The sequence below is a fragment of the Leifsonia sp. EB41 genome (assembly GCF_041262565.1).
Lineage (GTDB): Bacteria > Actinomycetota > Actinomycetes > Actinomycetales > Microbacteriaceae > Leifsonia.
On sequence record NZ_JBGCCJ010000001.1, the window covers coordinates 335,828 to 393,498 of the forward strand.

A 57,671-nucleotide genomic window follows, 5' to 3' on the forward strand; every position below is an offset into this window, starting at 1 on the left:
CGTTGACGACCTGCTCGTTCGCCAGCACGGTCTGGTCGAAGGGGCACCAGTTGACCTGGGAGGCCTTGCGGTAGGCCAGGCCCTTCTCGTGCAGCTTCAGGAACAGCCACTGGTTCCAGCGGTAGTAGCCGGGGTCGCTGGTCTGCAGGACGCGGTCCCAGTCGAAGCTGGGCGCGTAGCGGCGCATCGACGCCTTCTGCTGGGCGATGTTGTCGTTGGTCCAGCCGGCGGGGTCGAGCCCGCGCTTGATCGCGGCGTTCTCGGCGGGCAGGCCGAAGGAGTCCCAGCCGATCGGGTGCAGCACGTTGAACCCCTGCTGCCGCCAGTACCGGGCGATGACGTCGCCCAGCGCGTACGCCTCCGCGTGGCCCATGTGCAGGTCGCCGGAGGGATACGGGAACATGTCGAGCACGTACTTGCGCGGACGCTTGTCGTCGGGATCGGCCGTGGAGAACGGCTTCAGCTCGTCCCAGACCGGGAGCCAGGTGTTCTGGATCTCGGTGAAGTCGTAGTGCGCACCGGCCTCGCGGACCGGTGCGGGTGCTGCATCGTGCTCGTGTGCCACTGGACTCTCTCTCGAATGTCGCCGCGGCCGGAAGGGGCGTCGCGACGAGAAGGCGTCGGGCGCGCGGCCCGAGCTTCCAGGTTACTAAACGTTGGAGGGGTCCGGTCCGTTCCCGGGAGGGCGCAGGCCGGCGGCGCGGAAGAGGGCGGCCGCCTTGATGGCGACCTCCTCGAGCTCATCGGCCAGGACCGAGAGGGCGGTGATCCCGCCGCCCGCGCCGATCGTCACCACGCCGTCGCGGAACCGGAGGCTGCGGATCACCATGGCGACGTCGGCGGAGCCGTCGGCGGCGAGCGAGCCGAAGCAGCCCGAGTAGACCCCGCGCGGGCCGCGCTCCAGCCCGGCGAGGATCCTCATGGCGGACAGTTTGGGCGCGCCGGTCATCGAGCCGGCCGGGAAGGCGGCGGCCAGCGCGTCGACCGCGGTCAGGCCGGGGCGCAGCCTCCCCTCGACCGTGCTGACGAGCTGGTGCACCTGCGCGTAGCTCTCGACCTCCAGCAAGTGCCGGACGCCGACGCTGCCGACCTCGCAGACCCGCCCGAGGTCGTTGCGCATGAGGTCCACGATCATGACGTTCTCGGCCTGCTCCTTCTCGCTGGCCTCGAGTTCGGCGCGCAGCCGGAGGTCCTCCGCGACGGTCCTGCCGCGCGGGCGGGTGCCCTTGATCGGCTTGGTGCGGACGTGGCCGTCGGGGGTGACGAGAAGGAACTGCTCGGGCGAGGAGCTGACAAGGGACTCGCCGGCGATCCGGAGGAACCCCGCGTGGTGGGCCGGGCTGTCGTTCCGCAGCCGGAGGTGCACGGCGAGCGGGTCGGCGGTGGTGGCGGCGGTCGCGGTGTTGGTGAGGCAGAGCTGGTAGGCGTCGCCGGCGCGGATGGCGTCCTGGCAGGCGGCGATCATCGCGAGGTAGACGGGGTCGGAGTGGCGCCAGGTCGGGGTGGCGCGGTCCGCTGCCACCGGATACGCCGCCGCATAACGCGCCGCCGCTCCGTCAGCACCGTCCAGCACCTCGACCGCCTCGCGCAGCCAGGCGCCCTCGGCCGTCGCATCCACCACGGTCGCCGACCCGTCCGCGTGGTCGAACTGCACGAGCCGGTCGACGTACAGGAACGCCGCGTCCAGCCCCGGCCCGGCGGCGTACGGCACCCCGAGCGCGGCGGCGCCGGCCTCGTAGCCGAGCCAACCGATCCAGCCGAGCGGGTACCCGTGAGTGCGGGTCGGTTCCTGGCGCAGCGCCTCCAGGATGCCGCCCTCGAACCTCCGGCCGTCGACCGTCACCGTCCCGTCGGCCACGGACGCCGTCGCGAGGCGCGTCCCCGTGCCGATGACGCTGCGGCCGGTCTCCGCGTCGGGGCCGCTGTCGAGCCAGACCGCGTCGCCGGTCGCGAACAGGGCCGCGAAGGCGTCGGCCGGGTCGACGGGGGCGCGCAGGCGGTGTGTTCGGGGGGTGGGGAGCACCGGACCAGTCTGCACCAGGCGGCGTGGACAGCGCGGCTCCGTTAGCCTGAGCGGATGGACACCTCGGCCACCCTCTTCGACTGGGCCGGCGGCGCGCTCACCGTGCGCGACGACTGCGAGGTCGTGGAGACCGAGCTGCTCGCGGCCGACTCCTACCTGGTGGCGGAGGGGCGCGTCCTCGCGCTCGGCCTCCACCGGGAGCGTTTCGCCGAGACGGCGCGCGAGCAGGGCTTCCGCGACGCCGGCTCGCTGGCCGCGTTCTGGGACGCGGGCGTCGCGCAGCTCCCCGTCGACGAGCGCTGGTTCCCGCGCTTCGAGCTGGTGCGGGCGCGGGACGCCCTGCGGCTCCGTTTCCGGCTCCGCACGGCACCTCCGCTCGGCTCCGACCTGGTGGTGGCTACCGCCGCGAGCGACCCGCGCCTCACGCCACACCTGAAGGGCCCGGACATCGACCGGCTGAACGCGCTCCGGCAGCAGGCCCAGCAGGTCGGCGCTCAGGAGGCCGTCATCCTGGACGACGGGCGGGTGACCGACGGCACGACCACGGCGCTGCTCTGGTGGCGCGGAGACACGCTCTGCGCGCCGCCGTTTTCACTGGCCCGCGTGGACAGCGTGGCCGCGCGGACCGTCCGCGGGATCGCCGCCGCCCTCGGCGTGCCGGTCGAGGAGGAAGCGGTGCGGCCGTCCGAGCTCGACGGCGTGGCGCTGTGGGCGGTCAACGCACTGCACGGGATCCGCGACGTGACGGTCTGGGTTGACGGGCCGGCGCTCGGCCACGACCCGGCTCGCACGGCCGCGTGGCGGTCGCGCTTCGGGGCGCTGGCGCGGCCGATCCGCTGACGGGCGATCCGCTGACGGCCGGCGCGCTCAGACGAGGGTGCCCGCCTCCATCCGGAGGCGCCGCGTCACCAATTCGTCCGGCACCGCGGTGTGCGAGATCAGCAGCACCGTGCGGCCGTCGTCCGCGGCCGTCGTGAGGATGTCGCGGACGATCCGGCCGGCGACGGCGGCGTCTACGTTGGCCGTCGGCTCGTCGACGACCAGCACAGGGAAGTCCGCGAGCAGAGCCCGCGCGAGCGCGATCCGCTGCGCCTGACCTCCCGAGACCAGCGCGCCGCGCTCGCCGACCGGGCTGGTGAGGCCGCCGCGGGAGCGCGTCCACTCCCCCAGGCCGACCCGGTCCAGCACGGCGAGCAGTTCCTCGTCGGTGGCGGTGTCGCGAGCGAACAGGAGGTTCTGCCGCAGGTCCGAGTCGAACAGGTACGGCTGCTGCTCGACCAGGCCGACCACGCGCCGCACGTCGTCCTGTCGCACGCCGCGCACGTCGACGCCGTCGATCGCGTAACCGCCGTCGAGGTCGAGGAACCGGGTCAGCACGTGGGCGAGCGCCGTCTTGCCCGCGCCGGTCGGGCCGGTGAGCACCACCCGCTCCCCAGCGCGCAGCACGAGGTCGATGTCCTGGAGGACGGGCGCGTCCTCCCCCGGCCAGTGCGCCGTGCGGAGGCTCAGCGCGACGTCGGGCACCGACGCCACGGTCAGCGACGACGCTGCGGGCGCGTCCACCGGCACACCGTCCGGGACCGTCGCAGGCACGGTGTCCGCGATCCGCTCGGCGCTCGCGTGAACCCGCCGCAGCGCGCCGAAGGCGAGCGGGAGGGTGCCGAACACCTCGAACACCGCCAGCGGCAGCAGCGCGACGACCGCGAGGGTCGGCGCGTCCAGGTGGCCGGCCTCCAGCGCGGGGATGCCGGTCGCGAGCGCCAGAACGGTCGCGACGCCCGCGAGGAGCGACACGGCGCCCGCCGTCAAGCCAAGCCCCGCCGCCCGGGTGCGCGCCGCCGCGGTGAGCCGCGCGCTCGCCGCCCGGACGCGCTCCCGCGCCTGAGGCAGCGCGTCGAACGCGATCAGGAGGTCGAGGCCGGTCACCAGCTCGTGCAGTGCCGAGGCGAGCGCAGCGCGCAGCGGGGCGATCCGGCGCTCCGCCGAGCCGGCCGCCCAGCGGTTGACCAGGGTGCCGACGACGAAGGCCGCGGCCAGCGTCAGCAGCAGGATGACCCCAGCAGCGGGCAGCAGCACGAACGCGGCCACGGCGCTCGCCAGCACGACGACGCCTCCGGACACCAGCGGCTGCACGACCCGGAGCGCGAAGTCGGGCAGCTCGTCCACGTCGTCCGCCAGCCGCGCGAGCAGCTCGCCGCCGCGGGCCTTCCCGGAGCGGCGGTCGCCGGCGCCCACCCCGTCGGGGCCGAGCGGCACCAGGCGGGCGAACAGGTCAGCGCGGATGTCGCCGAGCCGGCGGAAGGCGGCGTCGTGGCCGGCCAGCCGCTCCAGATAGCGGAAGAAGGCGCGGCCGAGCGCGAAGGCGCGCACGCCGACGACCGCCGCCGAGATGTACAAGAGCGCCGGCTGCTCGGAGGCGCGCGTGATCAGCCACGCCGAGACGCCGAGCAGGGCCACCGCGCTCCCGCCGCTCAGCGCGCCGAGGGCGATCGCCGCCCACAGTCGTCGAGCGGGCGGCAGGGCCAGCCGGAGGATGCGGCGGGTCCGTTCCTGGTCGGACAGCACAGCGTCAGAAGCGGACATCGGACAGCACCCCCGGTTCCAGCACGTCATCGGCGGCGGCGACGACCGCCTCCCTGTGGCTGACCACCAGCACGGCCACCCCGTCGTCCGCGACCGCGCGCAGCGACGCCAGCAGCTCCTGCTCCGTCGCGGCGTCGAGGGCGGAGGTGGGCTCGTCCAGGATCAGCACAGGGCACGACCGCGCCCGCAGCCGGTACAGTGCCCGGGCGACGGCGACGCGCTGCGCCTGACCGCCCGACAGCCCCGTGCCGCCGTCGCCGACCGGGAGGTCGGGGTCGAGCTCCGGCGCCGCGGCCGCGCGCAGTGACGCGACCACGAGTGCGCGGTCCGGCGCCGGGACGCCGAGCGCGACGTTCTCCGCGACGGTGCCCGCCTGCAGCCCCGGCTTCTGACCCGCCCAGGCGATGGCCTCCCGTCGCCCCGCGACGTCGGCGCGGCCACCCGCCACGATCGTTCCGCTGTGCGCCGCGAACCCCAGAGCCGCCGCGACGAGGCTGGACTTCCCCGCGCCGCTCGGCGCGCTCAGCACCGCGAGCGCGCCCGGCCGCACCGTGGCCGAGAACGGCCCGACCACCGCGCGTCCGTCGTACGACACGGCGACCTCGGAGAACACCAGACCGGTCGCCGCCGCGCTGACGGCCGGCTCCGGCACGACATCCTGCGCCGCGTCCAGGACCTCGAACGCCCTCGCCGCGGCCTCCATCCCCTCCGTCGCCGCGTGGTAGCTCGCGCCGACGTTCCGCAGCGGCAGGAACGCCTCCGGCGCCAGCAGCAGCACGAACAGCCCTACCGACAGGTCGAGCGAGCCGCCGAGCAGCCGCAGGCCGATCGCGACGGCGATCAGGGCGACCGAGAGGCTGGCCGCCAGCTCCAGCACGAACCCGGACAGGAACGACATCCGCAACACCGCCATCGTGCGGGCCCGGTACTCCTCGCTCACCCGCCGGATCCGCGCCTCCTGCCGGTGCTGCCGGCCGAAGAGCGTGAGGGTCGGGAGGCCGGCGACCACGTCGAGGAATCCGCGCGAGAGCGACGAGAGCGCCGCCCACTGCCTCTTCTGCGCCGCCTGCGTCGCCCAGCCGACCAGCACCATGAACAGCGGGATGAGCGGGAGGGTGAGCACGAGGATGATGCCGCTGGTGAGGTCCTGCCAGCCGATCACCAGCACGAGCAGCGGCATCGCGACCGCCGTGCCGATGAGCTGCGGGAGGTATTTGGCGAAGTAGCCGTCGAGCGCGTCCATCCCCCGCCCGGCGACGAGCGTCAGGTCGGCGCTGCCCCGCCCGGCCAGTCCCCGCGGCCCGAGGCGGCCGTAGGCGTCGACGAGCTGCTCGCGGAGCTGCCCGACGACCGTCGCCCCGCCGCGCGCCGCCACGGACTCCGCCAGCCAGAGCAGCACGCCGCGCACGATCACCACCAGCACCAGCCCGGCGAAGACCGCGCTCAGCTCGGCGAACGGCGCTCCGGCGATGGCGCGCACGACGAGCCGGGTGACCAGCCAGGCGAACGCCACGACGGCCGCGGTCTGCAGCACCGTGACGAGCGCGCCGGTCGCCAGCGTGACGCGGGTCGCGGCCGCGTAGCGGAGGAGGCGGGGATCGAGCGGGCGCACGTCAGGCGGCCACCGGTTCGGGATCGACGGGCTCAGCGGGCTCCCCCGGGATGCTCGCGCGCGTCACCCGCTTGCGGAACACCCAGTAGGTGAATGCCTGGTACGCCAGGATCAGCGGCAGCGAGATCACCGCGACCCAGGTCATGATCGACAGCGTGGTCTCCGTACTGGAGGCGTTGGCGATGGTCAGGCTGTTCTGCGGGTTCGGCGACGACGGCATGACGTTCGGGAAGAGCGCCACGAACAGCGAGACCACCGCGAGGGCGATCGTCACGGCCATGAACGCGAACGACCAGCCCTCCGCCCCGCGCAGGTTCAGGATCCACGAGACGACGAGGGCGACGGCGGCCAGCGCTGCGAGTACCAGCAGCGCCACCGAGAAGTGCGCGATCACGGTCCAGATCAGGAAGGCCGCGGCCACCACGATCGCGATGACACCGGAGCGCGACGCCAGCCGGCGCGCCCGCAGCCGGATCTCGCCGTCCGTCTTCAGCGACACGAAGACGGCGCCGTGTGTGAAGAACAGCAGGAGCGTGGTCAGGCCGCCGAGCAGCGCGTACCCGTTCAGGAGGTCGAACAGCGTCCCGGTGTAGTTGTGCCCGTGGTCGAGCGCGACGCCCTGCACGATGTTCGCGAAGGCGACGCCCCACAGGAACGCCGGCACGGCAGAGCCGACGACGATCATCCCGTCGAACCAGCGCTTCCACTGCGACTCCGGCCGCTGGTGCCGGTACTCGAACGACACCCCGCGCACGATCAGCGCGAGCAGGATGAGCAGCAGGGCCAGGTAGAAGCCGCTGAACAGCGTCGCGTACCACTCCGGGAACGCCGCGAAGAGCGCGGCGCCGCCGACGATCAGCCAGGTCTCGTTGAGGTCCCAGACCGGGCCGATGGTGTTGATGAGCACACGGCGGTCGGTGTCGTCCCTGCCGAGGAACGGCAGCGACATCCCGACGCCGAAGTCGAAGCCGTCGAGCACGAAGTAGCCGATGAAGAAGAAGGCGATGATGCCGAACCAGAGGACTGCGAGATCCATGTCGATGTGCTCCTAGTAGACCGTGGCGACCGGGACGTGGTTGCCCTCGTCGTCGAGGTGCTCCTCGGCGGGGGCCGGTCCCTTCTGGGCCGCGCGTTTGATGAGCTTGAACTCGACCACGGCGAGCGTGCCGTAGATGGCGGTGAAGGCGATCAGCGAGATCAGGACGTCGAGCCCCGTCGTCCCCGGCGAGACGCCGTCCTGCGTCTTCATCAGGCCGAACACGAGCCAGGGCTGCCTGCCCATCTCGGTGAAGATCCAGCCGACGATCATCGCGCCGAGCGAGAGCGGCATGGCCCAGATGGCGACCTTCCACATCCACGCCCACGGCGGCGTCCGGCCCTTGCGGGTGAACCAGAGGCCCACGACGGCGATCAGGACGTGCAGGAGGCCGAGGCCGATCATCCAGCGGAACGCCCAGTAGGTGACCCAGATGACCGGGGTGTAGTCGCCGGGGCCGTAGAGCTGCTGGTACTGGGCGTTGAGGTCGTTGATGCCCTCGACCGTGCCGGTGAGCGTGTGCGTCGAGAGGAACGACAGCAGGTACGGGATGCGGATCGAGAAGAGCTCGTGGACGCCGTCCGGCGTGCCGAGCGTGAAGATCGAGAACGACGCGTCCGCGCCGGTGGAGGTCTTGTAGAGCGCCTCCGCCGCGGCCATCTTCATCGGCTGGGTCTGCACCATCGCGAGGCCGAGCTGGTCGCCGCTGACGACGCTGCCGATGCCGGCGACGACCATCATCCAGAGCCCGAACTTCAGGGCGGGACGCATGGTCTCCAGGTTCCTGGTGCGGGAGAGGTGCCAGGCGGCGACCGCGATGATGAGGCCCGCCGAGACCATGAAGCAGCCGAAGATCGTGTGCGGGAACGCGGCGAGGGCGACCTTGTTCGTCAGCACCGCCCAGAGGTCGGTGAGCTCGGCCCGGCCGCGCGCGTGGTTCAGCGTGTAGCCGACCGGGTGCTGCATGAACGCATTGGCCGCGAGGATGAAGTACGCCGACAGGATGGAGCCGACGGCCACGATCCAGATGCAGGCGAGGTGGAGGCCGCGCGGCAGCTTGTCCCAGCCGAAGATCCACAGCCCGATGAAGGTGGCCTCCAGGAAGAACGCGAGCAGGCCTTCCAGCGCGAGCGGCGCCCCGAAGACGTCGCCGACGAACCGGGAGTAGTTCGACCAGTTCATGCCGAACTGGAACTCCTGCACGATGCCGGTCACGACGCCCATCGCGAAGTTGATCAGGAAGAGCTTGCCGAAGAAGTGCGTGAGCTGGAGGTAGTGGACCTTGCCGCTGCGGTACCACGCGGTCTGGAAGATCGCGACGACCGTGACGAGGCCGATCGTGAGCGGGACGAACAGGAAATGGTAGATCGTCGTCAGTCCGAACTGCCAGCGTGAGAGCAGCAGCGGATCGAGGAGCTCGTGCACGAAGTCCACCCTTCCGATCAATGTTCTACAGCGTGTAGAAGACTACTTCTACAGAGTGTAGAACATTCACAGCCTTCTCGCGCTACCCTGGATCCGTGGCCAATCTCGGAGAACTCGAACGCGCGGTGATGGACGCCCTCTGGTCGGGCGACGCCCCGATCACCGCCAACGAGTTGCGCGACAAGCTAGCGGCCACCAGGGACGGCGGCAAGACCCCGGCGCTCACCACCGTGCTCACGGTGCTCTCCCGCCTGGAGCAGAAGGGGTTCGTCGACCGCGACCGCGACGCGCGCCCCCACCTCTACTTCGCCAGCCTCACGCGGGCCAACCACGTCGCGGACCTGATGCGCGAAGTCCTGGAGACCTCCACCGACCGCACGGAGGCCCTCGCCTACTTCGTCGGCTCGGTCGACGAGTCAGAGGCGGCGATGCTCCGCCGGCTGCTCGACGCGCGCAGCTGACACCGATGGCCGTCGACCCGACCGCCGTCCTGCTCGGCGTCCTGGCGGTCGCCCTCGCCTGGCCCGTGCCGCTGCTGCTGGCGCGCGCGAAGTGGCCGCCCGCCGCACCGGGACTCGCGCTGGCGCTCTGGCAGTCGATCGCGCTGGCCGGCGGCATCTCCATGATCGGGTCGCTGCTGCTCGCCGGGCTGGAGCCGTTCGGGTACGACCTCCGGAGCCGCATCTCCGGCGCGGCCGCCACGCTCTTCAGCGGACCGCTCCCCGCCGGCGTCTCGCTGCTGCACACGTTCTTCCTCAGCGCCGCCGTGCTGCTGACGGCGCACTTGGTACTCAACCTCGCCCTCACCTCGGTACGCAGCCGCAGCCAGCGGCACCGGCACATGGAGCTGCTCCGGCTGCTCAGTTCGCCGCTGCCCGACGAGCCCGCCACCCGGATCATCGACCACCCGGCGCCCGCCGCCTACTGCCTCCCCGGCGCGCGCAGCGTCACCGTGCTGTCCGAAGGGATGATCGAGCTGCTCACCCCCGAGCAGCTGGAGGCCGTGATCGCCCATGAGCGCGCCCACCTGCGCCAGAAGCACCACCTCCTGCTCGACGCCTTCCGGTCTTGGAAGCGCGCGCTGCCGTGGTTCCCGATCGCGACGCGCGCGCAGGACGCCGTGGCGCTCCTGGTCGAGATGCTGGCCGACGACACCGCCCGGCGCACGTCCGGCGACGCGGTGCTCGCGGACGCCATCCGCATCGTGGACGCGACCGGGTCGGCCGGCGCCGCCCTCGGCGCTCCCAAGGACCCGCGCACGCCCGAGCAGCGCCGGTCGGCCCTGGTGGCGCGCGAGGAGCGCCTCACCTCCGGCCACCGCACGGTCGGCCCGGGAGTCCGGCTGCTGGTGGTGGTCGCCGCGGCCCTGCTCGTCGTGGTGCCTCCGGTGCTCGTGCTGACGAGCTGACCGGGCTGACGGCCTGACCGGCTGCCGCCCACTAGCCTGGAATCATGCCGGAGAAGCGGGGATACGCCAAGGGAATCGCCAAACGCGAGGAGATCCTCGCCCGCGCCCTGGAGGTGTTCGCCGACAAGGGCTATCGCAAGGCGTCGCTGCGCGAGATCGCGGAGTCGGTCGGGCTCAGCCAGGCCGGCCTCCTGCACCACTTCTCGTCGAAGGAGGAGCTGTTCGCCGAGGTGCTGCGCAAGCGCGACGAGGTGGACTCCGCCGGTGGCGAGCTCGGCGGGGACTGGTCCGAGGCGGCCGACGGCCTGGTCCGCATCGTGCGGCACAACGCCGAAGTGCCGGGGCTCGTCCAGCTCTATGCGACCATCTCCGCGGAGGCGGCGGACCCCGACCATCCGGGTCACGACTACTTCGTGTCGCGCTACCAGCAGATCGTCGCCGGTCTGGAGGGGTACATCCGCTCGGAGCAGCAGGCCGGTCGGGTGCGCGACAGTGTCGACGCGCGCACGCTCGCGCGCCTCGCGGTGGCCGTCTCCGACGGCATGCAGGTGCAGTGGCTGCTCGACCCGTCCGCCGACATGGGCGACGCGATCGAGGCGTTCTGGTCGCTGCTCCGCATGCAGTAACGGTCCCGCAGAAACGGAGGCGGCGGCCCGGTCACCCGAGCCGCCGCACGCGGAGTCCGTCGGGAGGTCACCCTCCCGTCAGGGATTTCAGCCCTTGATCGGGTGCTCCTGCAGCCACTTCTTCGCCACGGCGTCCGGCTGGGTCTTGCTGGCGCCCTGGTTCTCGCTGTTCATGGTGATCAGGTCGTCCGTGGTCAGCAGGGCCGAGACCTTGTTGAGCACCGACTTGACCTTGTCGGAGGCCTTCTTGGTGTTGATCAGCGGCACGATGTTCTGCGCGGCGATCAGGTTCTTCGGGTCCTTCAGCACGACGAAGCCGTTGTCCTTGATGGCCGGGGTCGTGGTGTAGATGTCCGCGAGCTGAACGCTGCCGTCCTTCAGCGCCGCGACGGTCAGCGGGCCGCCCGAGTCGCTGATCGGGGTGAGCGACGCCGTCACGCCGTAGGTCGACTTGAGGCCGGGGATGCCGTAGGGCCGGGTGCCGAACTCGGGGTTCGCGCCGACGGTCAGCGGCACGGTGACGTTCTTGAGGTCCTCCAGGCTGGTGACCTTGTACTTGTCGGAGAACTCCTTGGTGACGTTGTAGGCGTCGGCGTCCTGCGCCTTGGCCTGGTCGAGCACCTCGAAGCCCTTGGGCAGGGCGTCGTTGAGCGCGGCGTAGACGTCGTCGCTCGAGGAGGCCGTGCTGGTCTTGTTGTAGAACTGCAGCAGGTTGCCGGAGTACTCCGGAACCAGGTCGATCGACCCGTCCTGCAGCGCCTTCAGGTAGACGTCGCGCTGGCCGATGCTCGGCTTGTAGCTGACCTTGACGCCGTTGGCCGCGAGGGCCTGGCCGTAGATCTGCATCAGGATCTCGGACTCGCCGAACGCGGCCGAGCCGACGGTGACGGTGTCGCTCGAGGAGCCGCTGCCGCCGCTGCTGCTGGTGCTGAACGCGCCGCCGCCGCCGGACGAGCAGGCGCTGAGGGCGATGAGCGCCCCCGCCGCGAGCACACCGGCCGCGATGCGGCCCTTCTTTGATCCGAACATGTGATTTCTCTTTCTACTGTGTGCGTTGGGACTCGGGTGAATCGGGAAGCCCCGGGAGGGGAAGGTCAGGGAGGGTCAGGGAGCGGGCTGCCGCCCGGGGACTGGGGCGCCGATCGTGCGCCGCGGCGTTGTGGCCACGTCCGCGCGGACCTTGCCGGCCGTGACGCCGCGCGGCACGACGAGCTTCTGGGTCAGCGCGAACAGGCCGTCGACCACCAGCGCGAGCACGACGACGATGATCGAGCCGCCGAGCATCTCCGGGTAGTTCTGCACGGCAAGCCCGTCGAACAGGAACCGCCCGAGGCCGCCCACCGGGAGGATCGCGGCCACGGTCCAGGTCGCGATCACCTGCAGAGCGCCGGAGCGGATGCCGCCGATGACGAGCGGAAGCGACAGCGGCAGCTCCACCTTGGCGAAGATCTGCCACTCGGTCATCCCGACGGCGCGTGCGGCGTCGATCGTGCTGCGGTTGACCGACTCCAGCCCCGAGTACGCGCCGGCCAGCAGCGGCGGGATGGCGAGGATGGTCAGCGCGATCAGCGGCGGCACGATCGTGATGTTCGCCATGATGAGCGCGAGGTAGACGACCAGTCCCAGCGTCGGCAGGGCGCGCAGCGCGCCGGAGACGCCGACGGCGAGGCCGCGGAAGCGTCCGGTGTGCCCGATCGCGAAGCCGATCGGCAGCGCGATCGCGCAGGCGATCAGGAGGGTCAGCAGCGTGTACAGGAGGTGCTCGCCGGTGCGCACGGGGATGCCGCCCGGCCCCATCCAGTTCACCGGATCGAAGAGCCAGGCGAAGGCGGCCGCGAAATCGGTCATGGGCCGGTCACCGCCTTCATCGCTGCGGAGCGGCGCAGCCGGCCCGAGCGCTTGTCGAGCCGCGACCACGGCAGCAGCAGCCGCCCGAGCAGCACGAGGACGAGGTCGAACACGAGGGCGACGACCATGATGAGGATGATGCCGACCGCGACCTCCTCCGTGTAGGACCGGTTGAGGCCGTCCGTGAAGAGCTGGCCCAGGTTCGGAACACCGAGCAGCGCGCCGACGCTCACCAGGCTCACGGTGGACACGGAGACGACCCGCAGCCCCGCGAGCAGCACCGGCCCGGCCAGCGGGAGCTCGACGGCCCAGAACCGTCGCCAGCCCGAGTAGCCGATCGCCGTCGCGGACTGCACCACGTCACCGGGCACCGACGCGAGGGCGTCGGTCGTGGTGCGCACCAGCAGCGCCACGGCGTAGATGCTCAGCGCGACGACGACGTTCGCCGGATCGAGGATCTTGGTGCCGATCAGCGCCGGCATCGCGAAGAACAGCGGAAGCGACGGGATCGTGTACAGGATGCCGCCGATCGTCAGCAGCACCGGCCGGCTCACCTTGTAGCGGTTCGCCACCCAGCCGATCGGCAGCGATACGACGAAGCCGACCACGATCGGGATGGCGCTCAGCCACACGTGCGAGATCGTGAGGGTCCAGACCAGGCCGAGGTTCGACCACAGGAAGTTCACTGTGGCAGCCGTGGAGGGGCGCCACCCTGCGTTACGGCGTCCGCACCACCCGCGACGGACACCGTCGCGGCCTTTGAATCTTCGGATAGGGGGCGCTCGTCGCTGAGGACGCCCGCAGTGCGCCCTTCGCTGTCGACGAGCACGGAACCGGTCTCGGTCCGTTCGATGTGCAGGGCGCGCTTGCCGCGGTCGGCGCCCACGAAGCTCGCCACGAACTCGTCGGCGGGCGACGCGAGGATCTCGGCCGGGGTGCCCTGCTGGGCGACGATCCCGCCCTTGCGGAAGATCACCACCTGATCCCCCAGGCGGAACGCCTCGTCGATGTCGTGCGTCACGAACAGCACCGTCTTGCCGAGCTCGCGCTGGAGCCGCAGCAGCTCGTTCTGGAGGTCGTCGCGCACGATCGGGTCGACCGCTCCGAACGGCTCGTCCATCAGCAGGATGTTCGGGTCGACCGCCAGGCCGCGGGCGACGCCGACGCGCTGCTGCTGGCCTCCGGAGAGCTGGCTCGGGTACTTGTCGGCGAGCGAGCGCTCCAGCCCGACCGTGTCCATGAGCTCCAGCGCGCGCTCCTGCGCGGCTTTGCGCTTGACACCGGTGAGCAGCGGCACGGTGGCGATGTTGTCGACCACCTTGCGGTGCGGCAGCAGCCCGGAGTTCTGCATGACATAGCCGATGCGGCGGCGCAGGTGCACGGGCTTCAGGCTCTGCACGTCCTCGCCGTCGATGGAGACCGTGCCGCTAGTCGGGTCCACCATGCGGTTGACCATGCGCAGGATCGTCGTCTTGCCGCTGCCGGACGAGCCGACGAGCACGGTGATCTGGCGGGAGGGGATGACGAGCGAGAAGTCGTCGACCGCCACCGTCCCGTCAGGGAACCGCTTCGTGACCGAACGGAACTCGATCATCGGTCCTCAGCTCTCGGTCGATACCGCAGGGTGGTCTCAGTATTCGGGGCCATCGCTTCCACCCAAACAGCGTTTTGCACAATTCGCAATGAATTGAGTCGGTTTGTGGCAGGAAACCCAGACACCATGAGACAACTCTGTCCCGTACCGCCGACATTCCCCGGAGAGCCTCAGCTCTTCGGGTCGTACCGCCGCTCCAGGTACTCGCGGGCCACGACGCGCGCCTCGTCGATGTAGCGGGCGTCTCCCATCGGGTCGTCGAGGAAGGCCCGGTTGATCAGGCCGTCCATGATCTCCACGACGATCTCGAGGCGGAAGGCCAGGTCCTCGCCGGCTGGCAGACCGTACTCCTCGGACAGGATCGAGGCGAACTGCGACGCGAACGACGCAGCCTGCTCCGGCTCCTCCTCGCCCGGAAGGCCGGCGCGCTCGGCGTCGGTGAAGCGGATGATGCGGAAGCCCGGCTCGGTGCGGAACATCGCGACGAAGGCGTCGATCGCGCACTCCACCGCGTTCCACCAGTGCTCGGGGCTCTCGGCGTGGATCGCGGAGACGACCGAGTGGCGATAGCGCAGCAGCGCGCGGTCGCGCAGCGCCTGCAGCAGGACGATGCGGTCGGGGAAGTAGCGGTAGACCGTGCCGATGGACGCACCGGCGCGCTCGGCGACCATGGCGGTCGTCAGGCGGTCGAATCCGATCTCGTCCACCACCTCCGCTGCGGCGTCGAGGAGGGCGTCGATCCGGGCGGCGCTGCGCTCCTGGATCGGCTCCGTCCGCACGAGCGGCGCTCCGGCGGTGTTCTGTGCAGCGACCAGGTCGTTGATGGGCACGAGGGCGACTCCTTCTTTCTACTCTCCACGATACGCGTGCGGGTCCCCAGCCCGGCGACGGCGCTTCCGTCGCGTCATCAGGATCATATTGTGGAAATCTCACCTTTGCTGGGGAAATTCCTCCGACACACCGAAGAATCCTCACCCCAGATCTGGGGGCTGCGTCTGAGGGGACCTTCAGTCCGTGAGAAACTGGTACCTCTATGACTGCCACCCGAGCCAAGCGCGGCGCGAGCGTCGACCCGATCATGCACCGTGCCGCGCGCGTCGAGGACGCGTTCCACCAGTTCCGAGCCCGCCGCGCACGCAAGCGCGGTTTCCTGGCGACCGTCGTCCCGTACGCCGGCTACGGCTCGCCGACCTGGGTGCGGATCCTCGGCAGGGTGGTGCTGGCGAAGGAGCCGCGGCCCGGCAGCCGTGCCGAGCGCAAGCACCGCAAGCGCGAGGAGTCCATCCGGGGCTGGCGTTCGTTCGTCAGCGTCCCGGTCGGCGACGTCACCGTCACGATCACCGTCGACGGGGCCCGCCACGAGGTGCAGCCGGACCGCGGCGGCGTCATCGACACGGTCCTCCCCGTCCAGCTCAAGCCCGGCCTGCACACAGTGCGGCTCACGACGCCGGAGTCCGCGCGCGTGTTCGAGGCGCCGGTCTACATCGTCGACCCCAAGGCCACCTTCGGAATCATCTCCGACGTGGACGACACCGTCATGGTCACCGCGCTCCCCCGGCCCCTGCTCGCCGCGTGGAACACCTTCGTCCTGGACGAGCACGCCCGGGTTCCGACCCCCGGGATGTCAGTGCTGCTGGAGCGACTCGCGGCGGCGCACCCCGGCGCGCCGGTCATCTACCTCTCGACCGGCGCCTGGAACGTCGCGCCGACGCTCACGCGCTTCCTCTCGCGCAACCTCTTCCCCGCAGGTCCGCTGCTGCTCACCGACTGGGGCCCGACCCACGACCGGTTCTTCCGCTCGGGCCGCGAGCACAAGCGCACCAGCCTCGCCCGGCTGGCCGACGAGTTCCCCGGACTCCAGTGGCTGCTGATCGGCGACGACGGGCAGCACGACGAGGCGCTCTACCGCGAGTTCACGACCGACCACCCCGGCAACGTCGCGGGTGTCGCCATCCGTCAGCTCTCCAACGGGGAGGCCGTGCTGGCCGGTGGCCGGTCGAAGGCCGAGAAGCACAGCGAGATCTCCGGCGCGCCGTGGGTCTATGCCCCGGACGGCGCCGGACTGAGCGACCAGCTCAAGGATCACGGGCTGCTGCCCTGAGTCCGTCGCCGCCGGCACCCATCTAGGACAGAAGCTGTCCGCTGTCTGCGCCAGACTGAGTCCATGACCTCCCGCGCCGACCTGCTGCGCCTGCGCCGCCTCGCCCACGCGATCGACGGTGACCGCGAGGCCTCCCCCGCCGACGTCGCACGGCGCATGCTCGCGGTCCAGGCGCAGGACTTCGCCGCGGGATCCTGGGCACTGGGCCTCCGGACCACCGGCTCGACGCGCGCCGACGTCCTCGCCGACCTCGACGCCGGCCGGATCGTCCGCTCCTGGCCCATGCGCGGCACGCTGCACTTCGTCCCGCCGGAGGACCTCCGCTGGATGCTGGGAGTGACCACCGGCCGCATGATCGCCGGCCTCACCGCCCGACACCGGCAGCTCGAACTCGACACGGCCGACTTCGTCCGCGCCCGCGACCTGGTCACCGAGGCCCTCGCCGGCGGCGGGCGCATCGGCCGCGCCGAACTGATGGAGCTGTGGGAGGCCAACGGCATCGCCACGGCGGGCCAGCGCGGTTACCACCTCATCTACTACCTGGCCCAGACCGGACTGATCTGCTGGGGTCCGACCCTGCGCACGCAGCAGGCGCTGGTGCTGCTGGACGAGTGGGCGCCGCACGCGCGGCAGCTCGAACCGGACGAGGCGCTGGGCGAGTTCCTGCTCCGCTACCTCCACGGACACGGCCCCGCGACCGTCAAGGACTTCGTCTGGTGGACCAAGGGCACCGTCGCCGGCGCCAAGACCGCGCGCGCCGTCCTGGGCGACGCGCTCACCGCGCTGGAGGTCGACGGGGTGGAGTACCTGCTCACCGCCGAGCTCGCCGACCGTGCCGCCGGGCTCGCCGAGAGCCGGAGCGAGCGGGAGGCCGTCCAGCTCCTCCCGGCCTTCGACGAGTACCTGCTGGGCTACCAGCAGCGCGACCTCGTGCTCGACGACGACCACTTCGAACGCATCGTCCCCGGCGGCAACGGCGTCTTCCAGCCGATCCTGGTCGCCCGCGGGCGCGTGGTGGGGACCTGGCGCCGCGCTGCGGTGGAGATCGAGTCGTTCGCGCCGCTCACCGCGGGCCAGCAGCGTGCCGCCGAGCGCGCCGCTGCGGCGTACCGGCGTTACGCGGCCTGAGTCGCCGCGCCGGCCGCACGGCTACGCTGGAGTCGTGCGTTCGATGTCCCGGGTCAAGCTCTCCCTCCCCGTGAACATCCGCTCGACCACGCGCACGCCGTTCCTCCAGGTCGCCAAGACCGCCACGGCCATGATCATCTCCTGGGGCCTGGCGACGCTGATCTTCCCGGGCGAGCTCCCGGTGTTCGCGACCATCGCCGCCCTGCTCGTCGTGCAGCCGAGCGTGAACCAGTCCATCGGCCGCGCCTTCGAGCGGTCCCTCGGGGTGATCCTGGGCGTGGTCATCGCGTACGGGGTGGGTCTGGTCTTCGGCGACAACACCTGGATCGTGCTGCTCGCGATCGTCGCGTCCCTGGTGATCGCGTGGGCGTTCAAGCTGACGCCGGGCACGGCCAACCAGATCCCGATCAGCGTCATGCTGGTGCTGTCGCTGGGCGCCACGAACTCCGAGTACGCCGTCGCGCGGATCGTGGAGACCGTGCTCGGCGCGGCGATCGGCGTCATCGTCAACATCGCGATCGTGCCACCCGTGCTCACCGGCCCGGCGCGGACGGCTGTGCTCGACCTCGGCCGGGAGATCGCCGCGACGCTCGACCGGCTCGCCGTCGCCCTGACCAGCCGGCCGACGTCCGGCGAGCGGGACGCCCTGCTCATCGAGGCGCGGCTGCTGCGCCCGATGGAGAAGAAGGCGGAGGCCGCGCTCACCTCCGCCGACGAGAGCCTCACCCTCAACCCGCGCCAGGCCAAGCACCGCGTCGTCCTGGAGCACGACCAGCAGCTCTTCGCGCGCCTGCGGCCGCTGATCACGCGCTCGCTCGGCATGACCCGGGCGTTCCACGACCACTACGACGACAGCCTCGCCGACGAGCCGACCATCGCGGCGATCGCTGACGAGCTGGAGCGCTCCGCCCACGACCTGCGGCTGCTGTCCCGCGACCCCGACGCGGCCGTCGTCGAGCCCGGGACCGAGACGGCAGGGATCCCGGTGCTGACGGCGCCGCTCGTCGTCAGCACGCCGAACCCGCGGCACTGGGTGCTGATCGGCTCGCTCATGGAGGACCTCCGTCGCGTCCACGCGGAGATCACCGGAGACGACGACGCCGCCTGAACCGCGAGGCGGTCAGGCGGCGTCGTGACGGTCGTTCAGGCGGTGAGTGCCGCGACGGCCTCCGCCAACGGGAGGGTCGACCGCTCGCCGGTGCGGCGGTCCCACAGCTCGACCTCGCCGTCGGCGGCGCCACGCCCGGCGACGAGCACGCGCGGGATGCCGATGAGCTCGGCGTCGCCGAACTTCACACCGGGCGAAACCTTGGGGCGGTCGTCCAGCAGCACCTCCAGGCCGGCGGCCTCCAGGTCCGCGGCGGCCTGCTCGGCCACCTCGAAGGCGACGGCCTCACGGCCGGCCGCGACGACGTGCACGTCGAACGGCGAGACGGCCGCAGGCCAGACCAGGCCCTTGTCGTCGTTGTTCTCCTCGGCGATGATCGCCAGGATGCGGGTGACGCCGATGCCGTAGGAGCCCATGGTCACGGTGACGAGCTTGCCATTCTCGTCCAGCACCTTCAGTCCCAGCGCCTCGGCGTACTTGCGGCCGAGCTGGAAGACGTGGCCGATCTCCATGCCGCGCGCGAGCTCGACGGGGCCGGAGCCGTCCGGAGCGGCGTCGCCCGGCTTGACCTCGGCGACCTCCACAGTGCCGTCCCAGGCGAAGTCGCGCCCGGCGACGAGCCCGAACACGTGCTTGCCCTCGACGTTGGCGCCGGTGATCCAGCCGGAGCCGTCGACCACGCGCGGGTCGACGACGAAGCGGATGCCGGTCGAGGCCTCCTCGCCGAGCACGGGTCCCTCGGCCGACCAGGGGCCGATGTAGCCCTTGACGAGGCCGGGGTGCGTGCGGAAGTCGTCCTCGGTCGCCGCCTCGATCTCGGCGGGCGCGAAGGCGACCTCGGCGCGCTTCAGGTCGACCTCCCGGTCGCCGGGCAGGCCGACGACCACGAGCTCGCGCGTGCCGTCGAGGTGGATGAGCGCCAGGACGACGTTCTTGAGGGTGTCGGCGGCGGTCCACGCCCGGCCGTCCGGGCGCGGGTGCTTCTCGTTGGCGACGTCGACCAGGGTCTGGATGGTGGGGGTGTTCGGAGTGTCGAGCACCTCCTGGGGCGTCAGTTTCTCGTAGCCGCGCGTGGGCGGCGCCAGGGTGGTGAAGGCCTCCACATTCGCCGCGTAGCCTCCGTCCGAGCGCACGAATGTGTCCTCGCCGACCGGGGTGGGGTGCAGGAACTCCTCGCTGCGGGAGCCGCCCATCGCGCCGGCGTCGGCCTGCACGATGACGTAGTCGAGGCCCAGGCGGCTGAAGATGCGCTCGTACGCGTCGCGCTGCGCCATGTAGCTGGTGTCGAGGCCCGCGTCCGTGTAGTCGAACGAGTACGCGTCCTTCATGGTGAACTCGCGGCCGCGCAGCAGGCCGGCGCGGGGGCGCGCCTCGTCGCGGTATTTGTCCTGGATCTGGTAGATCGACAGCGGCAAGTCCTTGTACGAGGAGTAGAGGTCCTTCACCAGCAGGGTGAAGACCTCCTCGTGCGTGGGGGCGAGCAGGTAGTCGGCGTCCTTGCGGTCCTTGAGGCGGAAGATGCCGTCGCCGTACTCCTCCCAGCGACCGGTGGCCTCGTAGGGCTCGCGCGGCAGCAGCGCGGGGAAGTGCACCTCGTGCGCGCCGGCGGCGGTCATCTCCTCGCGGATGATCTGCTCGATGCGCGCCTTGACCCGCAGCCCCAGCGGCAGCCACGCGAAGATGCCCGGCGCCTGGCGGCGGATGTAGCCCGCGCGCACGAGGAGCTTGTGGCTGGTCACCTCCGCGTCGGAGGGGTCTTCACGGAGGGTGCGGAGGAAGTAGTTCGTCAGGCGAGTAGGCACCGTTCCATGTTAGTGGTGCGGTGATGCCGCGCCCGCCGCGGGCGCTAGTGGCCGACGGTGACGGTGGGCTCGCCCGAGGCGACCTGGGCGTCCGCCATCTCGGCGGCGATGCGGTTCGCCTCCTCGATCAGGGTCGCGACGATCTCCGCCTCGGGCACGGTCTTGATGACCTCGCCCTTCACGAAGATCTGGCCCTTGCCGTTGCCGCTGGCGACGCCGAGGTCGGCCTCGCGGGCCTCGCCCGGGCCGTTGACGACGCAGCCCATGACCGCGACGCGCAGCGGGACGCTCATGCCCTGCAGGCCCTCGGTGACGTTGTCGGCGAGGGTGTAGACGTCGACCTGGGCGCGGCCGCAGCTCGGGCAGGACACGATCTCCAGCTTGCGCTCGCGGAGGTTGAGCGACTGCAGGATCTGCAGGCCAACCTTGACCTCCTCGGCGGGCGGGGCGGACAGCGAGACGCGGATGGTGTCGCCGATGCCCTCCGAGAGCAGGATGCCGAACGCGGTCGCGGACTTGATGGTGCCCTGGAACGCCGGGCCGGCCTCCGTCACGCCGAGGTGGAGGGGCCAGTCGCCCCGCTCGGCGAGCTGGCGGTAGGCCTTGACCATGACGATCGGGTCGTTGTGCTTGACCGAGATCTTGAAGTCGTGGAAGTCGTGCTCCTCGAAGAGGCTGGCCTCCCAGACGGCGCTCTCGACGAGGGCCTCGGCGGTCGGCTTGCCGTACTTCTGCAGCAGGCTCGGCTCCAGCGAACCGGCGTTGACGCCGATGCGCAGCGAGACGCCCGCGGCCTTCGCGTAAGCGGCGATCTTGCCGACCTGGTCGTCGAACTTGCGGATGTTGCCCGGGTTGACGCGCACGGCGGCGCAGCCCGCGTCGATCGCCGCGTAGACGTAGTTGGGCTGGAAGTGGATGTCCGCGATGACCGGGATCTGGCTCTTCTTGGCGATGATCGGCAGCGCCTCGGCGTCGTCACGGCTCGGCACCGCGACGCGCACGATGTCGCAGCCGGAGGCCGTCAGCTCGGCGATCTGCTGGAGGGTCGCGTTGATGTTCGTCGTCGGCGTCGTGGTCATCGACTGGACGCTGACCGGGGCGTCGCCGCCGACCAGGACCTTTCCGACACGGATCTGACGGGACTTGCGACGGGGTGCGAGGGTCTCGGGGACCTTGGGCATCCCCAGGTTGATTGCTGCCACCCGACAATCCTACGCGGCCGAGTGGGAGACGGCTGGGCGTCGGGTGAACGGCGGGTATGCGGTGGTCAGCCGAAGAAGTTGATCGGCTTCACAATGTCTGCATACATCAGCAGCAGACTCATCGCCCCCACCAGCACCACCACGGTCATCGTCAGGGGCATGAGCTTTGCGATATCGACCGGCCCAGGATCGCGTCGCCCGAACAGCTTCGCGATCGAACGCCTGAAGCCCTCCCACAGCGCCCCGGCGATGTGGCCGCCATCGAGCGGGAGCAACGGAATGAGATTGAAGACGAAGAGCGCGATGTTCAGGGAAGCAAGCAACGCGATCATGGTGTAGACCTTGTCGATCACGGGAACACCGTTGAGAGCGGTCAACTCACCTGCCGCGCGGCCGACGCCGACGAGGCTCACCGGCCCGTTCGGGTCGCGCGGAGCCGAGCCGAAAGCGGCGTTCCAGATGTCGACCATGCGCTGCGGCAGGTGGATGACAACGCCGACGACCGCGGAGGTCTGAGCTCCCACGGCGGGAAGAACGGAGGTGATCGGCTGAGGGACCAGCTTCTCCACCGCTCCGATGCCCACAAAGCCGGCTTTCACGGTCTCGATGCTTCCGCCCGATCCTTTGACCGCCTGCCCGTTCGCATCGAGCTTGGCGACCGAGTTCGTCAGCGGGGTGAGCACGACCGTCTGGTCCTGGCCGTCGCGTCGGATGACGACGGTCAGAGGCACGCCTGCAGAGTCACGGACGATCGCGGTGGACTGCGCCCACGACGTGATCTTCTTCCCGTCGATGCTGACGATGGTGTCGCCGGGCTTCAGTCCCGCGGCGGCGGCGGGGGTTTGCGTCGCGTCGGCGCCGCACTTCTGCGACGTGGTCGTCGCGGGAAGCACGCACTGATTGACCGACCCGATAGTCGTCGACGCCTGCGCGGTCCCGAACCCCATCAGCAGCACCCCGAATAGCACCACCCCGATCAACAGGTTCATGAACGGCCCGCCGAACATGATGACGACGCGCTTCCAGACCGGCAGGCGGTAGAAGGTGCGATTCTCCTCGCCCTCCCCCACGGTCTCCGCGCTGGAGGTGCGGGCGTCCTGCACCATCGCCTGCATGAACCCGGTCGTCGCGTTGCGACCGCTGCCGCCGTCCTTGCCGGGAGGGAACATCCCGATCATCGAGATGTAGCCGCCGAGCGGGATGGCCTTGACGCCGTACTCGGTCTCACCGCGCTTGAAGGAGAACAGCGTGCGGCCGAACCCGATCATGTACTGGGTGACCTTGACGCCGAAAAGCTTGGCCGGCACCAGGTGGCCGATCTCGTGCAACGCGATCGAGAGCGCCACGCCCACCAGGATGATGACGACGCCCAGGACGAAGAGCAGCACGGAATCCACGCAGCAAGGCTAACTGCCCATGCTTAGAGCTGCCCCCACAGCCGATTAGCAGACGCGCAACGCGGGCCGACGTCGATCGCCGCGCTCTCGCGCTTCCCTATTGACAGCGTGCCGCTGAACAGATACCGTCCCTTAACATCTCACCAGAGAAGGGAAATATATGTCACTCGCAACGCTCAATGAAGCCCTCCGCACCGCAAAGGATGAGCTGGACGAGCCGGGAATCGCCGTAACCGATTTTCGGCCACTTGATGAAGCTTTGGTCAGCGACCTCTGGACCAACGACACGGAGGGGGCGGTCACCTCGATCCTTTTCGATTTCAACCCCTCGTTCGACACGATCAACTGCTCACGAACGTCGACCTGCGGCTGCGCCTCTGCTGAGGAGAGCTATTCGCTTCCCGTGGACTTCAAGCTCTGATCGAAGCTCTCAATGAAGCTCGACCCCCATCATTACCTCGACACACTCGGGGAAGCGGGCCAACGAAGCTGGCCCGCAATCCCGTTCTGGGGTTCTGTCGAGGCACTTGATGGAGCCTTGGCTGGTCTCGCTATTGGCGGCGCCGCGCGTGCCGTCCGCAACGCCTTCCTTGTTCACTTCGTGGAATCGGCAGCCGAAATCGCTCGGTCAGCGGTCACGACTGCCGTCATTGAAGAAGGAGGCGACTGGAGCGAGCCAGCCAAGGCGTGGGAATGCGTCAGCGATCGCGCCTTCGGGGCTCGGATCTTGTCGGAGCAGCCCGTTCTCGCGGCACGAATATCTCGTCTTGCGGAGGTCTTTGCGACCTCGGCGCTGCAACTAGTCGAGCGCCTCGACGATCCCGTCGTCGAGAAGGTCGGAACTGTCAGCCACGTTCGCATCCTGGGGGACATGCATCTGAGAGGGGCCGTCGCGCTCCTCTACTTTGAAGGAAAGCCTCGGCTGGTCTATAAGCCGCGGTCTCTCGCCACGGATGTTCTCTTCGAGGCTATTCTGAGCGCCCTGCGGAGTCGAGGGGTAGACGCGTCCATTCCGCGACATCCGAGGTCCGTGGACCGGGTCGGCTACGGATTCCAGGAATACGTCGAGTACTCATCTCCCGAAACCGAGAGTGAGTTCCGTCGCTTCTACGAACGATTCGGCTCCCTGATTGCGCTGTCGTACATTCTCAGGTTCTCCGATCTCCACAACGAGAATCTTTTGAGTACGCAAGCGGGGCCAGTCATTCTGGATGCGGAGTGCTTGCTGAGCTATCCCCCGCTGATTCACGATGGTTGGACACCCAAAGCGCGATCTCTGGTCGCGCCCCCGGAGTCGGTTCTCGACTCCTGGCTGCTGCCGAACTGGCGAATCTATTTCCAGTCACTCGGGCCAATGGACATGACCGCTTTGGGCGCATACGCGCATCCCGATCGGATCGTGCCAATCAGAAAGGTGACAATCGGCGAAGATGGGCGGCCCACTCATACGTATGCTCCCGATGAGTCACGCGCGAGTTTCCAGCATCAGCCGACCACGGCAGACCCCACAGCATTCCCCGCAGGCCCGTACACCCAAGAGATAGCCAACGGCTTCATGAGCACCTACGCTGCGTTCCTGGAGCCGGACTTCAAGGACCTCGTGCTGCGTCTCGTGGAGAAACACACACAACAGGCAAGTACCCGGTTAGTCCTCGACGCCACGATGGCCTATTCAGCGCGGCTGCAACTCTCTAGACCCGTTGCCGAATCCTCCGTGTCACATCCCCTCGGTTCTTTGCGGACATGGATCGACGCCGGCGAACGTAAGGCGATCGACCACGGCGTCGTGCCTCTGTTCGAAAGAAGCATCGTAGGAGGTGAGCTTCTCGCTGCCGATGCCGCGCCGATGCAGACAATTGACACGCCATTCGGCAGGCTGGCCCAACACCTGGAGCGACTGTCGCACAGCGACGCGAAGGCGCAGCTGGAATGTGTGAAGACGAGCCTCGCGCTCGGCGCGCACAACCCAGGTGATGGGGACCCCGTGGCGATCTCGTTGCCGATCCTGTCTGGAATTCACGAATCGATCGACTCTTTGGTGCTTCGCACTTCCCAAGCGATAAAGGGGTCGCCTGACTCTCCGTGGATGACCAGCGCGGATGAGATCAAGGAGGGCTACTGGAGCCTCGGTAGCGCACCCCCGGGGCTTTACCGTGGACTCGCAGGGACCGCGTTGGCCCTTGGCCTTGCGGGACTGAGCCACTCGCGCGCCCGGCACTCGTTTGCCCTCATTCGCGACCACCTCCAGGTCGCTGTTGAGGACTATGTCGGCTTGAGCAGGGAGGACCAGCCTCATCTCGCCGACACCTTTCTCGGCGCGGGACATGTGGGGCCGCTCGTATCCATCGCTTCGATCGCGGCGTTGGAGGGCGATCGGAAGACGATGAGCTGGGTTTCAGCCATCGGCCGCCGACTCCCAGCCCTCGCCCCGAGCGTGGAACTCGACTTTGTCGGCGGTGCGAGCGGCTTGACGGTGGCCTTCCGACGACTGCATGAGCTCTCCGGTGAACGCAACTTTGAACGAATGGAACGCCAAGCAAGAGAGCGCCTCATAGCCGAATTGCCCAGAGCCGTCTCTTCGCAGCGGGCAGCCGTCGGATTGGCTCACGGCCTTTCCGGCGTCGCAACCGCGTTGATGGGTACACACTTGCGCTCGCCTGCAACTCCGGCCCACGAGACGGCTTTACATTGTCTTGACCTCGAGGACGACCTCATTCGAAGGGGGCTCGCAGACAAGCGTGGCTCGTCCTGGTCGTGGTGCTGGGGAACCACCGGGCAGCTGATGACAAGACTGATCGGCAAACACGAATCTGGTCGCTACCCGGAATTGCGCAGATCAGTGACCGCGGTCTCGACGTCATATCAGAACATCTGCCATGGAGCGATTGGTCCGGTTCTTCTGATGCTCACGCCGGCGTATCGTCAGGCGTTTGGCGCGGCTGATGGCCGCGCTGCATCGAGGAAACTGACTCGTCGCCTGCTTGAAAACCCCAGTCCTCGAGTCGGAGCGCCAGCCTTCGCGCCGGACTACGGCCTTTTCACGGGTCTGAGTGGCGTCCTCGCCTACTTCGCTTCGATCCGCGATGAAGCAAGCTTCTCTCTCCTCGACTTGAATTACGCGCCAGGCGAGAATGGTTGAGGCCGTATCGCTCGTGACCCTCGCGATCCTTTGGGCAATTGTGGGGTCCAAGATACTCGCTATCGGCGTGCGGCTCTGTCGACCCGTTGCTGCACCGCGGTGGCTCCGCCCGATTGAAGCGGTGGTGCCGACGTGGCAACTTTTCGGACAGGCCGGTGGGACATATGACCTCTACGCCATCGTTGGCGATCGCATCCAAGGCGAGACCGAACACTTTCATGAAGCGAGTGCGGCGATGCGCGGGTGGTATTCCCCGATCATCAATCCGAATTCGCGATACCGCGCTCTCCTCCGCGAAGCGTTGCGGACCGCGGCACACGACCACGTCAGCGGGCGCAGTCAAGCGCACAATGAAGTCGCCGCCTCATTCTTGAAGCGGGCAGGACAGTGGGAAGTGCGCGCCGCACATCCTCGCGACTTTCACGAGCGCAGATTCTCTGTATACATAGTCCTGGATCAAGGGCATTTCGGCACCACCGCCCCTGAAGCACACGCTGCTCTCGGGCCGTACGACGCGGCCTGACGTGATCCCCCTTTCGCTCTGCCTCCTTGGCCTGGGTTCTGCGCTCTCCGGAGTCGAGGATCTCGTAACAGTGCGGCGTTCTCGAATCGTTCTGAACCTTGGAGCGTCGCGCTCCATCGCCATACTCGTTGTCTCCAGTGCTCTGGCGATCTCGGCTGGGCTCCTCGTCGTCGCGGCTCTGACTTCATCCAATGCGACGCTCAGCACTGTCCCTTTCCTGGCGACCACCTTCCTTGCCCTCGCCATACGAGCTGCAGTCATCCGATCACAGGACGGGTCCGATCGAATGCTTCTCCTCGCCGTCGGCGGCATGCTCTCCTGGGTGACTTTGAATTTTCAACCCGGTCCAGGTGCGTCACTGACTCGCCTTGCCATCCTCGCTCTACTCGGAGTGGCCTATTTTGAGGCCGGATTGGTTAAGGTCAAAAACCCCACCTGGCGAAATGGGCGGCAGCTCGCGTCGATCATGAACCTCAAGGAGGTTGGCAACAAAAGAGTCGCGCGTCTTTTGATACCACGCCCTCGCCTTTCATTCACGTTGAGCTGGATGGTGATAGGCCTCGAGCTATTGGCAGGCGCGCTCTTGGCGATCGGTGGTCTCCCCGCGCTGTTCGCAGCGGGTGCCCTCACAATGATGCATTTCACAATTGCTGTCGTCATGGGTCTAGGGCGGTTCTTCTATCCGTTTGTTGGCCTGTTGGTGATGCTCATCGCCACTCAGGGCTAATCGCACTTTTCACAACACGAGGAGGAAGACTCATGGACTTGTCACATGTCGATGGCTATTCGCTTAGCCCGTTCGGACCCCAGGAGTATGCGGAGTTCAACCAACGTTTACGTGACCCTGAAACATGGAGGCCGTACAACTGGTTCGGCTTTGACTACCTCGGGAATCCGGGAGTAAACCTCCAGGCAGGAATGTTCGGTGAAGGCGGGGTTCTCGCAATCTCGAACCAGCGCTCCGCCATCGTCGGGCAGGTCCAATGGATTCCTGGATTCTGGTACGGCGGCGCGAACCGGCACCGCGCTTGGAATATTGGCATTGTGGTGCTTCCCGAATATCGAAATACGCGCGCGGCGAGAGCTGGCACACAGCTCCTCATCAACTATCTCTTCGAGCACACAACGGCCCACCGCATCGAGCTGACAACGGCTCCCGAAGCTGTCGCGATCGAGTCTGGCATCAGATCCCTAGGGCTAACCCGCGAAGGAACTATGCGCAAGGCACAGTGGCGCGAGGGCGCATGGCGCGACGTGGCGATGCTTGCGATACTGCGAGAGGATTGGCAGCTGCGAACGCGCACCGGCTAGTAGGCCGGTTCGTCGTCCAGGATCGTGGCTCAGCCGGCGAGGTGGGCGTCGGCGGTCGCCCGCGCCCAGCGCTCGGCCTCGGCGAGCGACTCCAGGGTGAGCTCGCCGGCCGGCTCGTGCTCGTCCACGACCCGCTCCACCGTGTCCACGATGTCCAGGTAGCCGATCGCGCCCGCGTGGAACGCCGCCACCGCCTGCTCGTTGGCCGCGTTGAACACCGCGGGGTAGGTCCCGCCCGCGGCGCCGACGCGCTTGGCGAGCGCCACGGCAGGGAACGCCTCGCCGTCCAGCGGCTCGAACGTCCAGGTGTGCGCCTGCGTCCAGTCCAGCGGCGCGCCGACCCCCGGCACCCGGTCGGGCCAGCCCAGGCCGAGCGAGATCGGGAGGCGCATGTCGGGCGGCGACGCCTGGGCGATGGTCGAGCCGTCCACGAACTCCACCATCGAGTGGATGACGGACTGCGGGTGCACCGTGACGTCGATCCGCTCATACGGGACGTCGAAGAGCAGGTGCGCCTCGATGACCTCCAGGCCCTTGTTGACGAGCGTCGCCGAGTTGGTCGTGACGACGAGTCCCATGTCCCAGGTCGGGTGCGCGAGCGCCTCGGCGGGCGTGACGTCGCGCAGGGAGTCGCGGGATCGGCCGCGGAAGGGGCCTCCGGAGGCCGTCAGCACCAGCCGCCTGACTTCGCCGGCCGTTCCGGAGCGCAGCGCCTGCGCGAGCGCCGAGTGCTCGGAGTCGACCGGCACGAGCTGGCCGGGCGCCGCCGCCTGCTTGACCAGCGCGCCGCCGACGATCAGCGACTCCTTGTTGGCGAGCGCCAGCATGGCCCCGGTCTCCAGGGCGGCGAGCGTCGGCCCGAGCCCGACCGACCCGGTGATGCCGTTGAGCACCACGTCGGCCTGCACGGAGTGCAGGAGCCGCACCGCGTCGTCCGCGCCGAGCGCCGTGTCGTGCACACCGAACCGCTCCGCCTGCTCGGCGAGGAGGTCCGCGTTGCGCCCGGCGGTCAGCCCGACCACGTCGAACCGGTCGGGGTTCGCCGCGATGACGTCGAGCGCCTGCGTGCCGATCGAGCCGGTGGACCCGAGGATGACGACGCGGCGCGCGGGCATCAGCGGCTCGTCTTCAGGATGTCGACCACGAACACCATTGTGTCGGTCGCCTTGATCGCTCCGGAACCCTGCGCGCCATAACCGTCGGCCGGCGGAACGATCGCGATCACCTGCGAGCCGACCTTCTGGCCCTCCAGAGCCTTCTGGAAGCCCTTGACGACGCCGGTGGTCTGGAAGGTCGCCACCTGGTTGCGGCTCCAGCTCGAGTCGAACATCTGCCCGTTCCTCCAGAGCACGCCCTTGTACTGGACGGTCACGGTGTCGCCGGACTGCACGGTCTCGCCGTCGCCCTGCTTGAGCACCGCGACCTTGGTCTCGGTCGGCGGGTCGGCCTTCGGGATGGTGATGCTCGGCTCGCCGGTCTTGGCGTCGTCCTTCACCGTCGGGAAGCCCGGGGTCGGCGCGACGGCCTTGCCGTTCGCCTTGGTCGGGGCGATGTCGGCGATGTCGGCGACGAACACCACGGTGTCCTTCGCGGTCAGCTTGAGCTGCGAGATGTCGGCGTTGCCGAAGGCCGTCTTGGCCGGGGCGGTGAGCACGACGCGCGAGCCGACCGGGAGGCACTCGACCGCGCGGACCAGCCCGGGCACGAAGGCCTTGTCGTCGACGGTGATGGACTGCGTGGCCTGGCCGTCGAAACCGGCCGGGGTGGTGAGGCTCTTGCCGGTGGTGCCGTTGTAGGCGGCGAGGGCGATGTCGACGCTGGAGCCGGCCTTGGCCTCCGCGCCCTTGCCCTTGATGACGACCGTGCGCTCCATGTCGCTGGTCTTCAGCGGCGCGGGGACCGTCACGTCGGGGGTCTTCAGGAAGCCCCCTGACACCTTGATCGAGTCGGAGGAGGACCCCGACTTCACGTTCTGACAGGTTGCGGCCGCAGCGGTGCTGGTCGCCGTCGGACTGGGCGACGAGGAGCTGCAGGCGGCGAGGCCGGCGACGACGATGGCGGCTGTGAGGACGGAAAGGGATCTGCGCACGAGGAGCCAGTCTGCCCCATCCACCTAGGTCCCCGCTGAACGGACGCCTGAACAACGCCCATACGATGGAGGTCATGACCCGCGACTTCTCCGTCCCCCAGTCCCGCCACGTCGTCACCGAGCTCCCGGGCCCGCGCTCCGTGGAGCTGCAGCAGCGCCGTATCGCGTCGGTCAGCCGGGGCGCCGGGACGCTTGCGAACATCTACATGGAGTCCGGTTCCGGAGCGATCCTGGTCGACGTCGACGGCAACCGCCTGATCGACCTGGGCTGCGGCATCGGCGTGACCACCATCGGCCACGCGCACCCCGCCGTCGCCGCGGCGGCCGCCGAGCAGGCCGCGAAGCTGACTCACACGCTCTTCACGGTCACGCCGTACGAGAACTACGTGCGCGTCGCCGAGAAGCTGGCCGAGATCACCCCTGGCGACTTCGAGAAGCACAGCATCCTGGTCAACTCGGGCGCGGAGGCCGTCGAGAACGCGGTCAAGATCGCGCGCAAGTACACGGGCCGCCGGGCGATCGCGACGCTCGACCACGCCTTCCACGGCCGCACCAACCTGACCATGGCGATGACGTACCGCCCCTGGCCGGAGCGCGCGGGCATGGGCCCGTTCCCGGGCGAGATCTACAGCCTCCCGATCAGCTACCCGTTCCGAGACCCGGAGGGGATGACGGGCGAGGAGGCCGCCGAGCGCACCATCGACTACATCGAGACCCACATCGGCGCCACCGAGCTCGCGGCGCTGTTCGTGGAGCCGGTGCAGGGCGACGGCGGCGTCATCATCCCGGCGCCCGGCTACTTCACGCGGCTCTCGGAGTACTGCACCGAGAACGGCATCGTCTTCGTCGCCGACGAGATCCAGGCCGGCATCGGCCGCACCGGCACCTGGTACTCGATCGAGCACCACGGCGTCGTCCCCGACCTCATCACGTCCGCCAAGGGCATCGCCGGCGGCTTCCCGCTCGCGGCGGTGACCGGCCGCGCCGAGATCATGGACGCGGTCCAGCCCGGCGGCATCGGCGGCACGTTCGGTGGCAACCCGGTCTCCACCGCCGCGGCTCTGGCGGTCTTCGAAGCGTTCGAGCAGGAGGACCTCCTCGGCGAGGCGAAGCGCGTCGAGAAGGCGCTGTGGGCGCGGATCGGCGACTGGGCCGATCGGTTCCCCGTCGTCGGCGAGGTCCGCGGCGTCGGCGCGATGTTCGGCATCGAGCTCGTCGTGCCCGGCACGAAGAAGCCCAACCCGGAGGCGCTGAAGGCCGTGCTCGCGCACGCGACCGCCAACGGCGTCATCCCGCTCGACGCCGGGAGCTGGGACAGCGTCCTGCGCCTCCTTCCGTCCGTCGTCATCAGCGAGGAGTTGATCGACGACGCCGCCACGGTGATCGAAGAGGCGCTCGGCCGGCTCGGCTGACCGCCCGGAGACGCCAGCCCATGCGCCTGCCCCGTCGGTTCGCCGCCGCGGTCCTCGTGACCGCGGCGGTCCTCGCGGCCCTGCCCGCGGTCGATGGCGCGGCGGCGGGGGACGCCACGGCGGCCACCACGACGGGAGCGACCGCGACGCTCGTCGAGAAACCCCAGCCGGCGTTCGACCCGGGCGACATCATCAGCGACGACAGCTTCTACAACCCGTACGCGATGACGGACGGCCAGGTGCAGCACTTCCTGGACACCCGCACATGCACACCCAAGGACGCCTCCCCGTGTCTGGCGGACTTCCGCATGGACGTGCCGCGCACCCCGGCCTCCGCCGAACGCTGCGCCGCCATCCCTGCGCGGAAGGGCGAGCGGGCCAGCAGCATCATCGTGCGGATCGCGCAGGCGTGCACGATCAGCCCGCGCGTGCTCCTGGTGCTGTTGCAGAAGGAGCAGTCGCTGCTGACGACGCCCAGCGCGACCGGCTACCAGAAGGCCACCGGATACGCGTGCCCGGACACCGCTGCCTGCGACACCCGCTACTTCGGCTTCTTCAACCAGCTCTACCGCGCGGCCTGGCAGTTCCGGGAGTACACAGCACACCCGGCCGACTGGCGCTACAAGGTCGGCGCCAACCGCATCCAGTACCACCCGGACGTCACGTGCGGGGCGAGCACGGTCCGGGTGGTCAACCAGGCGACGGCGAACCTCTACAACTACACGCCGTATCAGCCCGACACGAAGACGGTCGCGCAGCCGACCGGCCCTGGCGATAAATGCTCCGCGTTCGGCAACCTCAACTTCTCGCGGCTCTACAACACCTGGTTCGGCGATCCGCGCAGCGTGCGGTACCCCGGGCTCCAGCTCCCCTGCCTGATCTACGCGGGAGGCTGGGGCTGCGCGCCGCTCCGGCCGTTCGGCGAGTGACGAAACGCATGCCCCCCGGAGCATACGAACGGGACTACCCTCGTTCTGTGAGTCAGACAGCACCCGACGACGGGCACGAGGCAGAGGCCGAGGTCCTCCCGCGGCCTGGGCTGACCTACTTCATCGGCCGCCGCGTGGTCGCGCCGCTGCTGCGCCTCATCTACCGGCCGCACGTCATCGGCGCCCGCAATGTGCCGCGCCACGGCAAGATCATCCTGGCCAGCAACCACCTGTCGTTCATCGACTCGCTGGTCATCCCGATGATCTCGCCGCGCCGCGTGCAGTTCCTCGCCAAGTCGCACTACTTCGAGGGAACCGGGTTCAAAGGCGCCATCTCGCGGTCGTTCTTCACCGCGATCGGCGCGGTCGGCGTCAAGCGCGGAGCCGGGCAGGCCGCCCAGGAGGCCCTGGAGCAGTCCCGGCGGATCATCGACACCGGCGCCGCGTTCGCGCTCTACCCGGAGGGCACCCGCTCGCTCGACGGCCGCCTCTACAAGGGGCGCACCGGCATCGGTTGGCTGGCGCTGACCACGGGCGCCAAGGTCGTCCCTGTCGGGCTGATCGGCACGAACGAGGTGCAGCCGGTCGGCGCGAAGTTCCCGCGCGTCCGCCGCATCACCATCGCGTTCGGCGAGCCGATCGACGTCGCGCACTACGGTCCGGCGGAGTCCGGCCGCGCGCGGCGCCAGGCGACCGACGAGATCATGGCGGCCATCCACGGCCTCACCGGCCAGGAGCTCGCCGGCACCTACAACGAGTCGCCCCCCGCGAACACCGTCGAGCGCGTGAAGCGCGCCCTCCGCCCCGAACGCCTCTAGCACCCTCCCCCGCCGCGACATTCGTGCCGAATGTGCGCTTTGCGGCGCGCATTCGCGCGATTCGGCACGAATGCGGTGGTTCGCGATTCGTGCGGAATGTGGCGAAAGCAGCGCGCATTCGCGACATTCGGCACGAATGTGGTGGTTCGCGATTCGTGCGGAATGTGGCGAAAGCAGCGCGCATTCGCGACATTCGGCACGAATGTCGCGGCTCAGGCCAGCGTGAGGGTCTCGGGCTCGTGGCCGACCGGGAAGTTGACGCTTGCGGCGATGAAGCACTTGGCCGCGGCGGGGGCGTGCAGGGAGGCCGCCAGTTCGGCCTGCGCGGGGTCGGCGATCGTCACCCTCGGCCGGAGCGTCGCGCTCGTGAAGTGGCCGCCGCCGTTGTTCGTCTGCTCCATGACGCCCGTCGCGGCGTCCGTGTAGCCCACGACGACGAGGCCCGCCCGCGCGGCCTCCGCCAGGTAGCTGAGCATGTGGCACTGGCTGAGCGCGGCGAGCAGCAGCTCCTCCGGGTTCCACCTGTCCCGGTCGCCGAAGAAGGTGCGGTCCGCCGATCCCTCGATGGGGTGCTTGCCCTCCGTGCTCACCGTGTGGTCGCGCCCGTAGGCCTTGTAGTCGCTGGTCCCCTCCCCGCGGTTGCCGGTCCACTGCAGGTCGATCGCATAGCGGTGCTCGAGCTTCATGGTTCGATTCTCGCACCCCGGCTAAACTGGCCATCATCATGACTGACACCCTGAGCACGCCCACGTTCACCGTGGAGCAAGAACGCCGCATCGTCACCGCCGTCCCCGGCCCGAAGTCTCAGGAGCTGCATCAGCGCCGCCTCGCCGTGGTGCCCACCGGCGTGTCGTCGGCCCTCCCCGTGTACATCGCCCGTGCGAACGGCGCGATCCTGGTCGACGTCGACGGCAACCAGTTCGTCGACTTCGGCGCCGGCATCGGCGTGACCACGATCGGTCACACCGAGACGGCGGTCGTCGCGGCCGCCGCCGAGCAGCTTCAGGACGTCATCCACACGCTCTTCACCATCACCCCGTACGAGGAGTACGTGCGCGTCGCGGAGCTGCTGGCCGCGCACACGCCGGGCGACCACGCCAAGAAGACCGTGCTGGTGAACTCCGGCGCGGAGGCCGTCGAGAACGGCGTCAAGATCGCCCGCAAGCACACCGGCCGCCGCGCCGTCGCCGTGCTCGACCACGCGTACCACGGCCGCACCAACCTCACGATGGCCATGAACTACAAGGCCATGCCGTACGCGACCGGCTTCGGCCCGTTCGCCGGCGACGTCTACCACGCGCCCAACTCCTACCCGTACCGCGACGGACTCAGCGGCGCCGAGGCGGCCGCGCGCACCATCGCCTACCTGGAGAAGGTCGTCGGCGCGACCGACCTGGCCTGCCTCGTCGCCGAGCCGATCCAGGGCGAGGGCGGCTTCGTCGTCCCGGCCGAGGGCTACCTCACGGCGCTGCAGGAGTGGTGCACTGCCAACGGCGTCGTCTTCATCGCCGACGAGATCCAGAGCGGCATGGCCCGTACGGGCGCGTTCTTCGCCAGCGAGCACTTCGGCCTCGTGCCCGACCTGGTGCTGAGCGCCAAGGGCATCGCGGGCGGACTCCCGCTGGCCGCGGTCACCGGCCGCGCCGAGATCATGGACTCCGCCCAGCCCGGCGGCCTCGGCGGCACCTTCGGCGGCAACCCGGTCGCCGCGGCGGCCGCCATCGCGGTGTTCGAGCAGATCGAGAAGGGCGGCCTCCTCGCCCACGGCGCGCGCATCGAGAAGGCGCTCAAGCCGGCGCTGGAGACACTGCAGCAGAAGTACGACATCATCGGCGACGTGCGCGGCATCGGAGCGATGGTCGCGATCGAGCTGGTCCAGCCGGGCACCGGCGGGACCACCAAGGTCCCGAACCCGGAGGCTGTCAGCGCGATCATCGCCTACGCGGCGCAGCGCGGCATCCTGTTCCTCAACGCCGGCACCTTCGGAAACGTGCTCCGCTTCCTGCCGAGCCTCGCCGTGAGCGACGCGCTCATCGCGGACGCCCTGTCCGTCCTCGACGACGCCTTCGCCGCGCTGTGACAGTGGAGGTCTTCGGAACCGCGGATGCGGTGGAGCTGGCGGTCGTCGAGCGCAGCGGGTTCGTCGAGTCCCGCCACGCCGGGTCGGCCGTGGTGCTCGGACCGGACGGCGACATCGTCCTGTCCCTCGGCGCGCCGGAGAAGCCGGTGTTCCCGCGCTCCTCGCTGAAGCCGTTCCAGGCCGTCGCGGTCATGGGCGCCGGCGTGGCGCTGGAGGGCGCGGGCGCGGTGCTGGCGACCGCGAGCCACGCGGGCACGCCCGCGCACATCTCAGTGGTCCGCGGGCTGCTCGCTCAGGCCCAGCTCACCGAGGACGCCCTGCACTGCCCCGCCGACTGGCCGCTGGACAGCGCCGCGCGTGAGAACGCGATCCGCGAGGGCGCGCAGCGCAGCCCGGTGTTCATGAACTGCTCCGGCAAGCACGCCGCGATGCTGCTGGCCTGCCGGGTGAACCACTGGCCGATGGAGAGCTACCTCAGCCAGCAGCACCCGCTGCAGCAGCACATCCGCGACACGACGGAGCGGCTGACCGGCGAGAAGGTCGTCGCGACCGGGATCGACGGCTGCGGCGCGCCCGTGCACGCCATGTCGCTGCTCGCGCTCGCGCGCGGCATCCAGCGGATCGGCACGGCGTCGGAGGGCTCCCCGTTCGCGCTCTTCCGCAACGCGGCCGTGCTGCGCACCGCGGTGCTCGCCAACGGCTGGGCCATCGACGGCCCCGGCCGCGCCAACAGCGTCGTGATCGACGAGCTCGGCGTCTTCGCCAAGCTCGGCGCCGAGGGCGTCATGGTGATGGCGGCGCCGGACGGGACGACCGTGAGCCTCAAGGTGCTCGACGGCAGCCTGCGGGCGGCCTCCATCGTCGCGCTGTCGCTGCTGGCCGACACCGGCGCCGTCGAGCGCTCCGCGGTGGACGCCGTCGCCCCGAAGCTGGACCTCGCGGTCCTCGGCAACGGCGTCCCCGTCGGCGCCATCCGCCCCTCCTACACCCACTAACCCCCAACCCTCCTCCGCCGAGGGGCACGTTGTTGTCACTTCCGCGCTCGAAAAGTGACAACGACGTGCCCCTCGGCGGAGGTGGGGAGGGTGTGGTGAGGGTTATTGCGTGCGGGCTAAACGTTTGGCGCGGGCGGCGGCGGTGAGTTGCGAGATCAGCACGACCAGGATCGTCAGGATGAACACCGCGGACGCGATCACGTTCGCCTGCGCCGGGATGCCGCGCGACGCCGCGATATAGATGTACATCGGGAACGTCGTCACCGCGCCGGCGTTGAAGTTCGTGATGATGAAGTCATCGAAGCTCAGCGAGAACGACAGCAGCGCGGCCGACAGGATGCCCGGCAGCAGCAGCGGGAACGTGATCCGCCAGAACACCGCGTTGGGCGAGCCGTACAGATCGCGCCCCGCCTCCTCCAGCGCCGGGTCGAGCGACGCGACGCGCGCCTTCACCGTCACGACCACGAAGCTGATGCAGAACATGACGTGCGCGATGATGATCGTCCCGAAGCCCTTGTTCACGCTGAGGCTCAGGAACTGGGCCGCCAGACCAGCACCGAGCACGACCTCCGGGCTGGCCATCGGTAGGAACAGCAGCAGGCTGGTCTGCGACCGGAACCGGAACCGGTAGCGCATCAGCGCGATCGCGATCATGGTGCCGAGCACCGTCGCGATCACGGTCGACACGATGCCGATGACGATGGACGCCGTGAACGCGTCGCAGATGCCGGCGGCGTCGCACACATTCGTCCAGTTGCGGAGGGTGAAGCCGCGCCAGGCGATGTTGTTCTTGATCGCGTCGTTGAACGAGAACACGAACGTGTAGACGATCGGGATGAGCAGGAACGCCAGCGCCAGGAATGCGTAAACGCCGAGCCCGAGCCCCTGGAACCGGAAGCGCCTCCGCGGAGACGTCGTCGTGGTCGTCACAGCAGGTCCTCCGTCCCGCTCCGCCGCACGTAGAACCCGACGATCACCAGGATGACGGCCATCAGGATGACCGACATCGCGGCCGCCGCCGGATAGTTCTGCAGCACCAGGAAGTTGCTCTCGATGACGTTGCCCATCATCGAGGTGTCGGCGGCGCCGAGGAAGTCCTGCGACGCGTTGATGTAGTCGCCCGCGGCCGGGATGAAGGTCAGCAGCGTCCCGGAGACGATGCCGGGCATCGACAGCGGGACCGTGATCTTGCGGAACGTCATCCAGTTGCTGGCGTAGAGGTCGCGGCCGGCCTCCAGCAACCGGGTGTCCAGCCGCTCCAGCGTCGAGTACAGCGGCAGCGTCATGAACGGGATGAAGTTGTACGTCAGACCGAAGATGACCGAGAACGGCGTGCCCGTGATGTGGGCGTCCGGCGGGAGGATGCTGATCGCCTTGAGCGAGCTCGCGACGAAGCCGTCGTCGCTCAGGATGGACTTCCACGCCAGCGTCCGCAGCAGGAAGCTGATGAAGAACGGCGCGATGACGAGCGTCATCAGCAGGTTCTGCAGCACCGGCTTGGACCGCATCTTGACGCCGATGAAGTACGCCAGCGGGTAGCTGATCACCAGCGCGGCGGCCGTGGCGATGAGCGCGTAGCCGAACGAGCGCAGGATCTGCGGCCAGTACTCCGAGATCGCGTCGGTGTAGTTCTGCCACTGGAACGCCGGGACGTACTGCCCGATGTCGCCCTCCGGCGCGGGCGCCTGGAACGACGTGATGATCAGCGATACCAGCGGCGTCAGGAAGAACAGCACCAGGTAGAGGATGCCGGGCAGCAGCAGGACCAGCGCGATCCCGGACTTGCGCCGCGCCGCGGGCTCCTGGCCCTGGGTGGCGGGAGGCCCGGTGAAGGCGGCGATCGCCATCTACGCCTCCTCCAGCTCGGAGAGCAGCCGCTCCTTCGCCTGCGCCGCCACCGCCTGCGTGTCGGTGTCGTCGGCGAACTTCCCGTCGGCCGGCGGCTCGTCGGCCAGCACGAAGGTGTGGGAGGCCTCCCACGACACCCAGACCTGGTCGCCGAAGCCCGCGGCGGGACCGCTCGCGAGGTTCTGCGCGAAGACGATCACGGTGCCGATCCCCGGCACGTCCACGAGGTACTGGGTGCTCACGCCGCTGAACGAGACGTCGATGACCCGGCCGGGGCCGAGCCGGTTCGCGCCGGACGGGATGGTGTGCTCTGCCGCGTGCAGTGTCAGCTTCTCCGGGCGGACGCCCACGGTGACCGTCCCCGAGCTGCGCTGGGCGCGCGACCGCGGCACCTGGATGCGGTGGCCGGCGACCTCCACGCCGAGCGTGTCGCCTGCGCTGTCGAGCACGGGACCGGCGAACAGGTTCGACTGGCCGAGGAAGTTCGCCACGAACACGGTCGACGGCAGCTCGTAGAGGACCTCTGGCGCGCCCATCTGCTCGATGCGGCCCTTGTTCATCACCGCGACCGTGTCGGCCATGGTCATGGCCTCCTCCTGGTCGTGCGTGACGTGCACGAACGTGAGGCCGACCTCGGTCTGGATGGACTTCAGCTCCAGCTGCATCTGGCGCCGGAGCTTGAGGTCCAGCGCGCCGAGCGGCTCGTCGAGCAGCAGCAGCGCCGGCCGGTTCACGACAGCGCGGGCGAGCGCGACGCGCTGCTGCTGACCGCCGGAGAGCTGGGACGGACGCCGCGCGGCGAGGTGGTCGAGCTCGACCAGTCGGAGCGCCTCGTGCGCCTTGGCGACCGGGTCGCCGATGCGGCGGCGGCGGAGACCGAAGGCGACGTTCTCCAGGATCGTCATGTGCGGGAAGAGCGCGTAGCTCTGGAACACCGTGTTCACCGGCCGCTGGAACGGCTTGGTGCTGGTGACGTCCTTGCCGCCGATGAGGATGCGGCCCTCCGTCGGCTCCTCGAGCCCGGCGACCAGCCGCAGCGTCGTCGTCTTGCCGCAGCCGCTCGGGCCGAGCAGGGCGAAGAACGACCCGGCGGGGATGGTCAGATCGAGGCTCTCGATGGCGGTGAACCCGGGGAACCGTTTGGTGATGCCGACGAGCTGCAGGTCGGCGCCGGACTCGGCGAAGACTCCCTTCGGCATCAGGCCCCCAGGATCACTTTCTGGAACGACGCCTGGTACTTCTGCTCCTCCGCGGGCGTGAGGGTGCGGAAGATCTTGACCTTCGACAGTGTGTCGCTGTCCGGGAAGATGAGCTGGTTCTCGGCCAGGGTCGGGTCGATCTTGACCGCGGCCTCCTTGGCGCCCTGCACCGGCGTGATGTAGTTCACCCACGCGGCGACCTCGGCGGCGACCTCCGGCTCGTAGTAGTAGTCGATCAGCTTCTGGGCGTTGGCCTTGCGGGGCGAGCCGATCGGGATGACGAAGTTGTCGCTCCACAGGGTGCCGCCGGCCTCCGGGATGGCGAACTGCCAGTTGTCGCCGGCCTCGGCGTTGAGCTGGGTGATGTCGCCGGACCAGCAGATCGCGGCGAGGGTGTCGCCCGACTTCAGGTCGTTGAGGTACGAGTTGCCCTTGATGTTGCGGATCTGGCCGTCGTTGACCTCCTTGGTCAGCTTGTCGATGGCCTTGTTGTAGTCGTCGTCGCTGAAGTGCTTGGAGATGTCGACGCCCTGCTGCAGCAGGAGCAGGCCCATCGTGTCGCGCATCTCGCTGAGTACTCCGACCTTGCCCTTGAGGTCGGGCTTCCACAGGTCGTCGATGGACTTCAGGCCGTTCGGGAGCTTCGACTTGTTCCAGCAGATGCCGGCGAACCCGCTCTGCCACGGCAGCGACTTAGTGCGGCCGGGGTCGAAGTCGACGTTCACCAGGTTCGGGGTGAGGTTCTTCTTGTTCGGGATGGCCGACGCGTCGAAGCTCTGGACGTAGCCGAGCCGGATCCAGCGCGCGATCATCCAGTCCGTGAGACACACCGTGTCGGCGCCGATGTCCTTGCCGAGGGCGAGCTGGTCCTTCACCTTGGCGTAGTACGTGTTGTTGTCGTCGACCGCGACGTCGTACTTGACCGACATCCCGGTCTGCTTCTGGAAGGCCTCCAGCGTCGGGTACTTCCCGTTCGCGTCCTGGTCCAGGTACGCCTGCCAGTTCGCCCAGGTGAGCGTCTTGTCGGTGGACGACTGGTCCTTCGCCGGTGTCGGCTTGCCCGACGCCCCGCCGGTCGAGCAGGCGGCCAGCGCGAGCGCGGCGGCGCCGGCCGTCGCACCGGCCAGCAGACCGCGGCGGGTGAGCTGCGACGCGCGGGCGGACTGCACCAGCTGGCGGATCATCGGGTCATTCGGGAGTGGCCTGGATTTCACTGCGGAGCTCCTTCTGGTGAATCTGGTGGTTCCGGGAGGATCGATCCGCCGGAGCACGTCTCTGTGCCGCCGCGGTGGGTCGATCCTGGCATAGGTCCGGTGCGATTCGCACCCTTGAGCGGGCGAATCGTCCATTTGGAAACATGATCGTCACGAAATCCGTTCCGATTCGTCCGAAAGACGGAGGAAACCGCACACAGCGTGCGGTGCACGGATGAGCATCGAGACGAACTGACGAAATCGGCCCCGATCGGAGGCCGAATTTACGGAATCAGCAAGATCACTCCCGAATTGCTATCGAAATCGTCCGTGAAGAAAGCTAAGGTGAAGTCGAACCATCACGTCGAAGTGTGAGGAGCTGAGGAGCCCCATGAAGGTCGCGATCCCCCGCGAGATCAAGAACAACGAATTCCGCGTGGCGATTACGCCCGCAGGTGTCCACGACCTGGTCGGAGCCGGCCACGACGTGTACGTCGAGACCGGAGCCGGAGTGGGGTCGTCCATCCCCGACGAGCTCTACATCGGTGCGGGGGCGACGATCCTCCCCGACGCGGCCACCACCTGGGCGGCGGGTGACCTCATCCTCAAGGTGAAGGAGCCGATCGCCTCGGAGTACGGCTACTTCCGCGAGGGTCTGGTGCTCTTCACGTACCTGCACCTCGCGGCCGACGAAGCGCTCACCCGCGCGCTCGTGGACGCCCGCGTCACGGCCATCGCGTACGAGACGGTCCAGCTCCCGAACCGGGCGCTGCCGCTCCTCGCCCCGATGAGCGAGGTCGCCGGCCGGCTCGCGCCCATCGTCGGCGCGAACACGATGCTGAAGCCGAACGGCGGCCCCGGCCTCCTGATCCCCGGCGTCCCCGGCACCCACCCGGCCGTCGTCACCGTGCTCGGCGGCGGCGTCGCCGGCACCAACGCGACCTCGGTGGCTGTCGGCCTCGGCGCCGAGGTGACGGTGCTCGACACGAACATCGCGCGCCTGCGCGAGCTCGACGCCCTGTACGCGGGCCGGATCAAGACCATCGCGTCGAACAGCTTCGAGATCGACAAGGCCGTCACGGAGTCCGACCTCGTGATCGGCTCGGTGCTCGTCCCCGGCGCCAAGGCGCCCAAGCTCGTCAGCAACGAGCTCGTCTCGCGGATGAAGCCGGGCAGCGTGCTCGTGGACATCGCCGTCGACCAGGGCGGCTGCTTCGCCGACTCGCACCCGACCACGCACGCCGACCCCACCTTCACGGTGCACCAGTCGCTGTTCTACTGCGTGGCGAACATGCCGGGCGCGGTGCCGCACACCTCCACCTACGCGCTCACCAACGCCACGCTGCCGTACGCGCGGGCCATCGCCAACAACGGCTGGCAGGCCGCCCTGCGCGCCGACGCGTCGCTGGCGCTCGGCCTCAACGTGCACGACGGCCGCGTCACCAACGCCGGTGTCGCCGAGGCGCACGGGATCGTGGACGCGCCGCTCGCGGACGCGCTGGTCTGACCCGGGCGATGTGGGCTGGGCGGGAGGCCGCTCAGCCCGCATCGGAGCTCAGCTGACGTCGAAGCTCAGCTGACGTCGAACCATTGGTCCCCGATGTCGACGCGGGTCCCGCGCTCGACGCGGTAGCGGCGGCCTGCCTCGCACTGCCGCGCGGTCCCGCCGAGCGGGCGCGCCACCGTGCCGTTGCCGGAGTACCGGTCGCAGATCCAGAGGTCGTCGCCCTCCAGGCCGAACTCCAGGTGGGTCTTGGAGACGCTCCTGGCAGGGTCGGAGACCGCGACGAGCTGGTCGACGTGCTCCCCCGGCTGCGTGATCGGGCGGCGGCCGACGAGGCCGCTGCCGCGCACCTCCACCGACTCCCCCGTCGAGAAGCTCAGCCGGTAGACGCGCACGCGCGCGGCCGGAGGCGCAGGAGGGGCGCTGTCGAGCGACACGATGTCGATCGCCTCGGTCGGCGGCAGGCCGTCCTCGTCCAGCTCGACGTCGCCCGGGAACCGCCCGGCGACCGCGGGCTTCGAGCGCCCGACCGGCGGCTTGGCGAGCGGCGGGACGATGGAGGTGTCGGACGGCCGGGAGTCGGCCATCTCGGGAGGCCGCACACGCGAGGCCGTCACCGAGCTTCCGCAGTTGCCGCAGAACAGCGTCCCGTCCTTCAGCTCCGCTCCGCACACCCGACACGTCATCGCCTGCTCGTCCTCTCGCCCGTCCTCCCACGGTATCCGAGGGAGCGCAGCGAGACCGCCGCGAGCCACCGCTTCCACCGCGTGTCGCGCCGATCGAGCTGGCCGCGGAGGTCGTCCACCGCCTTCCAGACCGAGTCGGCCTCCTCACGGCTGGGCGCCAGCGGGCTGAACACCGCGCGGTCGGCGACCTGGGCGAGCGCCGCCGCCCTGGTGCCGCCGATGGTGGTGGCGAACTCGAGGCGCGTCGCGGCAGGCGGCCGCGCGTAGCCGTGATCGACGGCGGCGTCGGCGAACTCGCGCCAGCCGCCCACGATCCGCTCCACCGCGGTCGGCGCCGACCTGCGCAGCGACCGTCTGCGCCACTTGGCCGCGATGACGGCGAGGAACGGCGCCGCGATCAGCGCGACGACGAGCAGCGTCCAGCCGATGACGCTCAGGATCGCCAGCAGCGCCTCCAGCACCGGGTTGGGCGCCGGCGGGTTGGTGCTGTCGACCTGCGCGTTCGGCGGCTCCTCGTTCTGCTGGGGCGTGTCGTCGATCGGCGGCTGCACGTTCGTCTGCGGACGCGAGATCTCCGTCGGCTGCTGCGGCTGCTTCGGCGGGACGGTGCGCACCGGCGGCGTCGGATCGACCGTGACCCAGCCGGTCGTGGTCTGGACCTCGATCCAGGCCGACGCGTCCGAGCCGAGGAAGGTGACAGGGCCCTGCGCGTCGGACGGCGCCACGAACCCCATCACCACGCGGGCAGGGAAGCCGAGCTGACGGGCCATCAGCGCGGCCGTGACCGCGTACTGCTCCTGGTCCCCCAGCATCGGAACATCGGTCAGGAGCTCGGTGATCCGGTCGGCGCCGTGACCGGAGCGGCTTGCCGGCTCGTTCGTGCCGACGCCGTGGGAGAGGTAGCCGTCGGTCTGCAGTCCCTTCAGCGCGGCGGCGAGCTTGGGACCCGCGCCGGTGACGCCAGCGGTGTACTTCTGCAGGGTCGACTGCAGCTCGTCGGGGACGACGGTGGGGCGCGGCACCGAGTCCGACCCCGGCTCCACCTTGGCGAGCTGGGACGCGCTCAGCTTCGGCGGGGTGACCGAGTCGGCGACGTAGGTGTCCCCGTCGTGCAGGGAGGCCATCACGGCGCCGGTGCCCGTCACGTCGTTGTAGAAGTACGCGCCGGACAGGTTCGTGGCGTGCGGGCCGTAGAACTGGATCTGCTCGAGCTGGCCGGTGCCGGGCACCCACGGACCGCGGTAGCCGCGCACGGTCACCGTGAGCTGGGTCGGCTCGCCCTTCGTGCCGCTCTGGTCGAGCCGGTACGGCAGCCGCACGAACGACCCGGAGGCGCTGGAGACCGCATCGGTCCCGACCGCGTAGGTGACGCCGTCGTAGGTGTCGAGCGTCGCGATCCTGACCCGCCCGTCGGCGGGCAGGCCGGACACGCTCAGCATGGGCTCGGACGCCGCAGCCGGCTCGAAGTACGACCGGAACCCGGTCAGCGGGCTCGGGTAGGCGCGCGGGTCGAACGGCTGCTCGACCGCGGTCCGCACCACCTGGCGGTCGTTGGCCGGCGGCACGAGCGCCGTCGCGCCGAGGCCGACCGCAGCGGCGACCGCGAGCATCACGGTCGCGCCCACCGCCGTCAGCACCGCCGTGGAGCCGCGCTCGCGCCGGGTCTCGACGGTGAGCCCACTCTGCTCCCGCAGCGTGCGCACCGCGGCCGTCCTCCTGCGCAGCCGCAGCCGGATGTTCCACACCAGCAGGAGGGCGAAGAGGGTGAGCACCTGCCAGAGCGGCGCGGCCGTCACCGCCGAGCCGAACGCGATCCCGGCGATCAGCACCAGGACCGGCGGGATGCCGGCGAGCTCGGGGAACCGCGACCGCAGGGCGATACTCGTCGTGATCACCGACGCCAGCAGCACGAGGATGAACGCGGGCACGAGCAGCGCCTCGTACGACCCGACGGGCACCGAGATCGTGACGAGCTGCTTCCAGGACAGCCAGGTCCCCTGCACCAGGTCGAGGAAGCCGGCCCCGGTCGGGAGCAGGCCGCCCCCGGCCGCCAGGCTCGGCACGGCGAGCTGGACCCCGGTCGCCAGATAGACCAGGACGAAGACCCCGGCCACGACGATGCTGGGCCAGCGGAAGGTCGCGCCGAGCACGCCGATCGCGCCGCCGAGCACCAGTGTCGCCACCAGCATCGTGACGAAGGCGCCGGACTGGTACACCGGCCAGAACGACCACGCCGCCAGCGCCACCGCCGCCAGCCCGAACGCGGTGTCGAGAGCGGCCGAACGCCAGGGCAGCCGGCCTATCACGTCGCGAGCCGTTTCGCGAGGCTGCGCTGGAGGTCCTCCAGGTAGCCGATGGTCAGCACGCTGAGGTCGGCGACGCGACGCAGGCTCGGCACCGCGCCCTCGTCGCACACGATCGCGACCACGTCGACACCGAGCGGGAAGTGCGCCGCCGCCGAGCGGAGCTGCGTCGCCGTCACCGTCGAGCCGCAGAGCAGGAAGGCGATGGAGATGCCCGCGGCGTCCTCGCTGGCCACCTGGGCGAGCTCGGGCAGCCGCAGCGCGGACGACGCCGTCTCCACCCCGGCCAGGTCGTCGAGCAGCCGGCCGCGGCCGACGGTGCTCAGCCGCCTGACGCTGAACACCACGCGCTTGGCGAAGTCGGGTGTCTCGGCGCTCGCCACCACCGAAACCGTGCGGGAGTCGAGGATCGCGCGCACGCCGAGCGAGCCGGTGGCGCTGACGGCCAGCTCGAACTCCTCGTCGGTGGCGTAGTCGGACTCCGACAGGCTGAGCGCGACCAGGAGGTGGCTGCGGCGGGTCTCCTCGAACTGCCGCACCATGTAGCTGCCGGTCTTGGCCGTGCTCTTCCAGTGGATGTTGCGCCGCTCGTCGCCCGGCATGTATTCGCGCAGTGCGTGGAAGGCGACGTCGGACTGGGTCAGGTCGCGGGTCGGCGCGCCCTCGAGGTCGCGGACGAAGCCCGTGCTCATGCTGGGGATGGCGATGGTGCGCGGATGCACGAACAGGTCGAGCGACTCCGCCCACACCATCTCCCGGCGCAGCAGCCCGATCGGGTCGGCGCGCACGGTGCGGACCGGACCGATCGGCACGATCCCCCGTCTGCTGGTCGGCACCACGAAGACGTCGGAGTGCTCCTCGCCGCTCGCGAGGGCGGGTGCGGCGAACTCGGCGAGGCCCGCCCCGACCGGGACCTCCACCCGCACGCCGGGGAGCCGCCGCCGCACCGGGTTGCGGACCGTGACCTCCCCCGGCGCCCGGTCGCCGACGACGACGCGGTTGGTCGGGAGGGTGAGCCCGACGTCGTACGCGATCCGGCCCACCAGGTAGATCGACGCGATCAGCAGCAGGGCGACGGCCATCCAGCCCGCGACGACGGCCTCGGTCCAGCCCAGGACATAGCCGGCCACGAGCGCGAGCACCGTCACGACGAACATCGACCAGCCGAGCGGGGTGATCACCGCGCCCAGGGCGCGCGCGGCCGACGCCACGGCCCGGCCTGCGACCGAGCCGGTGCGGACCACCCACACGATGGCGTCCGCGAGCGCGCCGTCGCGCTCGCCGACGATCCGGGCCCGCGCGTTGGTGAGCTCGACCTGGGTGCGGGTGATGGTGCTGGTCACACGGCGGCCCGATCGCTGGGCGGCGGCACCTCGATGAGGAGCTGGCCGACGACGCTGGAGGCGGTGACGCCCTCGAACTCGGCCTCCGGGTCGAGCACCAGGCGGTGCGCGAGCACCGGCTCGGCCAGGGCCTTCACGTCGTCCGGGGTCACGTAGTAGCGGCCGGATGCAGCGGCGAGCGTCTTGCTCGCCCGGACGAGCGCGAGCGCCCCGCGGACGCTGACGCCGAGCCGGATCTCGTCGGCCGAGCGGCTGGCGTCGACCAGCCGTGACACGTAGTCGTTGATGGTCGGGTCCACGTGCACGCCACGCGCCAGGTCCGCCATCTCGGTGACCGTCTCGGCGGAGATGACCTCGGGGACGACGATCTCGTGCGCCCGCCGCTCCGCGCCCTCCAGGATGCGGAGGGTGGCCTCGTGGTCCGGGTAGCCGATCGACGCCTTCATGAGGAAGCGGTCGAGCTGGGCCTCCGGCAGCCGGTAGGTGCCCGCCTGCTCGATCGGGTTCTGCGTCGCGATGACCATGAACGGCTCCCCGACCGGATGGCGGACGCCGTCGACGGTGACCTGCTGCTCCTCCATGACCTCCAGCAGCGCCGACTGGGTCTTCGGCGAGGCGCGGTTGATCTCGTCTGCCAGCACGATGTTGGCGAACACCGGCCCGCGGTGGAACTCGAACGCGCCGGTGCGCTGGTCGTAGATGTTCACGCCCGTGATGTCGCCGGGCAGCAGGTCGGGGGTGAACTGGACGCGGTTGGTGGTGCCGCGCACGCTCTCCGCCATCGCGCGGGCGAGCGAGGTCTTGCCGGTGCCGGGGAAGTCCTCCAGCAGCAGGTGGCCCTCGCTCAGCAGCGCGACCAGGGCGAGGCGGATGACGTGCGACTTGCCGAGGAGCACGCGGTCGATGTTCTGGACGAGGCGGTCGAACACGCCCGAGAACCAGCCGGCCTGCTCGGGGGTCATCGTCATGCTGTCGCCTCTCGTGGGTGTGAGCAGCGCCGCGCCTGCGCGCGCGCCGTCCTCAGTATGCCGGTCGTCGCTCATGGCATGCCTGAGGCTGGATACGGGGTGGAGTACGTGTCGCCGTTGGCGTACACCTTCACGGTGAGGGTCGGCTGGCCGCCGCCCTGCGGTGCGACGCAGACCGCGGTCTGCCCGACCGGCGGCATGTCGACCTCCACGCCCGGCTCGCAGCTGTAGGTGACCCGCGTGTAGCCCGAACCGGTGGGCCAGCTCGTCCAGCTGAAGGTGTTGGTCGTCTGGTCGAACCGCGCGCCCCCGATCGCGGTGCTGACCGCGACGCCCAGCGGCTTGGTGAAGTTCTGCGGGGTGCAGAGCTGGCTGCCGTCGGGGTAGGTCTCGCAGATCTGGGTGATGCTCAGCGTGAGCGGCGTCCCGTAGTGCTGACCCGGCGCGCCCGCGACGGTGCCGCTCGTGCCGGTGAGCTGTCCGCTGTCGACCACGGCCCCTCCGCTGAGGAGCTGGTAGCTGATGACCGGGCTGGAGCCGCTGCCGGTCTGGTAGTCGACCGACGCCTGGTAGTCCCACGTGGTCGGGCTGCTCGGCGTCGGGCCGCTGACCGTGACGTCCCGCACCGACCCGGGCTGCAGGCGCTGCGTCGCCGAGACGACCGCGCTCGCAGTACAGCCCTGGCCGTTGTAGGCGTAGACGACGAAATTGTAGGTCTGGTTGGCCTGGAGCCCGGTGAAGGTGGCGCTCCCGCCCTGGGTGTGGGCGAACGTCGACGAGGTGGGGTCGACGTGCAGCACCGGGTTGCCGGTCTCCACGCCCGTGACACTGCAGCCGGGCTCCGCCGTGCCCTGGAACACTCCGGCGTAGTAGTCGGTGATCGCCTTGCCGTTGGCGCCGAACACGCTGGGCCACGACAGCGTGGCGCTCGATCCGTCCGCGTTGTTCGGCGCCGCGGACGGGGCCGTCCCGGTCAGCACCGGCGCGCCGGCGGGCACACCGCTCCCGGAGGTCTGGTTCCAGGTCGTCCTGCCCTGGTAGAAGGCGTTGCGGCTCGCCACCGTGAACCCGATCGCCGCGCCGTTCGCGATCCCCGGATCCGTGACGTTCAGGGCGTAGCTGCCGCTGTCGGTCGGGCCGACCTGGACGGCGTTGGTGATACCGCCCACGGTGACGAGGTAGGAGGTGATCGGGCTGGCGCCCGGAGCGTCGGCCGGGCGGTTCCAGGTGATCCGGAGGCCGTTGTTCAGCGGGGTCGAGCTGACGTTGGCGGGGGCGTTCGGGATGACGTCCGACCAGACCGGCTCGACGTAGTCCGTCGGGTCGGACAGGCCGAGCGCGTTGCGGGCCTGCACGGCGAGCACGACGGCGTTCTGGGGTCCGTTGCCGGGGGTCGTGACCGCGCACACGGTCGTCGTGCACTGCGTGGTGCCGAGGAGCGCCCCGGTCGCCGCGTTCGTCATGGTGACCTGGAAGCCGGTGATCGGCGAGTTGTTGAACGCGCCGGGCGTCCAGCTCAGAGTGAGGCTGCGGTCGCCGATGGCCCCGATCTGCACGTTGGAGACCGGCGCCGGGCGGTCCTGGACCGAGACGGTGACGGTCCCCCAGGTGTAGCGGTCCGGGTCGTTCGTCGCGTCGGCGACCTCGTACTGCAGGGTGGTGTCCTGCGGCGCGGCCGTGCTCGACACCGTGACCTGCAGCACCGAGTTGTCCGGGCTCGGCGTGATGGAGACGCCGTCCGGGAGCGCCCCGCCCAGCCCGCGCACGGCGAGCACGCGCAGCGGCTTGCCGGGGAACGGGTTCGTCGCTTGGTCGTTCGCCAGCACGTCCACTGTCGTCGTCTGCCCGCGCGGGGCGATCACGCGGTCCGGCTGCGGACTGGCCAGCGGGCGCGTCGACGGCACGATGTTGAGGTTGATCCGGCCGGCCTGGCCGGCGTTGACAGCGTCCTTGACCCCGATGGAGATCGACGGCGTGCTGCCCTTCTGGACGTCGGCGCCGACCGAGATGGTCAGCTTCTGGCCCGACAGCGACAGCGAGACGCCGTCCGGCCGCGGGTTCTGGATCGAGTACTGGAGCTCGTTCTGGTCCTTCGCGTACGGGTAGCTGGTCAGTTTGGTCAGGTCGACCGTCTTGGACTGGCCCGGCTCGAAGTCGATGAGCGCGCCCGTGAACACCGGAGGCTGGTTCTCGCGCGGCGTCACGTCGATCGGCAGCACGATGGTCGCCACGTTGCCGTTCGGGTCCGTCGCGCTGCTCCCGTCCGTGACCTGGAACGAGATGCTCGCCGGGCCGAAGTACCGGGTGGTCGAGGTGTACTGGAGGGTGTCGGAGTTGACCACCAGGTCGTCGCCGTTGGCGTGCGTCGCCCGCACGGTCGCGGCGTCGGTCAGCTTCACCTTCCTGCCGCCGATCGCCACGATGTAGTCGTTCAGGTGGATGGTGAGCGTCTTCTCGCTGACCACCGAGAGCTTCGGCGCCCCGCGCTTGAGCTGCGGCAGGGCGTCGTCGTAGCCGGGGACGCGCACGAAGCCGTAGCCGGCGACGGACTCGTCCTCCGGGTTCGCCACCTTGAACGGGATGATCTGGCTCTTCGCCGCGATCGTCACGTGCAGGCGCTTGCCCGCGGTGACCGTCGCCGTGCCTCCGTAGCCGGAAACGACGGAGAGCTTCAGCGTCGACACCGGCCCGTCGGCGAAGAACACGTTGGAGAGCACGTTCACGTCCACCGTGTCCCGGCCGAGGATGTCGGAGAGCCCGAGCACGGTGTCGCTCACCACCGGCCGCGCCGGCGGCGCGTTCTTGTCGACGGTGACCCGCAGGAACGCCTGGCTGGTTCCGCCCTGCTCGTTCTGGATCGTGTAGAGGAACCCGTAGGCGCCCTCCTGTTGCGGCGCGGTCACCACCACGATCTCGCCCTGGACCTTCGCCTTGGCCTTGCCGTCGAGCGAGGTGACCCCCACCACGCTCAGCGGGCTGCCGTCCGGGTCGGAGTCGTTGGCCAGCACCTGGACGTTGAGCGTCTTGCCCGGCCGGGTGGTCACGTCGTCCTCGACCGCGACCGGGTTGCGCGCACCCTCGACACGGGGCGCGATGCCGACCCGCACGGTCCCGGTCGCGCGCGCGCCGAGGGCGTCGACGACCGCGTAGGTGAACGTGTCGGTGCCTGCGGCGTACGCGCCGGCCTGGAAGTCCATCCAGTCCGGCCCGGAGGCGACCACGGCGCCCTTCTGCGGGTTGGTCTCCTGCCCGATGAACTGCACGGAGTCGCCGTCCGGATCGATCCCGGAGAGCGGGATGGTGATGCGCACGGTGTCGCCCGCCAGCACGCGGGCGGTCACGGTCTTCGGCACCGGCGGGTTGTTGGTGGCGAGGTCGCGCTCGCGCACGGCGATGTTCACCTCCGCCGTGGCCCATTGCCCGTCCGCGCCGTACACCCGGTAGGCGGCGACGTAGTTGCCCGGCTTGGACGGCGCGAGGTACCGCAGGTGGTCCCCGCTCGCGAACAGCAGGCCGGCGCCGGCGGGCAGCGGAGTCGCGAGGGTCGGGTCGAGCGTCAGCTTGTCGCCGTCCGGCTGCACGTCGTTGGCGAGCACCGGGATGTCCACGGTGTCGTTGACCCGCACCGCCACGGAGTCCGGGACGGCGATCGGCGGCTGGTGCACGGTCAGCGCCGGGAGCTGGACGACGGTGACCGTCCCCTCCGTGTCGGCCAGGCCGTTGCTCAGCCGGTAGTGGAAGTCGACCGGGGCGGCGAGCGGCCGGGTGAGCGACACCCGGAGGGTGCGCTGCTGAAGGATCTGGACCTTGACGCCGGTCGACGGTGCGGGGTCCGTCACCCCGGTGACCAGCAGGACGCCGCCGGAGGGATCGATGTCGGTGGACAGCACGTCCACGTCCTGCGTCGACTGCTCGCGGATGAAGGCGGTGTGCGGAACGGCGATCGGCGTCGTGTTGGCGCCAGGCGGCGCCTTCACCTCGATGCGCACGACGCCCGTCGCCGTGATCACGCCGTCCGTGACCGAGTACTCGATGTTGTGCGTGCCGGCCTGGTCGGACGAGAACCGGAAGGTGCCGCCCTGGTAGTCCGGCGTGATCGTCGCGTCCGCCTTGGAGGGCACCGTGCTCAGCCGGACGACGCCGTTGCCGCCGCGCACGTGGTCGAGCGGGCGGACGGTCGTTTCCTGGCTCTGGTACGCGACGACGGCGAACGGGTCGGCGATGATCGGCACCTGCCCCGGCGGCTGCACGGTGACGGCGAGCTGTCCCGTCCCCTCCGCGCGGCCGTCGGAGAGCGTGAGCGCGACGTCCTTGAGGCCGCCGCCCTGACCGTGGTCGGAGTAGGCGACCTGGCCCTGCGGAGTGAAGGTCACCGTGTCGGGCGCCGGCACCGACGCACCGGCGAGGAAGAACGGGTCGCCGTCGGGGTCGTAGCACTCGCTGAGCGTCGACGTCGTGACCCGGCCGCCGGCCTGCACGACGGCCTTCGCGGGCCGCACGCAGACCGGGGGCGAGTTCTCCTCCGGTGTGCGGACGGTCACCGTCACATGCGCGGTCGCCGTCCCGCCGCGCCCGTCCGAGATCGTGTAGTCGAAGCCGATCGACCCGCTCGCCGTCGCCGGGAGGGTGATCTGCAGGAGCTGGTCGGAGTTGGTCAGCTCGATCGTGCCCTCGCTCGCCGGGATGGCGGTGAAGGAGTCGATCGCGAGCACGTCGCCGTTCGGGTCGTAGTCGTTGAGCAGCACCGGCAGCGGGGTCACCCGGCCGGGGCGCGCGCCGAACTGGTCGTTCACCGCGACCGGCGGCTGCTCCTGCTTGGCGTACTGCGGCGTGGTGTCCTGCTTGGACTGGTCCACCAGCTCCTGCGTCGTCTTCTTGGCGACCAGGTCGTCCCAGTTGTCGATGCGCGCGTTCCCGCTCTGCACGGCCCACGAGACGCCGGACCTGGCGTCGTTGAGGACCACACGGTCGCGGTTCACCCGGAACGCCAGCACAGCGCCGGAGGGCACCTGGCTCAGCGTGCTGCGCGTGCCGGCAGACGGCGTCGAGCAGGTGTGCCACGCCGCGCCCGAGTTCCAGGCCGTGTACGCGCAGCCGCCGACGACCACCGGCGCGGCGGGGGCTCCCGACACCGTGCCCAGCACCCGCTGGGGCGCCGTGCCGTCGAGCGGGACGCGGATCAGGCCGCTGCCGGTCGCGATCCAGACCGCGCTGCCGTCCGACGACGGCGCCTGGAGGATCGGGTCGGAGTCCGCGCCGAGCGCCGCCGCGAGGTCGATCGCGCGGCCGGACACCCAGAGCGTCTTCTCGTCGGGGTCGAAGAGCGCCCACTGGCCGCCCGCCGAGGTGAGCTGGATGTGCGCGCCCGCTCCCCGCGACGGCACCTTCTCCGAGGAGGTGGCGGGCTGCTGCCCGCCGAGGTCCACGCGCACCATGCTGCGCGTGCCCGGCTGATAGGCGAACAGCACGCCGGAGGGGTCCATCGCGCCGACCGCGCGGCCGCCCAGGTCCATCGTCGGCGCCGACCCGGAGTTGAACTGCTCGAGCTGCGACACGGAGGTCAGCCAGAGCTGTCCGGTGGTCTGCGAGAGCATCGCGACGTTGTTCCCCGCGACGGCGACCTGCGGCGACCGCGGCGGCAGCGCAACCGACTTGCCCGCCTGGGCAGTCGCCGGGTCGACGACGGCCGCGGTGTTGGCCTCCTTGTCGAGCAGCAGCACGTTCTGGCCGTCCTGGACGACGTCGAGCGCCTCGCCGGTGCCCGGCACGATCGAGTTGAGCGAGTCGATCTGCGTGTTCGCCCGGCCGAGGGCCTTCTTGGCGTCGCTGGCCACCCACACCGCCGCGTCGTTGAGCTGCAGGTGCTGGGCGCTGTAGCCTCCCGACACCACCGCGAGCGTCGCGACGACGGCCGCGACCACGGTCCCGCTCAGGGCGGTGGCCGCGATCGACTTGTGTGCGAGGAGCCAGGCGCGGATCACGGCGAGCCGGTCCTCTGGACGCACTTCTGGCCGCTCGGCGACCCGGTCTTGCCGTCGCGGTTCACCGTGACGGTGACGCACACCGTCTGGCCCGCCTTCGCGTCGACCCGGAACTCGGTCGCGCGCTGACTGCTCGGCGGCTGGTCGTCGACCGTCACCTGGTAGCTGTCGCTGCTCTGCAGCCCCGGATCGCTCCACGTGAAGACGATGGTGCCCTGGCTGACCCGGCCGCTCAGGTCTCGCACGGTCGGGATGTCACTGGAGGCGTTGGCCCGCACCAGCACGAATGTCGCCGTGACGGCGAGCACCACGACGAGGATCGAGCAGGCGACCAGGGCGCCGATGAGCGCGCGAGAGACGCGGGCGGGCGGCGCGGGCGGGTTCGTCGGCGAGCTGCCTGCGCTCTCCCGGACGTCCGTGCGGGTGGGCGCCCTGGTCGCCCCGGCCGGCACGGGCGCGTTACGGCGACGGCGCCGCCTGGCGGCGCCCGGGTCGACGGCGAGGACGCCCTTGACGCGCGTGCGCTCCTCCGGGTCGTCGGCGGTGGCCAGCGCCCAGTCGTCCATCGCGACCTCGATCGGCGTCTGCGGCAGCCCGAGCTCGGCCTCCACCGACTGCAGCTCGCGGATCAGCTCCAGAGCGCTGCGCTGCCGCGCCGAGGGCTTGCGCGACATCGAGCGCATCAGGAGCTGCTCCAGCCGCGGCGGCACGTCAGGGCGGCCGATCGGCTGCGGGCGCCCCTTGGTGATGCGCTGGATCAGCTCGGCGGAGGTGTTCTCCTTGCCCGGCAACTCGAACGGCGACCGGCCGGCCAGCAGCGAGTAGATCGTCGCGCCGAGCGACCACACCTCGCTGGCGACGGCGCCGCTGGTCTCGTCGAGGAGCACCTCGGGCGCCGACCACGGGATGGAGAGGCCGATCGCCTCTGTCACGTCGGCCTCGCTGAGCGTCGCCGCGATGCCGAAGTCGCTGAGCACCGGGTGGCCGTAGGCCGTGGTGAGGATGTTGGACGGCTTGATGTCGCGGTGCAGCACCCCTGCGCGGTGCGCCGTCTCGACCGCGCTCGCGATCCGGACGCCGATGCTCAGCACCTCGGGCACCGGCAGCGGGTCGGACCGGTAGCGCTGGCCGATGGCGGAGGAGCACAGCTCCATGACCAGGTAGGGCCGGCCGTCCGCGGAGACGCTCGCCTGGTACACCGTGAGAATGGACGGGTGCGTGCTGAGCTGGGCCATCAGGTTGGCCTCGGCCTGGAACATCTGCTTGACCTGGCTGGTGACGACCTCGGCGAGCATCACCTTGACCGCGACCTGCCGGCGCGGCATGTTCTGCTCGTAGAGGAACACGTCGGCGAAGCCGCCCGAACCGAGCACCCTGACGTAGGAGAAGCCAGGGAGGTTCGGCGGCTGTGAAGGCAAGCGCCGAGCCAAGCAGCTCCTCCCGTCATCGGCCGTGCGCGTTCGCGAGGGCGAAGGCGTTTGTCAATTGTAGGCAGCCGCCGCAGCGACCCAGGGGGCCGGGACCCGCTCTGGGGGCAGTTCGATTACCCCCAACTCGGGGGCCAAATCGGCCTCCGGCGACCCCCGTCGAGGGGCCATCCGTCAGTGCCGGCGGGCCGCCCGGCGCGGGGATCCCTCGCGGTGCGAACCGCTCTCGGGAGTGGCCAGGACGTCGACGACGACCACGGTCACGTTGTCACGCCCGCCGTTGCCGAGCGCGGCGTCCATGAGCTGCTGCGCGGCGTCCAGCGGGGAGGCGCCCTCGCCGAGGTAGTACCGGATGCCGTGCTCGGTGAGCTCCTTGGTGAGCCCGTCCGAGCAGACCAGCAGACGGGAGCCGGCGACGATCGGGAAGAGGAAGAAGTCGGGCACCGGGTCCTCGTTGAACCCGACCGCGCGCGTGATCACGTTGCTGTGCGGGTGGACCTCCGCCTCCGCCGGTGTGATCGCCCCGGCGTCGAGCAGCTCCTGCACGATCGAGTGGTCGACGGTGAGCTGCTCCAGCGTGCCGTCCCGGAAGCTGTAGACGCGCGAGTCGCCGATGTTGAAGACGAGCCAGTACGGCGACCCGTCCGAGAGCGTGAGCGCGATGCCCGTCACCGTGGTGCCCGTGCCGAGGTCCGTCTGCCCGACGCCGCGGCCCATGTCGTCCACCGCGTCGCGCAGCGCCTCGGTCAGCGAGGTCTCCGTGACGAAGTCGACCCTGACCTTCTCGGCCAGCCGGGTCACGACCGCGGTGCTGGCGAAGTCGCCTGCGGTGTGGCCGCCCATGCCGTCGGCGACCGCGAAGATCGGCGAGCGCGCCAGGAGGCTGTCCTCGTTGACGCTGCGCCGGTAGCCGGTGTCGGACAGCGCCGCCCAGGACAGGCTGATGCGTGCGTCTGCGCCGCCCGGCACGACCACGGTGTGGCGCCGGTTGGTGCGACCGATCTGGGTCACTCGCGTCCTTCTTCTCGACGGTCCGCTTCCGGCAGCGGCCGCGGGGTCTCCGTGGCGCCGCCTGCCGGGAGGGCGGTGATCTCGATGATATTACCGTCGCCGATCTCCACAACCGTTCCGGGGAGGACGACCGTGGACTCTCCCGGGCGCAGCCGCTCGGCGGCGCCGCCCGGCCGGTGCACGCGGGTGCCGTTCGTCGAGCGCAGGTCGGTGACGACCACGGCGTCCCCCGACTGCTCGATGCGCACGTGCGTGGAGGACACCTCCTGCTCGGGCGACTGAACCGCGACGAGGCGCGGCGCGACGCCCGACTCGACCCGCTGGAGCGCGGGCTTCCGGCCGATCACGATCGGCACGTCCAGCGCCATGATGTCCCCCGGGACGACCCGGACGGCGAAGCGCTGCGGCGGCGGTACGGCCTCCGCACCGCCGGCAGGAGTCGGGATCGCACCGGGAACCGGCGGGCGGCCGACTCCGGGCGTGTCGCGCAGGTCCGGCCGCTCGGTCGCGGCCCCCGGCTCCTCGATGTCGATGGCGCCGGGCAGCTCGTGCGCGACGGGGACGGGCTGCACGACGGGCGCGGCCTCCGGCGACTCGGCGAGTCCGGCCGTGGCGGGGATGTCCGGCTCGTCGGCGTGCGAGAACAGGCTGGAGCTGCGGTTGCGCGAGCGGATGATCGTCTCGTCGAGCTCGGACTCGGGCCCGGGCTCCTGGGCGCCGGCGTCCTCGGCCGGCTGAGGCCTCCGGTCTGCGGTGCGCTCGACGCGCTCCAGCGGCGTGCTCGACCAGGTGAGCAGCTCGCCGTCCACGACGCCGAGGCCGAGGGGCAGGGAGCCGATGGACACCCGGGCGACCGACCCGGTGGGAAGGTCGTCCCCGCCGACAGCGAGCCCGGTGACGTTGCGGAACTCCGCGAGCACCCAGGGCTGGACTCCGCCCGACCCGAACCGCCGCGCGCCGCCGACCGAGTAGATGTCGAGCGCCGCCGACCCGCGGACCACGGCCGTGACGACGATCTCGCCGCTCTCGTTCGGCTCGCCGAGCTCGGCGACGGCGAACGAGCGCACGCTGTCCGGTCCGGCGAGCGGGAACGCGCCGACGACCGACTCGATCGTGGCGAGGTCGGAGTCCGCCAGCCACCACACCGCGTCGATGATGCTGTCCGCGGCCGTGCTCTCCACGCAGGCGACGAACCTGCGTCCGGCGATCAGCAGCCAGCGCGACGGGCCGGCGGTCGGGGCGTAGCGGGTGAAGCCGGGAGTCACCGCGGTTCCTCCTGGTCGACGATGGACCGGGGCTGCTCCCCGATGCAGGACGTACTGGTCGTTCCGATGTTAGACCAGGCCCGATGCCAGACCAGGCCCGCAGTCACACCAGGCGGAACGGCGTGCCGGAGCAGCGCACCGCGTCCGCTCCCGTCTCCACCACGTCGCCGACCAGCACCGCCGGGTCGGTGGAGACCATCGCGCGGCCGGCCTCGTTGACCAGCACGACCGGGCGCCCGGCGGCCAGCATGGCGGGCAGCAGCTCGCGCTCCAGCCGCTTGACGTAGACGTCCACGCCGACGACGCCGATCATCCGGCCGTCCCGCTCGACGGGAGAGGTGACCGTGACGATGTAGTCGCACGCGCACAGGTGGTCGACGTACGGGCCGGTGATGTGGGTGCGGTGCGTGGACTGCGGGATGGAGTACCACTCCAGCGAGCGGAAGTCGCGCAGATAGTCGGAGTACGAGCGGGAGGCCAGGTCGAGCCGGCTCGGCTCGGTGGTGGAGCCGAAGACCGGGTTCTCCTCCAGCGGGCCGAGCCACCAGGAGAAGTGCAGGTCGTCGCCGCCGGTGAACTCAGGGGCCGCGATGAACCCGGCGCCGACCAGGAGCGGGTCGTCCTCCTGCAGCAGCGGAATGACCAGCGCGCCGACGGTCGCGTCGAGCGCCGCCGGGGCTGTGCCGGAGTCCGCGGCCTCCTCACCAAGGATGGTGTCGCGCCAGCCGGCCAGAGAGTCCTGGATGCGCGCGAA

General features: G+C 70.0%; 48 protein-coding genes (2 of these 48 running past the window's edge). 18 read left to right on the plus strand and 30 right to left on the minus strand.

Annotated elements, in window-relative coordinates; translation table 11 throughout:
• Both leuS and ABH923_RS01705 read right to left on the minus strand, forming a co-directional pair.
• Positions 1–565, minus strand: the beginning of a protein-coding gene (gene leuS / locus ABH923_RS01700; RefSeq protein ID WP_370053443.1) for a leucine--tRNA ligase. The gene continues 2,024 nt to the left of window position 1, outside the view; 565 of the gene's 2,589 nt are visible here — the first part of the coding sequence; the start codon lies at positions 563–565; its stop codon lies beyond the left edge, outside the window.
• Positions 566–649: 84 nt separating this feature from the next.
• A complete protein-coding gene (locus ABH923_RS01705; protein WP_370053445.1) occupies positions 650–2,023 on the minus strand; it encodes an anthranilate synthase component I family protein in 1,374 nt (457 codons plus the stop codon).
• 54 nt (positions 2,024–2,077) lie between these two features.
• Here ABH923_RS01705 and ABH923_RS01710 point away from each other — a divergent pair, with 54 nt between their 5' ends.
• Positions 2,078–2,863, plus strand: coding sequence for an aminotransferase class IV (locus ABH923_RS01710; protein ID WP_370053447.1), 786 nt, complete (start codon positions 2,078–2,080; stop codon positions 2,861–2,863).
• Positions 2,864–2,890: 27 nt separating this feature from the next.
• Here the strand turns inward: ABH923_RS01710 and cydC are convergent, their stop codons facing one another.
• The 4 genes from cydC to ABH923_RS01730 are packed head-to-tail and all read right to left on the minus strand — an operon-like array spanning position 2,891 to position 8,679.
• Complete coding sequence (cydC, locus tag ABH923_RS01715; protein WP_370053449.1) at positions 2,891–4,606, minus strand: thiol reductant ABC exporter subunit CydC; 1,716 nt, start codon at positions 4,604–4,606, stop codon at positions 2,891–2,893.
• Positions 4,593–6,218 (minus strand): thiol reductant ABC exporter subunit CydD, encoded by a 1,626-nt coding sequence (gene cydD / locus ABH923_RS01720; RefSeq protein WP_370053451.1) that lies wholly within the window; start codon positions 6,216–6,218, stop codon positions 4,593–4,595. Before cydD ends, cydC begins: the two co-directional genes overlap by 14 nt.
• 1 nt (position 6,219) lies before the next feature.
• The gene (cydB, locus tag ABH923_RS01725) at positions 6,220–7,254 is read right to left on the minus strand and encodes a cytochrome d ubiquinol oxidase subunit II (RefSeq protein ID WP_370053453.1); all 1,035 of its coding nucleotides are present in this window, start codon (positions 7,252–7,254) and stop codon (positions 6,220–6,222) included.
• Between the two features lie 12 nt (positions 7,255–7,266).
• Positions 7,267–8,679: a cytochrome ubiquinol oxidase subunit I gene (locus tag ABH923_RS01730; RefSeq protein ID WP_370053455.1), complete on the minus strand. Its 1,413-nt coding sequence runs from the start codon at positions 8,677–8,679 to the stop codon at positions 7,267–7,269.
• Positions 8,680–8,774: 95 nt separating this feature from the next.
• On the opposite strand from ABH923_RS01730, the gene ABH923_RS01735 reads away from it, so the two are divergent.
• From ABH923_RS01735 to ABH923_RS01745, 3 genes are read left to right on the plus strand one after another with little or no spacing between them, the layout of a single operon-like run.
• Positions 8,775–9,140 (plus strand): BlaI/MecI/CopY family transcriptional regulator, encoded by a 366-nt coding sequence (locus tag ABH923_RS01735; protein WP_345835012.1) that lies wholly within the window; start codon positions 8,775–8,777, stop codon positions 9,138–9,140.
• 5 nt (positions 9,141–9,145) lie between these two features.
• On the plus strand, positions 9,146–10,087 hold the full coding sequence (locus ABH923_RS01740) for a M56 family metallopeptidase (protein ID WP_370053457.1): 942 nt from the start codon (positions 9,146–9,148) through the stop codon (positions 10,085–10,087).
• Between the two features lie 44 nt (positions 10,088–10,131).
• Positions 10,132–10,713: a TetR/AcrR family transcriptional regulator gene (locus tag ABH923_RS01745; protein ID WP_370053459.1), complete on the plus strand. Its 582-nt coding sequence runs from the start codon at positions 10,132–10,134 to the stop codon at positions 10,711–10,713.
• A gap of 87 nt (positions 10,714–10,800) precedes the next feature.
• On the opposite strand, the gene ABH923_RS01750 is transcribed toward ABH923_RS01745, so the two are convergent.
• The 5 genes from ABH923_RS01750 to ABH923_RS01770 all read right to left on the minus strand — a co-directional run bounded on the left by ABH923_RS01750 (position 10,801) and on the right by ABH923_RS01770 (position 14,985).
• Complete coding sequence (locus tag ABH923_RS01750) at positions 10,801–11,742, minus strand: ABC transporter substrate-binding protein (protein ID WP_370053461.1); 942 nt, start codon at positions 11,740–11,742, stop codon at positions 10,801–10,803.
• Between the two features lie 75 nt (positions 11,743–11,817).
• A complete protein-coding gene (locus tag ABH923_RS01755; protein ID WP_370053463.1) occupies positions 11,818–12,561 on the minus strand; it encodes an ABC transporter permease in 744 nt (247 codons plus the stop codon).
• Positions 12,558–13,247, minus strand: a complete 690-nt coding sequence (locus tag ABH923_RS01760; protein ID WP_370053465.1) for an ABC transporter permease — start codon at positions 13,245–13,247, stop codon at positions 12,558–12,560. The genes ABH923_RS01755 and ABH923_RS01760 overlap by 4 nt, the downstream gene beginning before the upstream one ends.
• Positions 13,244–14,155 carry an ABC transporter ATP-binding protein gene (locus ABH923_RS01765; RefSeq protein WP_370053467.1) on the minus strand — a complete coding sequence of 304 codons (912 nt, stop codon included), beginning with the start codon at positions 14,153–14,155 and terminating at the stop codon, positions 13,244–13,246. Before ABH923_RS01765 ends, ABH923_RS01760 begins: the two co-directional genes overlap by 4 nt.
• Positions 14,156–14,325: 170 nt before the next feature.
• Positions 14,326–14,985: a TetR/AcrR family transcriptional regulator gene (locus ABH923_RS01770; RefSeq protein ID WP_370053469.1), complete on the minus strand. Its 660-nt coding sequence runs from the start codon at positions 14,983–14,985 to the stop codon at positions 14,326–14,328.
• A 203-nt stretch (positions 14,986–15,188) separates the two neighbouring features.
• Here ABH923_RS01770 and ABH923_RS01775 point away from each other — a divergent pair, with 203 nt between their 5' ends.
• From ABH923_RS01775 to ABH923_RS01785, 3 genes are all read left to right on the plus strand, one after another.
• Positions 15,189–16,256, plus strand: a complete 1,068-nt coding sequence (locus ABH923_RS01775; protein WP_370053471.1) for an App1 family protein — start codon at positions 15,189–15,191, stop codon at positions 16,254–16,256.
• Positions 16,257–16,319: 63 nt separating this feature from the next.
• The gene (locus ABH923_RS01780) at positions 16,320–17,384 is read left to right on the plus strand and encodes a winged helix DNA-binding domain-containing protein (protein ID WP_370053473.1); all 1,065 of its coding nucleotides are present in this window, start codon (positions 16,320–16,322) and stop codon (positions 17,382–17,384) included.
• 43 nt (positions 17,385–17,427) lie between these two features.
• A complete protein-coding gene (locus ABH923_RS01785) occupies positions 17,428–18,492 on the plus strand; it encodes an aromatic acid exporter family protein (protein WP_370057258.1) in 1,065 nt (354 codons plus the stop codon).
• A 35-nt stretch (positions 18,493–18,527) separates the two neighbouring features.
• Here ABH923_RS01785 and ABH923_RS01790 read toward each other — a convergent pair whose 3' ends face one another.
• From ABH923_RS01790 to ABH923_RS01800, 3 genes are all read right to left on the minus strand, one after another.
• Positions 18,528–20,294, minus strand: coding sequence for a proline--tRNA ligase (locus ABH923_RS01790; protein WP_370053475.1), 1,767 nt, complete (start codon positions 20,292–20,294; stop codon positions 18,528–18,530).
• A gap of 44 nt (positions 20,295–20,338) precedes the next feature.
• Positions 20,339–21,475 carry a flavodoxin-dependent (E)-4-hydroxy-3-methylbut-2-enyl-diphosphate synthase gene (ispG, locus tag ABH923_RS01795; protein ID WP_370057260.1) on the minus strand — a complete coding sequence of 379 codons (1,137 nt, stop codon included), beginning with the start codon at positions 21,473–21,475 and terminating at the stop codon, positions 20,339–20,341.
• 86 nt (positions 21,476–21,561) lie between these two features.
• Entirely contained in the window at positions 21,562–22,893 is a 1,332-nt protein-coding gene (locus ABH923_RS01800; protein WP_370053476.1) for an RIP metalloprotease, read from the minus strand.
• A gap of 160 nt (positions 22,894–23,053) precedes the next feature.
• Here ABH923_RS01800 and ABH923_RS01805 point away from each other — a divergent pair, with 160 nt between their 5' ends.
• From ABH923_RS01805 to ABH923_RS01825, 5 genes are all read left to right on the plus strand, one after another.
• Positions 23,054–23,314, plus strand: coding sequence for a hypothetical protein (locus tag ABH923_RS01805; RefSeq protein WP_370053478.1), 261 nt, complete (start codon positions 23,054–23,056; stop codon positions 23,312–23,314).
• A 12-nt stretch (positions 23,315–23,326) separates the two neighbouring features.
• Positions 23,327–26,032, plus strand: coding sequence for a DUF4135 domain-containing protein (locus tag ABH923_RS01810; protein WP_370053480.1), 2,706 nt, complete (start codon positions 23,327–23,329; stop codon positions 26,030–26,032).
• A gap of 13 nt (positions 26,033–26,045) precedes the next feature.
• Positions 26,046–26,555 (plus strand): hypothetical protein, encoded by a 510-nt coding sequence (locus ABH923_RS01815; RefSeq protein ID WP_370053482.1) that lies wholly within the window; start codon positions 26,046–26,048, stop codon positions 26,553–26,555.
• A 286-nt stretch (positions 26,556–26,841) separates the two neighbouring features.
• On the plus strand, positions 26,842–27,282 hold the full coding sequence (locus ABH923_RS01820) for a hypothetical protein (RefSeq protein WP_370053484.1): 441 nt from the start codon (positions 26,842–26,844) through the stop codon (positions 27,280–27,282).
• 32 nt (positions 27,283–27,314) lie between these two features.
• On the plus strand, positions 27,315–27,866 hold the full coding sequence (locus ABH923_RS01825) for a GNAT family N-acetyltransferase (protein WP_370053485.1): 552 nt from the start codon (positions 27,315–27,317) through the stop codon (positions 27,864–27,866).
• Between the two features lie 29 nt (positions 27,867–27,895).
• Here the strand turns inward: ABH923_RS01825 and dxr are convergent, their stop codons facing one another.
• Positions 27,896–28,981, minus strand: coding sequence for a 1-deoxy-D-xylulose-5-phosphate reductoisomerase (gene dxr / locus ABH923_RS01830; protein WP_370053487.1), 1,086 nt, complete (start codon positions 28,979–28,981; stop codon positions 27,896–27,898).
• Positions 28,981–29,955 (minus strand): FKBP-type peptidyl-prolyl cis-trans isomerase, encoded by a 975-nt coding sequence (locus tag ABH923_RS01835; protein ID WP_370053489.1) that lies wholly within the window; start codon positions 29,953–29,955, stop codon positions 28,981–28,983. Before ABH923_RS01835 ends, dxr begins: the two co-directional genes overlap by 1 nt.
• A gap of 65 nt (positions 29,956–30,020) precedes the next feature.
• On the opposite strand from ABH923_RS01835, the gene ABH923_RS01840 reads away from it, so the two are divergent.
• The 3 genes from ABH923_RS01840 to ABH923_RS01850 are packed head-to-tail and all read left to right on the plus strand — an operon-like array spanning position 30,021 to position 33,114.
• On the plus strand, positions 30,021–31,367 hold the full coding sequence (locus ABH923_RS01840; protein ID WP_370053491.1) for an aminotransferase class III-fold pyridoxal phosphate-dependent enzyme: 1,347 nt from the start codon (positions 30,021–30,023) through the stop codon (positions 31,365–31,367).
• Positions 31,368–31,387: 20 nt separating this feature from the next.
• On the plus strand, positions 31,388–32,296 hold the full coding sequence (locus ABH923_RS01845) for a hypothetical protein (RefSeq protein WP_370053493.1): 909 nt from the start codon (positions 31,388–31,390) through the stop codon (positions 32,294–32,296).
• Between the two features lie 47 nt (positions 32,297–32,343).
• Entirely contained in the window at positions 32,344–33,114 is a 771-nt protein-coding gene (locus ABH923_RS01850) for a lysophospholipid acyltransferase family protein (protein ID WP_370053495.1), read from the plus strand.
• Positions 33,115–33,326: 212 nt separating this feature from the next.
• Here the strand turns inward: ABH923_RS01850 and ABH923_RS01855 are convergent, their stop codons facing one another.
• Complete coding sequence (locus ABH923_RS01855; RefSeq protein WP_370053497.1) at positions 33,327–33,800, minus strand: OsmC family protein; 474 nt, start codon at positions 33,798–33,800, stop codon at positions 33,327–33,329.
• A 38-nt stretch (positions 33,801–33,838) separates the two neighbouring features.
• Here ABH923_RS01855 and gabT point away from each other — a divergent pair, with 38 nt between their 5' ends.
• A complete protein-coding gene (gene gabT / locus ABH923_RS01860) occupies positions 33,839–35,194 on the plus strand; it encodes a 4-aminobutyrate--2-oxoglutarate transaminase (protein ID WP_370053499.1) in 1,356 nt (451 codons plus the stop codon).
• On the plus strand, positions 35,191–36,189 hold the full coding sequence (locus tag ABH923_RS01865) for an asparaginase (protein ID WP_370053501.1): 999 nt from the start codon (positions 35,191–35,193) through the stop codon (positions 36,187–36,189). Before gabT ends, ABH923_RS01865 begins: the two co-directional genes overlap by 4 nt.
• Before the next feature lie 102 nt (positions 36,190–36,291).
• Here the strand turns inward: ABH923_RS01865 and ABH923_RS01870 are convergent, their stop codons facing one another.
• From ABH923_RS01870 to ABH923_RS01885, 4 genes are read right to left on the minus strand one after another with little or no spacing between them, the layout of a single operon-like run.
• Positions 36,292–37,119: an ABC transporter permease gene (locus tag ABH923_RS01870; RefSeq protein ID WP_370053503.1), complete on the minus strand. Its 828-nt coding sequence runs from the start codon at positions 37,117–37,119 to the stop codon at positions 36,292–36,294.
• On the minus strand, positions 37,116–38,036 hold the full coding sequence (locus ABH923_RS01875; RefSeq protein WP_370053505.1) for an ABC transporter permease: 921 nt from the start codon (positions 38,034–38,036) through the stop codon (positions 37,116–37,118). The genes ABH923_RS01870 and ABH923_RS01875 overlap by 4 nt, the downstream gene beginning before the upstream one ends.
• Positions 38,037–39,236 (minus strand): ABC transporter ATP-binding protein, encoded by a 1,200-nt coding sequence (locus ABH923_RS01880; RefSeq protein ID WP_370053507.1) that lies wholly within the window; start codon positions 39,234–39,236, stop codon positions 38,037–38,039.
• A complete protein-coding gene (locus ABH923_RS01885; protein ID WP_370053509.1) occupies positions 39,236–40,450 on the minus strand; it encodes a PotD/PotF family extracellular solute-binding protein in 1,215 nt (404 codons plus the stop codon). The genes ABH923_RS01880 and ABH923_RS01885 overlap by 1 nt, the downstream gene beginning before the upstream one ends.
• 370 nt (positions 40,451–40,820) lie before the next feature.
• Here ABH923_RS01885 and ald point away from each other — a divergent pair, with 370 nt between their 5' ends.
• Positions 40,821–41,936 (plus strand): alanine dehydrogenase, encoded by a 1,116-nt coding sequence (gene ald, locus ABH923_RS01890; RefSeq protein ID WP_370053511.1) that lies wholly within the window; start codon positions 40,821–40,823, stop codon positions 41,934–41,936.
• A gap of 65 nt (positions 41,937–42,001) precedes the next feature.
• Here the strand turns inward: ald and ABH923_RS01895 are convergent, their stop codons facing one another.
• The 9 genes from ABH923_RS01895 to ABH923_RS01935 form a co-directional block, all read right to left on the minus strand.
• The gene (locus ABH923_RS01895) at positions 42,002–42,619 is read right to left on the minus strand and encodes a zinc-ribbon domain-containing protein (RefSeq protein ID WP_370053513.1); all 618 of its coding nucleotides are present in this window, start codon (positions 42,617–42,619) and stop codon (positions 42,002–42,004) included.
• Positions 42,616–44,925 (minus strand): DUF3488 and transglutaminase-like domain-containing protein, encoded by a 2,310-nt coding sequence (locus tag ABH923_RS01900; RefSeq protein ID WP_370053515.1) that lies wholly within the window; start codon positions 44,923–44,925, stop codon positions 42,616–42,618. The genes ABH923_RS01895 and ABH923_RS01900 overlap by 4 nt, the downstream gene beginning before the upstream one ends.
• On the minus strand, positions 44,922–46,265 hold the full coding sequence (locus ABH923_RS01905) for a DUF58 domain-containing protein (RefSeq protein ID WP_370053517.1): 1,344 nt from the start codon (positions 46,263–46,265) through the stop codon (positions 44,922–44,924). Before ABH923_RS01905 ends, ABH923_RS01900 begins: the two co-directional genes overlap by 4 nt.
• On the minus strand, positions 46,262–47,233 hold the full coding sequence (locus tag ABH923_RS01910; RefSeq protein WP_370057261.1) for an AAA family ATPase: 972 nt from the start codon (positions 47,231–47,233) through the stop codon (positions 46,262–46,264). Before ABH923_RS01910 ends, ABH923_RS01905 begins: the two co-directional genes overlap by 4 nt.
• 71 nt (positions 47,234–47,304) lie before the next feature.
• Positions 47,305–53,238 (minus strand): Ig-like domain-containing protein, encoded by a 5,934-nt coding sequence (locus ABH923_RS01915; RefSeq protein ID WP_370053519.1) that lies wholly within the window; start codon positions 53,236–53,238, stop codon positions 47,305–47,307.
• A complete protein-coding gene (locus ABH923_RS01920; protein ID WP_370053521.1) occupies positions 53,211–54,644 on the minus strand; it encodes a serine/threonine-protein kinase in 1,434 nt (477 codons plus the stop codon). The genes ABH923_RS01915 and ABH923_RS01920 overlap by 28 nt, the downstream gene beginning before the upstream one ends.
• 171 nt (positions 54,645–54,815) lie before the next feature.
• The gene (locus ABH923_RS01925; RefSeq protein WP_370053523.1) at positions 54,816–55,652 is read right to left on the minus strand and encodes a PP2C family serine/threonine-protein phosphatase; all 837 of its coding nucleotides are present in this window, start codon (positions 55,650–55,652) and stop codon (positions 54,816–54,818) included.
• Entirely contained in the window at positions 55,649–56,917 is a 1,269-nt protein-coding gene (locus ABH923_RS01930) for an FHA domain-containing protein (protein WP_370053524.1), read from the minus strand. The genes ABH923_RS01925 and ABH923_RS01930 overlap by 4 nt, the downstream gene beginning before the upstream one ends.
• A 103-nt stretch (positions 56,918–57,020) precedes the next feature.
• Positions 57,021–57,671, minus strand: the 3' portion of a protein-coding gene (locus ABH923_RS01935; RefSeq protein ID WP_370053526.1) for a cache domain-containing protein. It continues 69 nt past the right edge of the window; only the last 651 of its 720 coding nucleotides appear in the window; its start codon lies off the right edge, out of view; the stop codon is at positions 57,021–57,023.

Bases quoted from the DNA above. Each gene is read 5' to 3' on its own strand.
- ABH923_RS01710 (WP_370053447.1), top strand. From the start codon at position 2,078: ATGGACACCTCGGCCACCCTCTTCGACTGGGCCGGCGGCGCGCTCACC.
- cydC (WP_370053449.1), bottom strand. From the start codon at position 4,606: ATGTCCGCTTCTGACGCTGTGCTGTCCGACCAGGAACGGACCCGCCGC.
- cydB (WP_370053453.1), bottom strand. From the start codon at position 7,254: ATGGATCTCGCAGTCCTCTGGTTCGGCATCATCGCCTTCTTCTTCATC.
- ABH923_RS01740 (WP_370053457.1), top strand. From the start codon at position 9,146: ATGGCCGTCGACCCGACCGCCGTCCTGCTCGGCGTCCTGGCGGTCGCC.
- ABH923_RS01745 (WP_370053459.1), top strand. From the start codon at position 10,132: ATGCCGGAGAAGCGGGGATACGCCAAGGGAATCGCCAAACGCGAGGAG.
- ABH923_RS01750 (WP_370053461.1), bottom strand. From the start codon at position 11,742: ATGTTCGGATCAAAGAAGGGCCGCATCGCGGCCGGTGTGCTCGCGGCG.
- ABH923_RS01755 (WP_370053463.1), bottom strand. From the start codon at position 12,561: ATGACCGATTTCGCGGCCGCCTTCGCCTGGCTCTTCGATCCGGTGAAC.
- ABH923_RS01765 (WP_370053467.1), bottom strand. From the start codon at position 14,155: ATGATCGAGTTCCGTTCGGTCACGAAGCGGTTCCCTGACGGGACGGTG.
- ABH923_RS01775 (WP_370053471.1), top strand. From the start codon at position 15,189: ATGACTGCCACCCGAGCCAAGCGCGGCGCGAGCGTCGACCCGATCATG.
- ABH923_RS01780 (WP_370053473.1), top strand. From the start codon at position 16,320: ATGACCTCCCGCGCCGACCTGCTGCGCCTGCGCCGCCTCGCCCACGCG.
- ABH923_RS01785 (WP_370057258.1), top strand. From the start codon at position 17,428: ATGTCCCGGGTCAAGCTCTCCCTCCCCGTGAACATCCGCTCGACCACG.
- ispG (WP_370057260.1), bottom strand. From the start codon at position 21,475: ATGCCCAAGGTCCCCGAGACCCTCGCACCCCGTCGCAAGTCCCGTCAG.
- ABH923_RS01805 (WP_370053478.1), top strand. From the start codon at position 23,054: ATGTCACTCGCAACGCTCAATGAAGCCCTCCGCACCGCAAAGGATGAG.
- ABH923_RS01810 (WP_370053480.1), top strand. From the start codon at position 23,327: ATGAAGCTCGACCCCCATCATTACCTCGACACACTCGGGGAAGCGGGC.
- ABH923_RS01820 (WP_370053484.1), top strand. From the start codon at position 26,842: ATGCTTCTCCTCGCCGTCGGCGGCATGCTCTCCTGGGTGACTTTGAAT.
- ABH923_RS01825 (WP_370053485.1), top strand. From the start codon at position 27,315: ATGGACTTGTCACATGTCGATGGCTATTCGCTTAGCCCGTTCGGACCC.
- dxr (WP_370053487.1), bottom strand. From the start codon at position 28,981: ATGCCCGCGCGCCGCGTCGTCATCCTCGGGTCCACCGGCTCGATCGGC.
- ABH923_RS01840 (WP_370053491.1), top strand. From the start codon at position 30,021: ATGGAGGTCATGACCCGCGACTTCTCCGTCCCCCAGTCCCGCCACGTC.
- ABH923_RS01845 (WP_370053493.1), top strand. From the start codon at position 31,388: ATGCGCCTGCCCCGTCGGTTCGCCGCCGCGGTCCTCGTGACCGCGGCG.
- ABH923_RS01855 (WP_370053497.1), bottom strand. From the start codon at position 33,800: ATGAAGCTCGAGCACCGCTATGCGATCGACCTGCAGTGGACCGGCAAC.
- gabT (WP_370053499.1), top strand. From the start codon at position 33,839: ATGACTGACACCCTGAGCACGCCCACGTTCACCGTGGAGCAAGAACGC.
- ABH923_RS01875 (WP_370053505.1), bottom strand. From the start codon at position 38,036: ATGGCGATCGCCGCCTTCACCGGGCCTCCCGCCACCCAGGGCCAGGAG.
- ABH923_RS01880 (WP_370053507.1), bottom strand. From the start codon at position 39,236: ATGCCGAAGGGAGTCTTCGCCGAGTCCGGCGCCGACCTGCAGCTCGTC.
- ald (WP_370053511.1), top strand. From the start codon at position 40,821: ATGAAGGTCGCGATCCCCCGCGAGATCAAGAACAACGAATTCCGCGTG.
- ABH923_RS01895 (WP_370053513.1), bottom strand. From the start codon at position 42,619: ATGACGTGTCGGGTGTGCGGAGCGGAGCTGAAGGACGGGACGCTGTTC.
- ABH923_RS01910 (WP_370057261.1), bottom strand. From the start codon at position 47,233: ATGACGATGACCCCCGAGCAGGCCGGCTGGTTCTCGGGCGTGTTCGAC.